We start from the raw sequence: 56,655 nt of genomic DNA, 5'->3' as shown, positions 1-56,655 counted from the left end.
TCGTCGTCGCTGTGCGCCGCCAGCCACTGCCGGAAGGAGACGGTGTCGAGCTCGCGGGCACGGGGGTGTGCCCACGGCTCCTCGGCGCCGATCTCGGCTGCGAGCTCGTCCAGGATCGCGACGAGCCGGTCCATCTCGGCGCGGGTGTGCTCGCTGACCGGGAAGGAGTCGCCGGAGTACGCGGTGCGGGTGCCGTCGGGTGCGATGTAGACCGAGTCGCCCTCGCGGTACCGGTCGAACGTCTTGAGCCCCAGCGTCTCCAGCGTGGCGTACAGCGCCGACTGGTCGGGGGAGACCCACTGGCCGCCGATTTCCAGCATCGCGCCGTCGACCGTGTCGGTCCAGGTCCGGCCGCCGACTCGATCGCGGGCCTCGAGCACCGCGACGGACAGCCCGGCCTTCTTCAGCTCGGTGGCGGCGGTCAGGCCGGACGGACCGGCCCCGACGACGACGACATCACGGGTGATTGCGGGCAAGGGAACTCCTTCATCGAAGGTGGGGTGGGTTCGATTCTGTTTCCCAGGGCACACTTTCGCGGGTGCCGATGCGTCGAATCTCGCATCGGCATCCGCGCCACTATGGCGCGCTGGGTTGGTTCTGGGTGATGCAGTGGATGCCGCCGCCGCGCGCGAAGATCGGGCGCGCGTCGACGCTGACCACCTGCCTGCCGGGGTACGCGTCGGCCAGGATGGCCGCGGCCTCGGTGTCGTTCTCGTCGCCGAAGGCACACGCGACGACCACGCCGTTGGCCACGTAGTGGTTGAGGTAGCTGAAGTCGACGAAACCCTCGGCGTCGGTGAGCGTGCGGGGCGCGGGCACCGGGACGATCTGCCAGGGCCTGCCCGCCGCGTCGGTGGTCCGGCCGAGCAGGTCGATGATCTCGCGGCTGACCGCGTGGTCGGGGTGCTCCGGTGCGCGCTGGTCGTGCACCAGCACGACGCCGGGCGCGGTGATGGCAGCGACGATGTCGACGTGCCCGCGGGTGCCGTAGCGCTCGTGGTCGCGGGTGAGCCCGCGCGGCAGCCAGATCACCGTGGTCGCGCCGATGGTGCGGGCGAGTTCCGCCTCCACCTCGGCCTTGGTCAGGCCGGGGTTGCGGCCGGGGTCCAGCTGCACGGTCTCGGTGACCAGCACCGTCCCCTCGCCGTCGACCTGGATGCCGCCGCCCTCGTTCACCAGCGGCGAGTCGATCAGCTCCACCTCTGCCCGATCCGCGACGAACGCGCCGATCTTCGAGTCCCGGTCCCAGCGGGCCCAGTCCTGACCGCCCCAGCCGTTGAAGACCCAGTCCACCCCGCCGACGCGGCCGTCGTCCGAGACGACGAAGGTCGGACCGATGTCGCGCATCCAGGCGTCGTTCAGCGGTGCCTCGGCGAGCTCGACGGCCCCGCTCAGGTACCGCTTGGCCGCGTCCACCTCGGCCGGGTCGACGACCACCGTGACCGGCTCGAACTCGGCGACCGCGTTCGCGACCGCGGCCCATGCCGACCTGGCCTCGTGGTGTTCCTCGGCGGTGTCGCCGAGCGAGTAACCCTCGCTCGGGTACGCCATCCAGGTGCGCTCGTGTCGGTCCCGCTCCGCGGGCATCCGCCAACCCATCACGACCTGCCCATGGGGTGCGCGGTCTCGACCGGCGCGGTGAGCCGGCCGTACGTGTCGGGACGCCGGGTGGCGAGGAACGGGAACAGGGTCAGCCAGTCCTGCCGCTGCGCGAGGTCGAGATCGGCCACCAGGACCGCGGACTCGTCCCTCGGGGCCTGCACCAGGATCCGTCCGTACGGGTCGGAGATGAACGAGGAGCCGTAGAAGGTGATCAGGCCCTCGTCGCCGTACCGATTGGGGGCCACCATGAACGTGCCGTTGGCGATGCCGTTGCCGACGATCACCTGCTGCCACAGCGGCTGGGTGTCGAAGTCGGGGTGATCCGGTTCGGAGCCGATGGCGGTGGGGTAGACGAGGATCTCCGCGCCGCCGAGCGAGTACATGCGGGCGACCTCGGGGAACCACTCGTCCCAGCAGGTCGGCATGCCGATGCGGGCGCCGTCGAGTCGGTCGGGGGCGTGCACGGCATACGCCTCGTCGGTGGCAGGGCCGCCACGGAAGTAGGTGTCCTCGTAATAGCCGGCAGTCACCGGGATGTGCAGCTTGCGGGTGCGGGCGACGAGTTCGCCGCTCGGCGCGACGAGGATCGCCGTGTTGAATCCCAGCCCGTCGGCGTAGTTGGTGCCGTTCTCCTCGCCGCGCCGCTCGTAGAGCGAGGCGTGCACCAGCACGCGGTGTTCGGCGGCGGCCTTGGCGGCGAAGGTGAAGGTCGGCCCGGTGAGCAGGTCCTCGGCGTGATCGCCCGGGCTGTCGCCGCCGGGAGTGAAGGCCGGATAGCGGCTCAGCGTCAGCTCGGGCAGGAACACCACCCGCGCGCCGTGGCGGGCGGCCTCGGCGATGCCGCCGCGCAGTTCGGCGCGCAGCGCGTCCTCGTCCTCGTTCCAGCGGTGCTGGACGAGGGCCACGCGCAAGGGCGGGCGGGAGGGCTCCTGCACGCGGGCGGGGGAGTTCGGGGGTGTGAGTGAAGTGATGGTCAACATCGGTGTCCTGGGGTGTGATCCGGGGATAAAACGAATGTGATTCGTTAAGTATGGTGATTTCCTGCCCCGTTGACAAGGGGGAGAGTGCGAACGGCCAGATCTGGCCGGAGGAGGAGGAGGACGGATGCCGCGCCCACCGCAGCGCCTGCTATCGGCGCAGATCATCGTCGATGCGGCGCTGAAAATGGTCGACACCGCAGGCGATTTCACGATGCCGGGGCTTGCCGAGCGCCTGAACGTACGGCCCTCGTCGCTGTACAACCACGTCTCGGGCCGCGCCGAGATCATCGAGTTGATGCGGGCAAGGGCGATGGCATCGATCCGCCTCGACGAGCACGACGCGGCCGCTGACCACTGGATCGACACCGTGGCGTCGCTGGCCCGGGAGTATCGGCTCAGCTACTCGAAGCACCCGCGGCTGATCCCACTGCTGACCGCACACACGGTGCAGACCGATGTCGCCTTCGAGATGTACAACGCGCTGGCGACGGCCTTCACCGCGGGCGGGTTCTCCCCGGCCGAGGTGCTGCACGCCATCACCGCCCTCGACAGTTTCGTGCTCGGTTCGGCGCTGGATCTTGCTGCACCCCAGGAAGTGTGGGCGAACACGCCGCGAGCGAACGAGCCGATGCGGGCCGCGCTGGCCGCGGCGGGTACCGCACCGAATCGTGCCGACGACGCCTTCGACTTCGGCCTGCGCGTGCTCATCGCCGGACTGCGAGCCGAGGCTTCGTCGGCGCGATGACGATGACCACCCGCGGGCCGGATCAGCTGACCTTCGCCGTCGCCGGGAGTTCGGCAGGAAGGTCGTCGGTGAAAGCGGGTGTGGAACGGGTCAGCGTCTCGCCCCGGAAGAACGCGGGATTGCGCGCGCGCATCACGAGCATCAGGATCGCTCCGAGCACCAGGAGCCCGAAGCCCAGGTAGAACACCAGTCCGATGCCGCCGATCGCCGTGCCGCTGCCGTTGTCCGGGTTCATGCTCTCCCCGACGGAGATCACGAACACGACCAGCAGCATGATGCCGCCGAGCAGCGGGAAGAGGAACTTGAAGGCGATATTGCGCGCGCTGCTGAACAGCTCGTGGCGGAAATACCAGACGCAGGCGAACGCGGTGATGCCGTAGTACCAGCAGATCATGATGCCGAGCGCCGCGATGGTGTCGAGCAGCGTGCGCTCGGAGAGGAACGTCGTGATCGTGTAGAACGCGGCGGTCACCGCGCCTGCCACGACCGCGGCGAACGAGGGCACCATGAAGCGGGGGTGGATCTCGGCGAGCTTCTTCGGGAAGGCGCCGTACGCGCCCATCGCGAGCATGGTGCGCGCCGCGGGCAGGAACGTGGTCTGCAGGCTGGCGGCCGACGAGGCCAGCACGGCGAGGAACAGCACAAGGCCGCCCCATGGTCCGAGCACCGACTCGCCGAGTGCGCCGAAGACGTTCTCCGCGTTGTCCGGGTTGCCGAGACCGACGCCGGTGTCGCCGACTCCCGCATACATCATCGACGCGACCGCCACGAGCAGGTAGGTCACCAGGACGGACAGCACGCACAGCAGGCCGGCGCGGCCAGGGGTCCGTTTTGGGTCCTTGCTCTCCTCGCCGAGGGTCAGGCAGGTGTCCCAGCCCCAGAAGGCGAAGATCGACCCGGTGAGGCCGACTGCGAACGCGGCGATGGTGACCCCGGTGAACGGGTTGAACCAGTCCAGGCTGAAGTTCAGGTGCGCGGGTGCGTCGCCTGCGGCGACGTGCCACAGGGCGACACCCGCGAACGCAAGCAGCACGGTCATCTGGAATCCGACCAGCACGAACTGGACGCGCTCGCTGGTCGTGATGCCGCGGCTCGACACCCAGGTGGCGATCGCCAGGAACACCAGCGTCGTCCCGACGTTCACGAACTTGTTGTCCGAGAGGTCGGCGATCTGCGGTGCGTCGAACAGTCGCGCGATGAACAGGTAGAAGAACTGCACCGCGATCGCGGCCAGGTTCGACAACACGATGATCGTCGCGATGACCATGCCCCAGCCGCACATCCAGCCGACGTAGGGGCCGAAGGCCTTCGTCGACCAGGTGAACGAGGCCCCGCAGTCCGGTGATTCGGAGTTCAGCTCTCGGTAGGCATAGGCGGTCAGGAACATCGGGATGAAGCCGGCGATGAAGATCGCGGGCATCTTCAGCCCCACCGCCGCGACGATCAGCCCGATGCTCGCCGTGAGCGTGTATCCGGGTGCCACCGAGGAGATCCCGAGGATCGCCCCAGAGAGCGTGCCGACCTTGTTGGACGCCAGTCCCTTGGCCACGAGGCCATCGGTCGGCGGCGCGGCCGTGTGTTGTCTATCCATGGTCCAGCTCCCTGGGTCAGTGTCCTTCGCCTTGTCGGGCGGGCACGGATGGGTCAGTCATCGAGATGGCGGTCCGAATTGGGGACGACCACCATGGGCACCGGGATCACGCGCAGCATCTTCGCTGCGGTCGACCCGAGGAAAAGTCGTTGGTGTTGAGCGAGTCGGCTGGACCCGACCAGGATGAGATCGCCCTCGTGCCAGTCGAGGGTGCTCACAGCGGATTCGACGGAGTCGCCGTCGGCCACGAGGGCCGTCGTGGCAACACCATGATCGAGCCGAGACCTGGCTTCCTCCACCATGTTCCTGGCATGGGTGAGCGCGCGCTCGCGGACCTCGCCCGGCTCGCCGCGCAGATCGTGATGCGGTTCGATCGACACCAGCGATACCAGACGCAGTGGGGTCTGCATGCGCCCGCAGCTGCGGACCGCGGTGCGCAGCAAGATATCTGCGCCCGCGCGTGTACCGACCGCGCAGGTCACCTCGCGCACACGTCGGGTGTGGTGGTAGCGGGTTCCGCGCGGTGCCAGGGCCACCGGCACGGGGGAGCTGTGCAGCAACTCGCTGGTCACCGTGCCGATGGCGTGCCTGCCGAGCAGGCCGTCGCGGGCAGCGCCGACCACGATGGCCTGCGCATGCAGCCGCGCCGCCTCGTCGAGCAGGCCCTGGGAGAAGGACTCGTGGAAGCTCAGATGAGCAGTCGCGCTCACGTCCTCGGGAACGGACCCGAGCGCGTCGGCCAACCATTGGTGGGCCTGCTCGACCAGCGCGTCGTCGTAGCCGGGATCGTCGGGCAGCCGGATCGGCAGCGTTCGGTCGGGGGGAATCACCATGCAGATGCTCAGGCTCGCATTCAGGCTGCGGGCGAGCCGAATCCCAAGCGCGAGACCATCATCCCCGCTCGGGGTGGCGATGTAGCCGACGACCAACTGCATGGTGATCCTCCGAGTTCTCTACAGCGTTGACGTGGTCAGGCGGGCAGCGCGATGTACTTGGTGCTGAGGTATTCGTCGATGCCCTCGGTGCCGCCCTCGCTGCCGAGGCCGGACTGCTTGACCCCGCCGAAGGGTGCCGCGGGGTCGGAGATCACGCCGCGGTTCACGCCGACCATCCCGGACTCGAGGGCAGCGGCCACGCGCATGGCCCGGTCGAGGTCGCGGGTGTAGAAGTAGGCGGCGAGCCCGTACTCGGTGTCGTTGGCGGCGGCGATGGCCTCGGCCTCGGTGTCGAAGCCGGTGATCGCGGCGACCGGCCCGAAGATCTCCTCGCGCACGATTCGTGCGCCTGCCGGGACCTCGTCGAGCACGGTCGGCTCGAAGAAGTACCCCGGACCGTCGACGACGTGCCCGCCGGTACGCACCCGGGCGCCCGCGTCCACCGCGTCGGCGACGAGCGCGGCAACGGCGCCGCGTTGCCTGTCGTTGATCAGCGGTCCGAGCTCGGTTCCGTCCTCGTAGCCGGGACCGACGCGGAGCGCCGCGATCCGCTCGGTGAGCTTGGCGGTGAACTCCTCGCGCACGGCGTTGTGCACGAGGATCCTGTTGGCGGCCGTGCAGGCCTCACCGCCGTTGCGCATCTTCGCCGCCATCGCACCGGTGACCGCGCCGTCGACGTCCGCGTCGTCGAACACGATGAACGGGGCGTTGCCGCCGAGCTCCATCGAGGTGCGCAGCACCTGCTGGGCGGACTGCTCGATGAGCAGCTTGCCGACGCGGGTGGACCCGGTGAAGGTCACCTTGCGCAGCCGCGGGTCGGCGAGCAGCGGCTCGGTGACGGAGGCCGCGTCCGAGGTGGGCAGCACCGAGAGCACCCCGGCCGGCAGCCCCGCCTCGGCGAGGATCTCGGCGAGCAGCAGCATGGTCAGCGGGGTGTCCTCGGCGGGCTTGACGATCATCGTGCACCCGGCGGCGAGGGCGGGACCGATCTTGCGGGTGCCCATGGCCAGCGGGAAGTTCCACGGCGTGATCGCCAGGCACGGCCCAACCGGCGCCTTGGTGACCAGGATCCGCCCGTTGCCCGACGGTGCCTCGGTGTAGCGGCCGCCGATCCGCACGGCCTCCTCGCTGAACCAGCGCAGGAACTCGGCGCCGTAGGCCACCTCCCCGCGGCTCTCGGCCAGGGTCTTGCCCATCTCGACGGTCATCAGCAGCGCCAGGTCCTCGGTTCGCTCGACGACCAGTTCCCACGCCCGCCGCAGGATTCGCGAGCGCTCCCGCGGCGCGGTCGCCGCCCACTCGTCCTGTACCCGGCAGGCGGCGTCGAGAGCCAGGAGGGCGTCCTTGCCGCGGGCGTCGGCGACCTCGGCCACCACCGCGCCGGTGGCGGGGTTCACGACGGAGAAGTGGCCGCCGTCAACGGGATCGGTGTCGGCGCCGTCGATCCAGAGGCGGGTGGGAACGGAGGCGAGGAGGCGGGCGATGCTGCTCATGGGCGGTCCTGTTTCGGCGAGGTGGGATGGGTCAGGCGGCAGCGGCGCGGATCGCCTGCTCGAGGACGGTGAGTGCGTCGTCGAGCAGGTCGTCGTCGATGACCAGGGGCGGCAGGAGGCGGATGACGTTGCCGTAGGTGCCGCAGGTCAGCACGATGACGCCCTGTTCGAGCGCCTTGGCGGCGATGGCCTTCGTCAGGTCGGCGTCGGGCTCGGTGGTGCCGGGGCGGACGAGTTCGATCGCGATCATGGCGCCACGGCCGCGGACCTCGCCGATGGCGGGGACCTGTGCGGCGAGGGCGCGCAGTCGGGTGGTGGCGGTGTCGCCGATGTGGCGGGCGCGGGCGGGCAGGTCGAGTTCGCGCATGGTCTCGATGGTGGCGAGGGCGGCGGCGCAGGCGATGGGGTTGCCGCCGTAGGTGCCGCCGAGTCCGCCGGGGTGCACGGCGTCGAGGAGTTCGGCGCGGCCGGTGATCGCCGAGAGGGGCAGGCCGCCCGCGATGCCCTTGGCCATGGTGATGATGTCGGGGACGATCTGCTCGTCGTCGCAGGCGAACCAGGAGCCGGTGCGGGCGAACCCGGTCTGGACCTCGTCGGCGATGAACACGACCCCCTTCTCGCGAGCCCATGCGGTGAGGGTGGGCAGGAATCCCGGTGCGGGGACGATGAATCCGCCCTCACCCTGGATGGGTTCGAGGATGATCGCGGCGACGCTGTCGGCGCCGATCTGCTTCTCGATCTGGGTGATGGCGCGGCGGGCGGCCTGCTCGCCGGTCAGCCCCTGCTCGTCGCGGAACGGGTACGACATCGGCATCCGGTAGACCTCGGGGGCGAACGGGCCGAAGTTCGTCTTGTACGGCATCGACTTCGCGGTCAGCGCCATCGTGAGATTGGTGCGGCCGTGGTAGGCGTGGTCGAACGCCACGACGGCCATCCGGCCGGTGGCCAGGCGGGCGACCTTGATCGCGTTCTCCACGGCCTCGGCGCCGGAGTTGAAGAGCACGGTGCGCTTCTCGTGGTCACCGGGGGTCAGGGCCGCCAGTTCCTCGGCAACCCGGATGTAGCTCTCGTAGGGGGTGACCATGAAGCAGGTGTGCGTGAAATGCGCGGCCTGCTCGGAAACCGCCTGGGCAACACGGGGATCGGAGGCGCCGATGCTGGTGACCGCGATGCCGGCGCCGAGGTCGATGAGGGAGTTGCCGTCCACGTCCACGATCACGCCGCCGTCCGCGTCTGCGGCGTAGACGGGCACGCTTGATCCGACTCCTGCCGCGACCGCGGCGCGCCTGCGGATGCCCAGCTCGGTCGACTTCGGGCCTGGCAGCTCGGTGACCAGCGCGCGCTTCTGGGGGAGACGGTAGGAAATGGTGCTCATGTCAGGGTCCTTCTTGGAGGTGGTTCGATGCGGGGGTGCGTCGGCCGCGGATCAGTCGTGCGAGCTCATGACGTGCTTGAGCCGCGTGTATTCCTCGACCCCGTAGGCCGAGAGGTCCTTGCCGTAGCCGGACTGCTTGAAGCCGCCGTGCGGCATCTCGGCCACCAGCGGGATGTGGCAGTTGACCCAGACGGCGCCCGCGTCGAGCGCGGCGGACACCCGCTGAACGGTGGCGTGATCGCGCGTCCAGACGCTGGCGGCGAGGCCGTAGTCGACGTCGTTGGCGAGGGTGACGGCCTCGTCCTCGTCGGAGAAGGACTGCACGGTGAGCACCGGGCCGAACGTCTCCTCCTGCACGATGGGGTCGTGCTGCTCGACCCCGGTGATGACGGTCGGGGCGAAGAAGTACCCGGTGTCGCCGACGCGGGTGCCGCCGGTACGGACCTTGGCCGACGGCGGCAGGGCGGCGATCTTCTCGGCGACGCGGGCGAAGTGCCCGGCGTTGTTGAGCGGCCCGTAGAACGCGTCCGGGTCGTCGGGCAGACCGGGCCGGATGGTCTCCGCCTTGCGGACGAGGGCGTCGACGAGGGCGTCGTGGATCGACTCGTGCACGAGCACCCTGGTCGCGGCGGTGCAGTCCTGCCCGCCGTTGAAGAACGCGGCCTCGGCGATCCCGGTCGCCGCCCGCTCGACGTCGACGTCGCCGAACACAACGGCAGGCGCCTTGCCGCCGAGCTCGAGGTGCGCCCGCTTGAGCTGCTTGGCCGCCGCGACCGCGACCGCGATCCCCGCCCGCACCGACCCGGTGATCGACACCAGGCCGAGGGTCGGGTGCTCGACCAGGCTCGCACCGGTCTGCGCATCGCCGAGGACCACGTTGAACACGCCGTCCGGCAGGATCCCCTTCGACAGCTTCGCCAGCACCAGGGTGCTCTCCGGGGTGGTGTCGCTCGGCTTGAGCACGATCGTGTTCCCGGCCGCCAACGCCGGACCGATCTTCCAGATCGCCATCATCAGCGGGTAGTTCCACGGCGTGACCTGACCGACCACGCCGATCGGCTCACGCCGTACGTACGAGGTGAATCCCTCCATGTACTCGCCTGCCGACTTGCCCTCGAGCATCCGGGCCGCGCCGGCGAAGAACCGCAGCTGGTCCGCCCCGGCCTTCACTTCCTCCGACGCGACGGCAGCCTTCGACTGGCCGGTGTTTCGGCACTGTGCCTCCACCAGTTCGTCGCTGTGCGCCTCGACGGCGTCGGCCAGCGCCAGCAGCGCCGCCTGCCGCTGCCCGGGCGTGGTCTTGCCCCACGTCAGGAACGCGCGCTGCGCCGCGGCGACCGCGGCGTCGACGTCCGCCGTGGTCGACACGGGGGCGCGCCCGGCGACCGTCTCGTCGACCGGGCTGATCAGGTCGATCACCTGGTCGGATGCGGACTGCGTGAATTCGCCGTCGATGTAGTTCTTCAGAAGTGCTGACGTCGGCACCGGGGGTCCTCTCGATCGGGGGCTTCCCCAATGTGCTCCCCCTCACATCTCGCGTCATCTGCCAAAATGGCGGGTGCCAGAGTCAATCGTTCGCCGGATCGGCGCATTGCCCGACGCGCGAACCAGAGCCGCCACAGTGCTGGAGTGTCAGATGAACCTTCCCGTCCGCTGGCTGTTGTCGCAGCCGGAGTTGGCACTCGAGCTCAGGGCTGGTGCTGCCGGACTCGGTCGAGAGATCACTTTTGTCTCGACCACCGAGCTGAGCGATCCATCGCAGTGGCTCACCGGCGGTGAGTTGATCCTGACCACCGGGATCGGGCTGCCAGAGGCCTCGGGTGATCGACGGCGTTACGTGCGAGAGCTCTCCGAAAGTGGTATTGCCGCACTGGGTTTCGGCACCGGTCTGTCGCACGCCGCGGTGCCGGAGGACTTGATCTCCGCGGCCGAGGAGTTCGCGCTCCCGTTGCTGGAGGTGCCGCTGCCGACCCCGTTCGCCGCCGTCGCCAAGAAGGTGATGGGCAGGCTCGCCGAGCAGGAGTACGAGGCCGTCCTGCGGGCGTCGCGGGCGCAGCCGCGGATGACCCGCGCCGCGATCCAGGGTGGGGCGGGCGCGACGATCCGCGAGCTGGCGGTGGCCTGCTCGGCGACCGTGCTGCTGCTCGACACCGGCGGGCGGGTGATCGAGGCCCACCCCGATGGCGTCGACCCGGCCGTGCTGACCGAGATCACGGGGTTGATCGCCGCCGGTTCCGGGTCCGCGGTGAGCAGCGCGGCGCTCGGCCGGGGTGGGGCCACCATCGCGGTGCAGACCATCGGCATCGGCGCGGTGGTCCACGGCCACCTGGCGGCCGTGAGCCCGACCGCCCTCAGTCACCTCGACCAGGTCCTGCTTGGTCATGCGAACTCGTTGCTGGCCTTGGATTTCGAGAAGCCACGCCGACTTCGGGCCGCGCAGAACCGGCTCAACAGCGAGGCGCTGGGCCTGCTGTTGTCCACGGAGCTGGACCTGGGCCCGGCGCGCGGCCAGGTCGGCCAGGCCGCCGACGACCGCGGGCTGCTGCGGGCGATGGTGGTCCTGTGTGAGACCGGGGACCTGGCGGAGCGGGTCGAGTCCGTCGTGGACGAGCGGTGTGGTGGCGCCGCCCGCCAGCTGTTCGCGCGCCGCGACGGTGCCCGGCTGACGGTGCTGCTGCGCGGCGGCGACGACATCGGTTTCGCGCTCAGGCTGTTCGAGGGGGTGCGTTCACCGGACCGCAAGGGGATGCGGGTCGGCCTCAGTGCCGCGCACCGGGTGGAGGAGCTGGCCGCGGCCGTCGAACAGGCCCGGCTGACCGCCTCGGCGGCCGAATTCGGCGGTCGCCCGATCGAATTCGCCACGCTCGCGGGCAGCGCGCTCCTGACCTTCCCGGATTCCCGCCGGGTGCTCGATGCCGTCGCGGACACGTTGCTCACGCCGCTGGCCGATCACGACGCTCGTCAGGGCACCGAGCTGCTCACCTCGCTGCGGGCGTACCTCGAGGCGAACGGGCACTGGGAATCGGCAGCGGCCACGCTTGGTGTGCACCGGCACACCCTGCGCAGCCGCATCGCACGGATCGAGACCATCCTCGGCTGCGACATGGACGTCGCCCGGGTGCGCGCCGAGTTGCTCCTCGCGATCATCTCCCGCGGGCGCTGACCGTCACCCCCGGACGGCCAGCGCGAGCTCGGCGTTGACGACGCAGCCCCTTGCCCCGTTCACGTGACCGCCGCGCCGCAGGTCGCCGACCAGGCTCACGAGGCGAGCGGAACCGGTCGGGTTGGCCGAGCGCCACCGATCGATCGCGTCCGTCGCCGACGCATCGGGGCCCGCGTCGCGCAGCACGATCGCGACCAGCGCGTGCCAGCGTTCGTAGAGGTCGTCCTCGATCGCGTCAGCCGCCATCGAGTCCCAATGGTCCGCGGATGCGTCGGCCGGAATCGCCTCGGCCAGCCAGTCGAGGCCGAAGGCCTGTCCGATCTCGCGGTACACCCGGCTGACGTAGGCGACCGGACGCCCGGACCGGTCCGTGGTCTCACCGAGCGCCGGTGCCTGGGACAGCTCGCGCAGCGACATGAGGCCCTCGTCGAGCCCGCCGCCCAGCGGCGGCAGGTCCGCGGCGAGCGCCGCCACCGTCGGGGTGAGTCGGGCGACCTCCGCTCGTGGATCGGCCGCCGGGTCGCGGTGCCGCAGCAGCCAGGACGTCGCCCGCTCGATGAGGTCCTGAACGCCGAACAGCAGCCCGAACCGCGCGTCCTGATCGATATCCGGCAGCGTCAGGATCCGGTGCCACAGGCGGTCGACGTCGAACGCCGCGCGCACCACCGAGTACGCGAGCACGATCTGCGGCGTGCTCGCGCCGAGCCGCTCCTCGAGCCGGTGGATGAATCCGGGACCGACCCGGTCGATGATCTCGTTGGCCAGGATCACCGCGACGATCTCGCGTGCCACCCGGTGCCTGCGCAGGCCCGCGCCGAGGCGGTCCCTGATCGGTCCGGGGAAGTAGTCGAGCAGCACGTCCGCGAACACCGGATCGTCGATCGAGGACGAGTCGAGGAGTTCGCTGCGGACCAGGTTCTTCGACATCGCCAGCAGCACCGCGATCTCCGGCCGCACCAGGCCGGTGCCCGCGCGCTGACGAGCGGCGAGCTCGGCGGCCGTCGGCAGCACCTCCATCGCCCGGTCCAGCGCGACCGACTGCTCGAGGTTCTCGATCAGGCGTTCGTGCTTGCTGAGCAGGAAGGAGGCGTTGGCCTCGGCGAGGCTGATGGCGAGCGACTGGCGGTCGCAGTCGGCGAGCACCGCCTCGGCGACGTCGTCCTCGAGCGCCGCGAGCACCGGATCGCGATCACCGGACGGCAGGTCGCCGGAGCGGACGGCGGCGTCGAGGGCGATCTTGAGGTTGACCTCCCGGTCGGAGGTGGCCACGCCCGCCGCGTTGTCGATGAAATCGGCGTTGACCTTGCCGCCCGCGAGCGCGAACTCCACGCGCGCACGCTGGGTCAGCCCGAGGTTGCCGCCCTCGCCGATCACGCGGCAGCGCAGCGTGGCCGCGTCCACCCGGACGGTGTCGTTCGCCGGATCGGCCGCGTCCGCGTTCGTGTCCGAGGATGCCTTCACGTAGGTGCCGATGCCGCCGTTCCACAGCAGGTCGACCTGGGCGCGCAGGATGGCCCTGATCACCTCGTGCGGCGGCAGCTCGGTCGCCTCGACGCCCAGCCTGCGGCGGGCCTGAGGGGACAGCGGCACCACCTTCGCGGTGCGCGGCCACACGCCCCCGCCCGGCGAGATGACGGTGCGGTCGTAGTCGTCCCAGCTGCTGTGCGGCAGCGCGGCGAGGCGTTCGCGTTCGCGGTACGACCGTTCCGGTTCCGGGTCGGGGTCGAGGAACACGTGGCGGTGGTCGAAGGCGGCGATCAATCGGAGCTGCCGGGACAGCAGCATCCCGTTGCCGAAGACGTCGCCCGACATGTCGCCGATGCCGACGACGGTGACGGGATCGGTGTCGACCGCCAGCCCGAGCTCTGCCAGGTGCCGGCGAACCGAGCCCCACGCTCCGCGCGCGGTGATGCCCATCCGCTTGTGGTCGTAGCCGCTCGACCCGCCGGAGGCGAACGCGTCGCCGAGCCAGAACCCGCGCTCGGTCGAGATGTCGTTGGCGAGGTCGGAGAACCGGGCGGTGCCCTTGTCCGCCGCCACCACCAGGTAGGGATCGGGGGTGTCGTGGACGACGGTGTCCGCGGGGTGCACGGTGCGGCCGTCGACGATGTTGTCGGTCACGTCGAGCAGCGCGCCGATGAAGTCGCGGTAGGCGCGCCGCACCTGTTCGGGGGTCGGGTCGGCGGCGCGGACGACGAAGGCGCCCTTGGCGCCCATGGGCACGATCAGCGAGTTCTTCACGGTCTGGGTCTTCATGAGGCCGAGCACCTCGGTGCGGAAGTCGTCGGGGCGGTCCGACCACCGCAGCCCGCCTCTGGAGATCGGGCCGCCGCGCAGGTGGCTGCCCTCGAGGCGTGGGCCGTGGACGAAGATCTCGCGAAACGGCGTCACCGCTGCCCGCACGGTCAGCAGGGAGGGATCGATCTTGAAGGCCGAGGGGCCGCCGCGCCGGGTCCCGTCCTGAAACCAGTTGGTCCGCAGGGTGGCGGTCACGAACGACCACAGGGCGCGCAGCAGGCGGTCCTCGCTGAGGGTCGAGGTCTCCGCGACGGAGCGGGTCAGCTCCGCGGTGGCCCGGTCCACGAGTACCTCCCGCGAGCCGACCGACGGATCGAGGCGGGCGTGGAAGAGAGCGACCAGGGCGCGGACGAACTCGGGCTGCGCGACGAGCAGATCGATGATCGTCGGTTCGGACAGCTCAAGACCGACCTGGCGCAGGTACCGGCTGGCTGCCCTGACCAGCACCGCATCGGTCCACGGCAGCTGCGCGGCTGCGACCAGTCGCAGGAAGCCGTCGACCTCGACCGTGCCGGTTGCGGTGGCGGTGAAGGCCAGCGACACCAGCTCCGCGGTGTCAGGAGTCCAAGGAAAATCGGTGGGGCAGAAGGTGAATCGGTGTTCGTCGGTGGCGGGGGACCGGTCGTTGTCGCGCACCAGTTCGTGGGCGGCGACACACAGGCCCATGTGAGCGAAGGTCTCCACCAGGTCGGCGAGCAGCGGGGCGCCGTCCGGCCAGGTCAGCGTGGCGATCAGCGCGCCGGAGCCGTCTCCGCCGGTGGGCGCGAAGCGCAGCGTGGCGGGTGGCGACGCCGGGTCGTCCGATCGGACGTCCGGGGCCTTCCGGCCGGTTACCGTCGCGACATTCCCCATCGATACTCCCTACTTCGTTGTAGATCGTGTGACGTGGACCAGTGTGTGGGAGGGAGACATGGGCCACATCCGCCAGAACGGCGTGCCGCCACCCGCCCGCCACGCCCTTTTGGAATCGCCCGGCCGACCGCACCGCCGGGCGCTCGAGGCCGCGGAGCCGACGGCTCCCGGGGGTCGGTGCACGTCAGACCGGGCGGCACAATGGTGTCGTGAGTGACGACAGCGTCGGCGACGCAGAGCCGGGCCCCACCGAGTGGGGCGAGCACCCCAACGGGGTGGGGCCATGGGACACCGAGCGGGACGGCCCGCTGCCGACCGATCCCCGCTACGACCCGGAGTTGCTCGCGCTCGGTGACCGCCGCAACGTGGTGGACGCGTACCGGTACTGGACCCGCGAGGCGATCGTCGCGGACATCGACAGCAGGCGGCATTCGTTCCACGTCGCGATCGAGAACTTCGGGCACGACTCGAACATCGGCACCGTGGTCCGCACCGCCAACGCCTTCGCCGCGGCCGCGGTACACATCGTCGGCAGGCGTCGCTGGAATCGCCGCGGGGCCATGGTGACGGACCGATATCAGCACATCGTCCACCACCCGGACGTGGAGACCCTGCTCGAATACGCGGCCCGCAGCGACCTGGCCGTTGTGGCCGTGGACAACACGCCTGGCTCGGTGCCGCTGGAGACGGCGAGCCTGCCGCGTGAGTGCATCCTCCTGTTCGGCCAGGAGGGCCCCGGCGTCACCGACCACGCGAAACGGTCGGCGGAGATGACCGTCTCGATCGCCCAGTTCGGATCGACCAGGAGCATCAACGCAGGGGTCGCCGCCGGCATCGCGATGCACGCGTGGATTCGCCAGCACGCCGACCTGGGGCGTGCCTGGTAGCGATTCGTCACATATGTAGGCAAGATCGTTTGTTATGCAGCATCAGTGGGCCGAGCGCGCCGACGCCGCCGAGGAAGCGATGGTCTCCCGGCACGTCCGCCGGTTGTGGGCCCTGCCCGGCACCGCCCTCGGCGTGGTGGCCTGGCCGCCGGTGCGTCGCGAACGGCTCTTCTTCAGCTGGCATTACTGGTGGCAGGCGCACCTGCTCGACTGCGTCGTGGATGCCGCGCTGCGGGATCCCACCCCCAAGCGCCGCCGTCGTATCACCAAAATTGCTCGGGCACATCGCGTCCGCAACATCGGGGGATGGACGAACAACTACTACGACGACATGGCCTGGCTCGGGATCGCCCTCGAGCGCGCGCAGCGACTGCACCACCTCGACTACAGGAACGCCATCCAGGACCTCGAATCCGAGCTCTTCGATGCGTGGGCCCCTGACCAGGGCGGCGGCATCCCGTGGTGCAAGAGGTCCAACTTCTACAACACCCCGGCGAACGGTCCAGCCGCGATCATGCTGGCCCGCACCGGGCGACTGTGGCGGGCGCAGGCCATCGCGGACTGGATGGACGAGAAACTCCGGGACCCGTTCACGGGCCTGATGTTCGACGGCATCCGGACCGACGGCCCGGACTCGGCAGGGGAACTCGACCGCGAGATCTACAGCTACTGCCAGGGCGTGGCGCTGGGGACCGAGACCGAGCTCGCGGTGCGGCTCGGGGCGCCCCGGCACCGGCACCGGGTGCACGCGCTGGTCGAGGCCATCGACAAGCGGCTCACCGAGGACGGCCTGATCGTCGGCGGCGGGGGAGGGGACGGCGGTCTGTTCAACGGGATCCTCGCGCGCTACCTGGCGCTGGTCGCCGCCGAGTTGCCGGGCGATCGCGCGGCGGACGTGCGGGCCCGCCGGACCGCGGCGCAGATCGTGCTGGACTCCGCGGAGGTCGCGTGGGAGAACCGCCTCCAGGTCGAGGGGCTGCCCCTGTTCGGACGGGACTGGACGGCGCCTGCTCACCTGCCAGGGCTCGGCGACGGGATCGCCACCTTCACCGGCGGCACCGTGCGGTCCTCCGACATCGCCGAGCGCGATTTCTCGGTGCAGCTCGGCGGCTGGATGCTGATGGAGGCCGCGTACGTGGCGTCGGGAGCGCTCTAGTCCTCGGCCTCAGCCCCCGGCCTCAGCCCCCGGCCTTGATCACGCTGGTGACGGCATCGATGAGCGCGAGGTGGGTGAACGCCTGCGGGAAGTTGCCCAGATGCCTGCCGCTGGAGGACTCGATCTCCTCGGCGTAGAGATGCAGGGGGCTGGCGAACGAGAGCAGCTTCTCGCACAGCATCCGCGCCCGGTCGACCTCGCCGATCAGGGCGAGGGCGGACACCAGCCAGAACGAGCAGATCGTGAACGTGCCCTCCACTCCCGAGAGGCCGTCGTCGGTCTCCTCAGTCCGGTAGCGCAGGACCAGCCCGTCGGCGGTCAGCTCGTCGGCGATCGCCAGCACCGTTGCACGGACCCGATCATCGTCCGGGGGAAGGAAACCCATGATCGGGATCAGCAGGGTGGCGGCGTCGAGCGCGGTGGTGTCGTAGTGCTGTACGAACACGCCCCGGTCGTCGACCCCGTTGGCGCAGACGTCGGCGTGGATCTCGTCGGCTGCCTGCCGCCACCTCTGCGCGAGCTCGGTCTGGCCGCGGTCCGCGGCCATGATCGCGCCTCGGTCGGCCGCAACCCAGCACATGACCTTCGAGGCCGTGAAGTGGCGGGGCTCGCCGCGCACCTCCCAGATCCCTCGATCCGGCTTGGGGTAGACGTCGATCGCGCCGTCGACCAGCTGGGTGACCAGGGCCCACGCGGGAGGGCCGAGCTGGCTGGCGTGCTTGACGTGGGTCGCGACCGACTCGATCAACATTCCCCACATGTCGTGCTGGCGCTGATTCCATGCGCCGTTGCCGACCCGGACCGGGCGGGCGCCGTCATAGCCGGCCAGATGGTCGAGGGTGCGTTCGGTCAGGTCTCGTTCGCCGTCGAGGCCGTACATGATCTGCAGCGGTCCGCTCGCCACCGCGTCGATCAGGAACGCGAAGTACTCGAAGGCCACCCAGTCGTAGCCGAGCTCGAACAGGGCACGGAGCATGAAGGCCGAGTCGCGCACCCAGGTGTACCGGTAGTCCCAGTTCCGTTCGCCACCAGGGGTTTCCGGAAGCGAGGTGGTCGCGGCGGCCATCAGCGCGCCCGACGGTGCGTAGGTCAGCCCCTTGAGGGTGAGGGCGCTGCGCTCGAGGTGCGGACGCCACCGGTGGTCGGGGAAGTTGCCCTTCCTGATCCAGTCGCGCCACATCCGGTCGGTGCCGTCGAGGAGCTCGGTGGCCTCGCCGACACTCGCGACTGAATGACCGTCCCAGCAGAGGGCGACGAAAGCGGTTTCCCCCGCGGACAATTCGGTCCTGGCTCCCGCCCTCGCAGCGCCGAAGGTGAGCCGGAGGTTGCTCGTCAGCGTCAGCGTGAGCTCCCCGGCGGAGCAGGTGGCGCTCTCGTAACCCTCGCCTGCGTACGCCCACGAGCCGGTCGACCTGCCGTACTCGAAGAGCGGCATGCAGTTGACGGTGATCTCGACGCTGCCCTCGATGCACGCGGCGGTGCGCACCAGCATGTCCTGCGCCACGTGGTCGGCGGGCGGCCGCCGGTACTCGTCCGACCGGGTGGTGCCGTTCCACGGGCCCATCACCAGCGCGTCCCGCACCACCAGGGTTCCCGTCGGCAGGCACCAGGTCGTCTCGAGGACCATCGATCCCGGTAGGTACCGGCGCTGCGAGGGCACCTGGGCGTGCGTGGGGCCGAGTTGGAAGGAGCCGGCCGACCGGTCCAGCAGTGCGCCGAACACGCTGGGCGAGTCGGGCCGGGGAATGCACATCCACTCCACCGATCCGTCCGGCGCGACCAGGGCCGACGTCTGGCAGTCGGACAGGAAGGCGTAATCGGCGATCGGGGGGAACTCGGACATGACCGCCGTCCTTCGTCTCGTGTCCTGTGGTGCACCCATGCCCTGTGAAGGTACGCCGGAGCTCGGCGAGCGTGCGTGATTTGTCTCTACCACCCCGCTGAGGGACGCCTCCAACGCGGAACTCGTCCGATGGGCCGTCGACGCCTTCAATGCCAAGACTCGGGTGGCGGGCATCGCGCGAAGTCGCTAAATAAAACGATAACCATTATCGTTAGTGGATGACCTCAGCCCCGACAAAGAAACTGCCCGTCACGGTCCTGTCCGGATTCCTCGGTGCGGGAAAGACCACCCTGCTCAACCACGTGCTCGCCAACCGCGACGGGCGCCGCGTCGCGGTGATCGTCAACGACATGAGCGAGGTCAACATCGATGCCGCCCTGGTCGCCGGCCAGGGGCACCTCGACCGGACCGAGGAGAGGCTGGTCGAGCTGACCAACGGCTGCATCTGCTGCACCCTGCGAGAGGACCTCATCGAGGCGGTCGGGGAACTGGCCAGGGACGGTCGGTTCGACCAGCTCATCATCGAATCGACCGGCATCTCCGAGCCGATGCCGGTCGCCGCGACCTTCGACTGGGAGTTCGAGGACGGGTTCAGCCTCGGCCAGATCGCGCAGCTCGACACGATGGTCACCGTCGTCGACGCCTCGACCTTCCTCGGTGAGCTCACCCGCGGTCAGCGCCTCGCCGACCGCGGCGAGGTCGCAGGGGACGGCGACGAGCGCACCATCTCGGACCTGCTCGTCGACCAGGTCGAGTTCGCCGACGTCCTGCTGCTCACCAAGACCGACCTCGTCAGCGAGAAGGGCGCCGGGACCGTGGAGGCCACGCTGCGCAGGCTGAACCCGTCCGCGCGACTGCTGCGCACGGTGGCGGGCGTCGTCGACCTCGACGAGGTCCTCGAGACCGGGCTCTACGACCCCGAGCTCGCCGCCCGGGCGCCCGGCTGGGAGGACGAGCTCGCCGGTGGGCACACGCCGGAGACCGAGGAATACGGCATCCGTAGCGTCACCTACCGGGCCGACCGGCCGTTCCACCCGGCACGACTCGAGGTCGCACTCGCCGAGCTGAAGGGGGTGCTGCGCAGCAAGGGGTTCTGCTGGATCGCCAGCAGACCCGAGGTCGCGGCGATCTGGTCGCAGGCGGGGCCGAACCTGACGATCGAGCCCGCGCAGCTGTGGTCGAGCACCGAGGTGCCGCGGGCGCAGGAGCTCGTGTTCATCGGTGTCCGCCTGGACGTGCACGCGCCGAAGCGGATCCTCGACGCCGCCCTGCTGACCGAGGACGAGGTGGCTGCCGGTGCGCGAGCGTGGGTCGGCTACCCGGATCCGTTGCCCGCCTGGGAACTCGGCGGTCACGAGCACTGAGTGGCTGCGCCGCAGCCACATTGCGGTCAGTGCACGCCTAGGGGAGGAGCATCGTCCGCTCGAAGGCGGCGCCGCCCTCGTCGTCGACGAAGACGAGCTTCACCGAGTCCGCGTGCGGATCGAAGGTCAGGAACGGCACGTGCGGGGTCCCGCTCTTCCACACGAACTGCCGGTCGGGAAGGAGCATCCATCCGGGGTTGGTGTTGCCGGACGTGCAGCAGATTTCCCACATCTGCCCGGCGAGCGACCCGTCGTCGGCGGGCAGCTCCATCTGGCCCGCGTAACACATGTGGATGTCGCCGGTGACCCACAGGACCTTGCGGATGTTCTTCTCGTTGATGAAGGCCTTCACCCGGTCGCGCTGGTCGCTGTACCCCTCCCAGCGGTCCTCCTTCGACGGGAGGTGGTTGACCCGTGCGAAGGGCACGGAGGTGACGACGCATTTGAAGTGGCAGGGCGACTGCTCGAGGCGCTGCAGGAGAAAGTCGAGTTGAGGCTGGCTCATCATGCGCTCGGCGGTCCGCTCCTGGCGGCAGTCCAGGATGATGAATTCGACAGTGTTTCCCCAACGGAACGTGCGCCACAGCGGCGTCTGCTCGGGGTCGTCGGCTTCGAGTGCCTGCACGCGGTAATAGGCGCGCTTGGCGTTGTCGATCTTCTGCCGCTCCGCGGGGTTGCTGGTCCAGGGAACAACCGTGCCGCTGTCGGTGACCTCGTGATCATCCCAGGTGGCGTAGATCCCCGCACGCGGGAAGAGGTCGCGATAGCCGCCGGCGTGATACGCCCCCCATCCGGCGAGGTAGCCCTCGTACGTGCCGCCGTTGGCGTACACCAGGTCCATGTAGCCCTGGTCGCCGAGCGTGATGAAGGCGTCGAAATCGCGTTCGGCGGCCTTGCTGAGCAGGGGCCAGTGGAAGGGGGTGAGGCTGAGCGGGTTCGCGTAGTCGGGTAGGAGGGTGCCCTGTCCGACGCAGGAGCTGACGCCGACCGTGACGGGCTCGAGGCTGCCTTCGGCGAGCGCGGTGCGTGCGCTTCCGATGAGTGAGCGAATGGTCGCAGTCTCGGCCTCCCCGTCGAAAAGGCCGTAGGAGTACCAGGTCCCGGCCTCCAGGTTGTCGACCTTGGTCTTCGAGAAGCCGTCCGCATCCGGGATCACGTCCGACTCGAACGCGACCTCGACCGTTTTCGGCGTCGCGCCCGCCCGCCAGACGACCAGGCGCTTGGGCGCCTTGTCGGCCATGTAGCACGCGACGACGAATGACGTCGATCGCATGTCCCCCGCGATCACGGTGCGCGGGAAGACCGTTGTCGATTCGGGTACGGTCTCGGGCTCCCAGCGCCGCACGGTGACGGGGGACGAGGAGAGGTGGGGCGATCCGCTCGTGCCGGCACCTTCTCCTCCGGCCGGTCCCTCGCCGGGCCTCGTGTCGAGTACGGAGGCATTGGCTTCGGCGCAGCCCGCGGCGAGTGCCGGGACGCCGATGGCGAGTGTCTTCAGGAACTTTCGGCGAGCAAGCTCCGGTGGGAAGACGGGGGCGGAGTCGTCATTCACGGGCCGAGCATCGAACGATTCCTTCGACAACGGGGAGTCCACCTTGAGCGTGAGAAAGGTACCGATTGGTCGGTGGAGAACCTATACGCATCCGGTCGCTGTCGCAGTGCAATGAGGTCTGAATGTCAGTCGACGGTGTAGTCCACGGGTGGCTTCGCCATCTCCTGCCGGTAGTGCCGGATGCCGAGCACGGTGCCGACGATCAGGCAAACCACCATCACCGCGAGCACCGCGGGCATCAGCCACGGCACGCGCTTGAGGAACTCGCCCGCGTAGAAGCCGATCAGCAGCAGCACCGGCGCCCACGCAAGCGCACCAAGGCTGCTGGCCACCGTGTACATGCGGTGGTTCATCCCGGCCGCGCCCGCGACCAGCGGGCACAGGGTGCGGACGAACGGGATCCAGCGGGCCACCAGCACCGACATGAAGCCGTGCCGGTCCAGCAGGACATTGACCTTGTGCAGGTTCTCGGCCGTCACGTAGCGGCCGCCGCGGCGAGCCACCAGATGGTGGCCGGTACGCATACCGATCCGGTAGCCGACCTGGTTGCCCGCGATGGCGGCGACGGCGGCACCGGCGGACAGCGCCCACACGTGGACGGAACCCGAGGAATGGCCGGCGAGCACGATGCCCGCCGTGATCAGCAGCGAGTCACCGGGCAGGAACAGCCCGATGATGACGGCGCACTCGAGGAAGACGAAGGCGAGGACTATCAGCCACACCACCGCCGGTCCGGCGGTTTCAAGTGGCGCAAAACTGCCGGCGGCGAGCGTCATCGGCTACGGCGTCGGGTCGTCTTGGGCCACGGGGACCTCCTGCGCTGTCACCACGGCCGGTTCCCGGCGCGAGGCCAGCACCTTCTTGGAAACCGCGACGATGCCCGGCAGGATCGAGATGAAGACGATGAGCAGGAAGATGGCCTCGACGTGGTCGCGGATGAAGGCCACATTGCCGAGGAAGTAGCCGAGGATGGTGACGCCACCGCCCCACAGGATGCCGCCGACGATGTCGTAGCCGAGGAAGGTGCGGTAGTTCATCTTCGAGACGCCCGCGATCACGGGGGTGAAGGTGCGCACGATCGGTACGAAACGGGCCAGGATGATCGTCTTCGGCCCGTGCTTCTCGAAGAAGGCGTGCGACTCGGTCACGTACTCCTTCTTGAAGAAGCGCGAGTCCTCCTTCTTGAACAGCGCGGGGCCGATCTTGCGACCGATCCAGTACGCGGTCTGGTCGCCGAGGATCGCGATCACCGGCACGGCGACCATCAACACCCAGATGTTGACCGGCGGGTTCGGCTGGGCGGCGAGCAGGCCACCGGTGAACAGCAGCGAATCACCAGGGAGGAGCGGGAACAGCAGGCCCGTCTCGATGAAGACGATGGCGAGGATCGCCGGCAGCACCAGGTTCTTGAGCCAGGACTCCGTCAGCAGATACATCGGGTCCATCCACTGGGGCATCAGGGCTAGGTTGGTCACGGACTCCGAGGCTGCCTGCACAATCACGCGGCCCAGAGTACCGGCGATCGGCGTGTGCCCGCCCGCCCGCGCCCCGCGGCCGGTCGGCGAACGTGGCGACGCACGCCGCCGTGGCGGTAATCGTGAGGTCGTCGGGGGACGGTGAGGGTCAGGAGTTGGAGGGGACCCCCGGCGGCGTTTGCAATACTGCATGTACCCCCGGCGCCCCTGACATCAAGGGACGCGCCCCCTCGACTCTTTATATGGAGGTCAGTTCCGTGCCGATCGCAACTCCCGAGGTCTACGCCGAGATGATCGGTCGGGCCAAGGAGCACTCCTTTGCCTTCCCCGCCATCAACTGCACCTCCTCCGAGACCATCAACGCCGCCATCAAGGGCTTCGCGGACGCAGGCAGTGACGGGATCATCCAGTTCTCGACCGGCGGCGCGGAGTTCGGTTCCGGCCTCGGCGTCAAGGACATGGTCACCGGTGCCGTCGCGCTCGCCGAGTTCGCGCACGTCATCGCCGCGAAGTACGACGTGACCATCGCGCTGCACACCGACCACTGCCCGAAGGACAAGCTGGACGGCTTCGTGCGGCCGCTGCTCGCGATCTCGCAGGAGCGCGTCAACGCCGGCCAGAACCCGCTGTTCCAGTCGCACATGTGGGACGGCTCGGCCATCCCGATCGACGAGAACCTGGAGATCGCCAAGGAGCTGCTCAAGCTCTCGGCGGCCGCGAAGATCATCCTCGAGGTGGAGATCGGCGTCGTCGGCGGCGAAGAGGACGGCGTCGAGGCCGAGATCAACGACAAGCTCTACACCTCCAGCGAGGACTTCGAGAAGACCGTCGACGCGCTCGGCGTCGGCGAGAACGGCAAGTACCTGCTGGCCGCCACCTTCGGCAACGTGCACGGCGTCTACAAGCCGGGCAACGTCAAGCTCAAGCCCGCCGTGCTCGAGGAGGGCCAGAAGGTCGCCGCCGCGAAGCTCGGCCTGGCCGCCGGCTCGCAGCCGTTCGACTTCGTCTTCCACGGCGGCTCGGGCTCGCTGAAGTCGGAGATCGAGGACTCGCTGAACTTCGGCGTCGTGAAGATGAACGTCGACACCGACACCCAGTACGCGTTCACCCGCCCGATCGCCGGACACCTCTTCTCCAACTACGACGGTGTCCTCAAGATCGACGGCGAGGTCGGCAACAAGAAGGTCTACGACCCGCGCAGCTACCTGAAGAAGGCCGAGGCAGGCATGGCCGCCCGCGTCATCGAGGCCTGCAACGACCTCAAGTCGGCCGGGCGCTCCGTCTCCGGCAGCTAGTTCGCTCGCACGAAAGTGCAGCTACCGGCGCGGCCTCTCGGCCGATGCCCCGGTAGCTGCACTTTCGTCGTTTCGGGCCGGGTCAGCAGACCTTCCATGCGTCGCCGTCGCGCTGCAGGTTGAACGAGCGCGCCGAGCTCTCGCTCGGGGCCGCGCCGGTGTGGACGGTGGCCTGCGCGATCGCGGTGTCGTCGGTGATGGAGACCGTGTCGATGCTCTCGACGACCGGGATCGACTGCTGGTCGACCGCCACCCGGTACACGTCGGCGAACTCGGCGTCGGGGATCTGTGCGTAGTAGGTCGCCAGATCGCCGCAGGAGATCGTCCGCAGGGTCGCGAGGTCACCGTCTTCGATGGCGTCGACGAAGGTGTTGATCGCGGTCTGGACCCGGTCCTTATCCGAGTCCCCGCTGACCTTCGAGGTGAGCAGGTAGGCCCCGCCCGCCGCGGCGGCCAGCACGACGCCGACCGTGACGACGATCGGCCACCGCTTCTTGCCGGTCGCTGCGGGTTCCTGGGCGGGGATCTTCGCGGGGGCCGCGACCGGAGGGGCAGGACGCGGGGCGGCGGCCGCGGGAGCGGCACCGGCGGGCGGCCGGACCGTCGGTGCAGGTCGGCCGGGACCGACCTTCGCTGGCGCGGCCTTGGGTCGCGAGACCTGGGTCGGGGGCACCACGGCAGCGGGCCGCGCGGGCGGCGGCGTGACCTTCGGGAGGGCGACGGTGGCATCGTCCGGGGCCGCGGGTGGCGGTGTGACCTTCGGGAGGGCGACCGTGGCGTCCTCGGGGGTCGCGGGGGCGTCGGCGGGCACTGCCGGGGCGCCTGCGGGCACGACCTTTCGCGGTGCTGCAGTCGGCGCCTGCGGCTTCCATGCCGCGCCGGACCTCTCCACCGGGATGGTGACCGCGGCGGGTTCGTCGTCCGTGTCCGTGTCCGTGTCCGTGTCCGTGTCCGTCGGCTCGGACTCGGCGGGTGCGTCGGCCGCCTCGGACACCGTCTCGGCGGCGGCCTCGGGTCCCGCCTGCGCGGATTCGGGCTGGGGCTCGGGCTCGGCGTCGGACTTGTCGTCGGGCGCGGGCTCGGCGTGGGACTCGGACTCCGACTTGGGCTCCGACTCGGGCTCCGACGCCGGCTCGGGCTCGGACTCGGTTTCGGGCTCCTGCTCGGCTTCGGTCACGCTCTCGACCGGCGCGGGGTCCTCGTCTTTCTCCGCCTGCTCCGCCGACTCGGATGCGTCCGTGTCCGGTGCGTCGACGGCGGGATCCGCGTCCGCCGCGGGCTCGTCCGCCTCGGCATCGGCATCGGCATCGGCAGCGACGTCGGGTTCGACGACGGAGGTCTCGGCCTCGCTGGTCTCCCGCACGTCGGCGTCCGCCGCTTCCGGCGTTGTCACCGAGGTGTTTCCGGTGTTCTCCGCATCCGCGCCGCTCGCTGCCCGGTCGCTGCCGGGTTCCGCGCTCTGGGCGGCAGAGTCCTTGGGTTCCGAGTTCTTGGGGTCCGACACGTCCGCCCTCTCGTTCGACAATCCTCTTCGTGACTGTGGGCAGCCTATCGAGCGACCGGTGGCCGGGGCACAATGGTCGGCATGACCTCTTTCGGTGACCTGCTCGGCCCCCAGCCCACCCTGCTGCCAGGAGACGACGACGCGGAGTCCGAACTCCTGAACAAGGCGGATCCCAAGCAGGTTGCGGCCGACCATCCGACGGCATCCATCGCGTGGGCCTACCTGGCCGAGGCCGCACTGGCCGACGATCAGACGATCACCGCCTACGCGTACGCGCGCACCGGCTACCACCGCGGGCTCGACCAGCTGCGACGCAACGGCTGGAAGGGCTTCGGTCCGGTGCCGTACAGCCACGAGCCGAACCGCGGGTTCCTGCGCTGCGTCGCGGTACTGGCCAAGGCTGCCGACGCGATCGGTGAATCCAACGAGCACGCCCGCTGCCTTGACCTGCTCGAGGACTGCGACCCCAGGGCCGCCGAAGCACTTGGCCTCGGCTAGCCCTCAGCTCTTCACCGCCGACCGGGGCCGCGCCCGATTGCGCGCCTCGGTCAAACGGCTGCGCGGATCGGCGTTTCCCGTCCTGCAGTGCGCGCTCGCCGCCGGACTCGCCTGGTGGATCGCCAATGACCTGATCCACCACCCGAATCCGTTCTTCGCGCCCATTGCGGCCGTCGTATCGCTCGGCCTGTCCCTCGGGGCTCGGCTGCGGCGGTCGGTGGAGCTGCTCGCCGGCGTCACCGTCGGCATCGGGATCGGCGACCTGTTGATCTCGCAGATCGGCACCGGCGCCTGGCAGATCGTGCTCGTGGTGTTGCTGGCCATGTCGACGGCGATCTTCCTCGACGGCGGGCCGATCATCTCCATGCAGGCCGGTACCTCCGCGGTGCTGGTCGCGACGCTCATCCCGCCCGAACGGGGCGGCGGGCCCGACCGGATGATCGACGCTCTCATCGGCGGGCTGGTCGGGATCCTCGTCGTCGCCTTCGTGCCGACCCACCCGGTGCTGCGGGCGCGGCAGAACGCCGCCGCGATCCTCGGCACCGCGGGGGAGGTGCTGCAGCTGGTGGCGGACGGGCTGGTCGAGAACGACCCGGAACCGATCGTCAAGGCGCTGCAGAAGGCCCGCGACACCCAGTCGTCGATCGACGGGCTCCGGTCCAACCTGATCGGTGGTCGGGAGATCAGCCGGGTGTCGCCGCTGTACTGGAACTCGCGCGAGCGCCTCGCTCGGCTGAGCGCCACCGCGGACCCGATCGACAACGCGATGCGCAACATCCGGGTGCTCGCGCGGCGATCGCTGACGCTGGTCCGCGACGACGAGATCCTCGATCCGCGGTTGGTGGACGAGGTGGAGAAGCTCGCGCAGGCGCTGGAGGTGCTGCGCCGGATGATGCTGGCCGATCCCGGCGAGAAGCCCGATCAGGCCGATGCGGCGCGGGTGCTGCGCTCGGTGGCGGCCGGGGCGAAGGCCGAGCTGGTGGAGAACGCGGGCGTGTCCGCGACCGTGGTGTTCGCGCAGATCCGCTCGCTCACCGTTGACCTACTGCAGGTCGCGGGTCTGAAGCGGATCTCGGCCATCGCGACCCTGCCCCCGACGGTCGAGCATCCCTACTATCCGCCGGAGCAGTAGCGGCGACGATGTAGCCACATATGCGAATGTATGCATATGATGGACGCGAACCGCACGAAGGGGAGCGTCATGGGAGTTGTGCACGGGCACAGCCACGGGGGTGAGCCGACAGCCGCGGGACCGTCGGTGGGCCGCATCCGCCGGATGGTCATCGCACTGGGGATCCTGCTCGCGTTCCTCGCGCTCGAGGTCGCGGTCGGCCTGACGATCAACTCGCTCGCCCTCCTCGCGGACGCCGGGCACATGCTCACCGACGTCGTCGGCATGTCGATGGGGCTGGTGGCCCTGCTGCTCGCCAGGCAGGGTTCCAAGGCCGCCGCACGCACCTTCGGCTGGCACCGCGCCGAGGTGCTCACCGCGATGGCCAACGCGGTGCTGCTGCTGGGTGTCGCGGTGTGGGTGATGTACGAGGCGATCGGACGGATCGGCGACGCCCCCGAGGTGCCCGGTCTGCCACTGATGCTGACGGCGGCCGCCGGGCTCGCGGCCAACATCGTGGTGATGCTGATGCTACGCGCGGACGCCAAGGGCTCCATCGCGGTCCGCGGCGCCTACCTCGAGGTGCTCGCGGACGCCGTCGGCAGTGTCGGCGTCCTCATCGCGGGCGCGGTGGTGCTGGTGTTCAACTGGCCGTATGCCGACATCGTGGTGGGCGTGCTGATCTCGCTGTGGGTGGTGCCCCGCGCGATCAAGCTCGCGGGCGCCGCGCTGCGCATCCTCACCCAGGCCTCGCCCGCGCACGTCGATGTCGACGCAGTCGAGGCAGATCTGCGCGCACTGCCGGGGGTTTCGGACGTGCACGACCTGCACGTGTGGACGCTGACCACCGGCATGGACGTCGCGACGGTGCATCTGACCACCGAGGCGGATTCGCGTCAGGTGCTCGGCGCGGCGAAGGTCGTGCTCGACGCGCACGGGCTCGGCCACGCGACCGTGCAGGTCGAGTCCGGCGCCGAGGGCAGTCACTGCCAGGAGAACATCACCTGGTGACGCCTGCTCAGCGGTAGCCGTCGGTGTTCGCGGGCAGCCCCGCGTCCTGCACCTCGACGAGGTAACGCCAGCAGTCCGGCCGCGAGCCGTCCACGTCGGTGAAGCCGTACCGCTGTGCCAGCTGCCCGCTCGAGACGACGGTCCCGCTGAACTGGATGACATCGGGATCGGCTGCCAGCGCGGCGACCGCCCGGCCGACGAAGGTCGGCGACTCGGAGATCGCGAAGTGCGGTTCCCGGTCGAGTGCGTCGCGCCAGTTGTCCTCGGTCACACCGAAGATCTCCAGCATCGTCTCCGAGCGAAGCCAGCCGGGGGTGACGGCGACCGCCGCGCCGCCCAGCGGGGCCAGTTCGTGGGCCTGCGCGGTGGTCATCCGCTGCACCGCGGCCTTGACCAGGTCGTAGTAGAAGCCCACCTGGTGCCGATAGGCGACGTTGTATTCCGCTGTACCGTCGGTCATCTCGACGACCAGGCCGCCTGGCCTGCGGATCAGCAGGGGCAGCGCGAAATGGCTGGTGATCGCGTGGGTGTCGATGCCCATCCGCAGCATGCGCAGTCCGCCGTCCAGGTCGTGCTCCCAGAGCCTGGTGCCGAACTGCGCGTACCTGTCCCCACCGAAGATGTCGTTGACCAGGATGTCGAGCCGACCGTGCTCGGTGTCGATGCGGGTGATCAGGGCGCGCACCTGGTCCGGTTCGAGGTGGTCGACCCGCAGGGCGACGCCGTCACCGCCTGCGGCCGCGATGAGATCGCCTGTCTCCTCGATGGTCTCGGGCCGACCGATCTCCGACCGGCCGGCGTCGCGGCTGCTGCGTCCGGTCGCGTAGACGGTCGCCCCGGCGCGGGCCAGCTCGACCGCGATGGCCCGGCCCGCGCCGCGGGTCGCACCCGCGACCAGCGCCACCTTTCCTGTCAGATCCGGCGCGCTCACCGGCTGCGCCTGGTGACGCCCGCGCCCGGCCGCCACAGGTCGACGTGCAGCTGGTCCTCCGAGACCGTCGTCAGGACCGCCTCCTCGACGCCGAGCTCGAAGATCTGCGCCTCGTCGCCGGGGTTCTCGTCGTAGCTCTCGAGGATGGCCTTCTTCTCGTCCCCGAACAGCTCGCGGGCCCGGCCCGAGATCTTCGCGTCGCCGCCCTCCATGGTGTGGTGGCCCGGATTGGTGTGCAGCGAGTAGCGCGGGTCGCGCCGCAGATCGCGCACCTTCATCGCGCCCGGCATCGACCCGAGGACCAGTAGTCCACGGAAGGTCTCCACTTCGGTGCCGCTGACCCGAGGGGAGCCGTCGGCCCGCAGCGTCGCGAGGACGTGATGCTTGTGCGCGCGGAGCCGCGCAGCGATCGATTCGGACAAGGCCGGTGCTTCGTCGGAGAACTGCTGCCAGGTTGTCATGCCGACCAGTGTGCGCCGGAATCACTGACATCTTCTGTCAGTGATTCCACATAGACTCCTCCGGTGCGTTCCAGTCGGTTGCTCGACCTCATGCTGCGGCTGCAGGGCGGCCCCGGTGCCACCGCCGAGCGGCTGGCCGAACAGCTCGAGGTGTCCGTGCGCACCGTGTACCGCGACGTCGCGGCGCTGCAGGCCGCGGGCGTCCCGCTGTGGACGGAGAGCGGGCCGGGTGGCGGCATCCGGCTCCTCGACGGCTGGCAGTCCAAGCTCAGCGGGATGACCGGCGTCGAGACCTCCGCGCTCATGCTGCTCGGCGTCCCCGGCCTGGCGGCGGACCTGGGCCTTGGGGAGCAGACGGCCGCCGCGGAGGCCAAACTCCTCGGTGCCATGCCGCTTCCGCTGCGTGCGGGGGCCGAGCTCTGGCGCAGGCGGTTGCATGTGGACGCCCCCGGCTGGTTCGGGCGGGCGGCGAACGCCCCACACCTGGCGACGGTGGCGCGGGCCGTGCTCGAGGGCAGGCGGCTGCGGATCGGCTATCGCAGGCGCGGCAGGGAGGCGACCCGCACCCTCGACCCCTTCGGGCTGGTGGCGAAGGCCGGGGTCTGGTATCTCGTCGCCGGGCATCGCGGTGCGACGCTCTCCTTCCTGGTCTCGCGGATCGAGGCCGCGGTGGTCCTCGACGAGGACGCCCGGCGGCCGGACGACTTCGACCTGGCGGCCTGGTGGGCGCGGTCGGCCGCCGAGTTCGACAGGTCGCTGCTGCGGTACCCGTGCCGGGTGCGGCTCGCGCCCGCGGCGTTGCGGTCGCTGCCCGCGGCGATCGGGCGGGAGGCCGCGCGGGTGACCCCCGGCCCTGCGGACGCGGAGGGCTGGGTCGAGGTGGCGCTGATGCTCGAGTCGGAAGAGGTTGCGGTGCATCAGTTGACGGCGCTCGGCGCAGGAGTGGAGGTGCTGGAGCCGGACTCGCTGCGCGCCGGCCTGCGCGAGATCGGCGCCGGGATGGCACGCCGGAACGGCTGATCGGTCAGAGCATTCGGCGGACCCGGTCGAGCGCACGGGCCCGGCGCACAGACACCCGCGTCCACAGCGCCTGTTGAATCGTCAGCGTCGCCCAGCCGGCCATCGCCATGCCGGACAGGTTCAGCAGCAGCTGCAGCGAACTGCCCCAGATCTCGTGGCTTGCCCCGAAAGCCAGGGCCAGACCCACATTTCCCGCCGCGGGCACCGTCGTCACGGAGATGAACACCCCGGCCAGCCCGGCCGACTTCGCCGAGGTCAGCGACAGCACCCCGGCCGCCGCCGCGATCACCGCCACGATGAACGACCACTTGTCCGGGCTGTAGATGAAAGCGGTGTCGGGCCGCGGACCGGTGACATCGTCGAGCGTCACCCAGCCCAGCCCCCTGCCGACCAGCGCGAGGATCGCCGTCACCGCAATCGCGACCACGAACCCGACGACGAGGGTGCGGACCGCGAGCGCGAGCAGCACCCACCTGCGCCGCACCAGCGCGACCCCGAGCGCGGCGATCGCCCCGAACTCCGGCCCCAGCACCATCGCCCCGATCACCAGGATCTGCGAGTCGGTGATGATCGCGATCGCCGCCAGCAGGGTGGCAAGGGACATGAAGCTCAGGTAGGTCCAGTTGAGCTCGGTCTCCTCGTAGGAGCGCTGTGCGACCTCGGCCCACACCACGGCGTCCGCGCTGCTGCCAGGGGTGCGCAGCTCGGCGTCGAATCCGCTGCGCGAGAGCCACGCGTTGACCGGTTCGATCTCGATGCTGCCGCGGTGGTGCAACCCGGTGGCCCGCAGGTCGTCTATGACCTCGTTGGCCGCCTCTCGGGCGATGTCGGCGTACACCACGTCGCCCTCCGGACGCAGCGAGGCGCCGCGCATCACCGCGAGGCCGCTGACGGCCGGTTCCTCGTCGAGGATCCGGAGGGCCTCGTCCGTCAGGTCGCTCGGCGCCAGGATCCGCAAATGGAGCATGCCGACAGTCTGCCGGTCGGCGGACGGAAGTCGCGGGAGGCCGCAGGCACGAAATTCGGTTTCCGGGGCGCGGGCCCGGTCGATAGCATGGCCTGCCATGGCTACCCCACATCCCCGCGTGTACTTCGGTGACCGGATCGTCGACGTCGCGGATGCGACGCTCGGCGTCGCCACCTCGTCCGTGCTGTACGGGCTGAGCGTGTACACGGTGTTCCCGGTGCAGGTCGACGGGACCCGGCGCAGCGCGTTCCGGCTGCGTGACCACTTCCAGCGCATGGTCGAGTCCTGCAAGATCATCGGGATGGATCGGTTCGCGGACGAGTGGGACTACGACCGATTCGTCTCGGTGGCAACCGAACTCGTCGCCGCGAACGCGCCGACCGAGGACGTGTTCGTCCGGGCCACCGTGCACGTCGACGAGTCGATCGCCGGCACAAGGGTGCGCGGCTGCCACACCACCGTCAGCATGTTCGTCTACGACGCGGTGCCGATCGTCCCGCAGGACGGCATGCGCCTGAAGACCAGCACCTGGCGCCGGATCCCGGACGACGCGATCCCGTCGCGCGCCAAGGTCAACGGGGCGTACGTGAACTCGGTGCTGGCCAAGCAGGACGCCATCGACGCCGGCTACGACGACGCGATCTTCCTCGACGGGAACGGCCACGTCTGCGAGCTCAGCGCCGCCAACATCTTCCTGGTGCGCGGCGGCACCCTGATCACGCCGGACGTGTCCTGCGACATCCTCGACGGCATCAACCGTCGCACGCTGCTCACCCTCGCCGCCGAGGACGGCATCCCCGTCGTCGAGCGAACCGTCGACCTCACCGAGCTGTACATCGCCGACGAGGTGTTCGTCACCGGCACCTCCGCGGGCGTCGCCCCGGTGACCGAGGTGGACGGCCGGGTGGTCGGCGACGGCATTCCCGGCCCGATCGGTCAGGCCCTGCGCAAGCGGCACGCGGCGGCGCTGCGCACCGACGAGCTGCACGGCTGGGTCACAGAGCTCTAGGCGCCCACGGCGCCCGTGAGTGCTCATGGCCCGCAGAGGGACCGGAAGTACTCACGGGCGGCGGAGCCGCTCACTTCTTGACGGCGGTCAGCAGCAGGTACTCCCACTCCATGGTGCCGTCGCCGCGGTCGTGCCGCCGGCCCAGTTCGGCCAGTTCGCGGTCGAGGGCTGCGACGCGCTCGGGGTCGTCGGCGATCGCCCGGTACACCGCGATCGTCGGGCCGTAGCAGGCCTTGAAGAAGTCGCGGAACTGCTCGGCGGTGTCGAAGCAGTCGACGGTCAGCCGCTCGCGGCGCGCCACGACCTCGGTGACGCGGTCGCCGAGGAGGGCGCGCACGTGCTCCTCGTTGCCCCACAGCGGCGGAGGCTGCGCGCCTGCGGGCGGCGGGGGAGCGTAGGGCTTCATCGTCGCGAACATCTGACCGATGAAACCCTCGGGCGTCCAGTTGATCAGGCCGAGAGTGCCGCCCGGTCGCAGGACGCGGACCAGTTCGTCCGCGCTCGCCTGGTGGTGGGGCGCGAACATCACGCCGACGCACGAGATCACGGCGTCGAACTCGTCGACCGCGTACGGCAGTGCCTCCGCATCGGCCTCGCGCCAGTCCAATGTCAGACCCAGCGACTCGGCCTCCCGACGTCCCGACTCGAGCAGCTCGGGGGTCAGATCCGAGGCGACGACGGCGGCGCCGAGGCGGGCGGCGGGGATCGAGGCGTTGCCGGAACCGGCCGCGACGTCGAGGACCCGGTCGCCGGCCTTGATGCCGCAGGCCTCGACCAGGCTCGGGCCGAGGGCCGCGATGACGTCGGCGGCGACCGACGGGTAGTCGCCCAGTGCCCACATGGCCCGGTGCTTGGCCTTGATGTCGGGTGCGGCGTTGGTGTGTGTGCTCATGGAAGTCCTCCTCGTGTGTGGTGGTGTTTCCAGCGTCGGTCCATCCGGGCGCGCGTTCCAGTCCCAGATCTGAACCACCACTGGTTCACGATCTGTACCGGCGTCGGTCCCGGCTGGGCCCGGGTCATCCCCGGGTATGACCCGGCCCCCGACGGATCTCGTCCGGCGAGTGGATGTCTCGCGGCGCGTGCCCTGATGGAGTGGAGGCATGCGTGAACAGGTGTTGTATTCGGTGCTCGTCGGGCTGGCCGTTGCCGCGGTGCTGGCGCTGCCGCTGACGGTCTGGCAGTACCGCAAGTACGGCCGGGTGTCGACGGCGCGATCGATGGTGGTGGTCGCGGCCCTGATCTACACCGCGGCGGTCGTCGCCTTCACCATGTTCCCGCTGCCGTCGCTGACCCCGCGGTGGTGCGAGCTGTATGCGGTCACCGAGCCGGTGCTGCGCCCGTTCGCCTTCGTCTCCGACATCAGCCGCGACACCGCCGGGATGAGCGCGGTCGGGGTCCTGACGAGTTCCGCGGTCATGCAGGTGGTGCTCAATGTGGCGCTGTTCGTGCCGTTCGGGGTGTTCGGGCTGGTGCTGTTCGAGTGCTCCCGCGCCGCGACGATCGCCGCCGCCGTCGCCGTCTCGGGGCTGATCGAGCTGACCCAGTTCACCGCGGTGTGGGGCGTGTTCCCCTGCGCGTACCGGGTGGCGGACGTGAACGACGTGCTGCTCAACACGGCGGGCGCGGTGGTCGGGGTGGTGCTGGTCGGGCTCGCCCCGCAGCTCGTGCCGAGCCGTCGCCTGCTGGCGGCGGGCCGGCCGTTGCCGCGCCCGGTCACGGCCTGGCGCCGCTGGGTCGGCATGGCCGTCGACGTGACCGCGTTCGTGGGTGTCTTCGTCACGGCGGCCGTGGTGGTCCAGCTGGGCATGGAGGTCGTTGGTGTCGCGGTCGACGCGGATACCGCCAGGGCGGTGGCGGCGCTGTCGGCGATCGCGGCGGTCGTCGGGCCCGGCCTGATCGGGTCCGGTGCCTCGCTGGGGCAGCGGGTGGTGTGGTTGCGGCCGCAGTGGCCGACCGGGCCGACGGCCGGGGCCAGGACCGCGCGGGCGCTGAGCGTCGCCGGGGTTGGCGCGGTGCTGGTGTTCGTGGCGACGCCTGCGGCGATGCTGTGGCTGGTGGTCGCGGCGGCATCGGTTCCGCTCACCAGGGGCAACCGCGGGCTGTCCGGCGTGCTCAGTGGTGCCGACATGGTCGACGCCCGGGTGCGGCCGGAGCCGGCGGAGCCTGCAGATGTCCGGGTTCCCGTCGACGCCGGCCGCGGCTAGCCCTTCCCACGATCGCTGTTCACGATCTGTACTGGCGTCCGAGCCTGGCCAGGCGTGTACTGGTCAGGGGGCAACCGAGGAGGGAAGCCGTGTCGGCATACGGCCAGTTCTGCCCGGTGGCGAAGGCCATGGAGCTGCTCGACGAGCGATGGACCATGCTCGTGGTGCGCGAGCTGCTGTCCGGCAGCACCCACTTCAACGACCTGCGGCGGGGCAACCCCAAGATGTCGCCCGCGCTGCTGTCCAAGCGGCTGCGGACCCTCGAGCGGGCCGGGGTGGTCCGCCGGACCGTCGAGGACGGCAGGAGCAGCTACACCCTCACTCCCTGCGGCGAGGAGCTCGGCGGCGTGGTCGAGGCGCTCGGGGCGTGGGGCGTGCGCTGGATCGGCGAGCTCGGCGAGGAAGACCTGGATCCGCACCTGCTGATGTGGGACATGCGACGGACGGTGCCGATCGACCGGTGGCCGCGCGGTCGCACCGTGGTGGCCTTCGAGTTCGACGACGTCGCCGCCCGCGCCGGGCGGTGGTGGCTCTGCGTGACGGGCGACGAGGCCGACGTCTGCGACTACGATCCGGGCTTCGAGGTGACCGCCACCGTCGCGACCGGCCTGCGCACCCTCATCGAGGTCTGGCGCGGGGACCGGTCCTGGTCGCAGGCGCTGACGTCGGGGCTGGTCACCATCTCCGGACCGAGCCCCGCGGCGAGGGAGGTGCCCGCGTGGCTGGGGCAGATGAACCTGGCCGCGACCGTCAGGCCGGGGTGACGCGCGCGTCGTCTCGCCAGCGAAGTCCTCGACGGGATCGTCGCAGTCGAGGAACGGTCCATCGAATCGGATGTCCAGACTTGTGCGGTCCAGACCGATGCCTATCGCGGATCGTGGTGGCGGCAGCGGCCCGGAAAGACGCGAGCGAGGCTGCGCTCGAGAACCGCGTGGCCCGGCGCGGATTCACCACTGAGCAGGTGGGCCGTTGCCAAGCCCTGGACCGTTGCGAGAAGTTCGAACGCCGCCAGGTGCTCGTCGGTGTCCGCGTCCACCTCACCGCACGCCTTCCCGTTCGCGATGACCCGCGCGAGCCGGTTCCGCAGGTCGTGTGATGTCGACGCCGCGACCTCACGCAGCGCGGTGCTCCGGATCGCCCGGGCGAGGAACTCGGTGCGGATCTCGCATTCGGTTCGGCGCGCCTCGTCGAGTGGTAGCAGTTCGCCGAGGCCTGCGATCACCATCTGGCGGATTGAGTGCCCGTGCCTCTCGCCGTGGTCGACGATCTCGACGATCCGCCGATCGAGTCGCCCTAGGCACTCCGCGTAGGCGGCGCCGATCAGCAGGTCCTTGGTCGCGAAGTAATGCTGGATCAGCCCGACCGAGAAGCCGGCTTGCGCCGCGACCTTTGCGACGGTCGCAGCGTCGAGCCCATCGTCTCCCGCCACCCGCAGCACGGCGTCGGCGATCTGGGCTCGTCTCTGGTCGTGGTCGGCTGTCCTCACCATGCCATAACCATATAGCAGTATGGTATTGATAACCGTATGGGAATACGGTCAGTATGGTCGGCCTTCGCAGCTGCAGTCATCCTCGCCTGCCTGCCGAGTCCTGCCGCCGCATCGACCCAACTGGACACCTACGCCCGCGCCGACGGGTTCGTCCAAGACCAGATGCAGCGGTTGGGCGTTCCCGGCGTCGCCTACGCGATCCTCGACGGGGGCACGGTCGTCCACCAGGTCGGGCTCGGCGTCGACGGAAACGGAGCACCCGTCACCGCCGACACTCCGTTCCTGTGGGGTTCGGTGGCCAAACCGGTCGCCGCGGCGGTCACCGTCGAACTGGCACGGCAGGGCGTCCTGCGGCTCGACGACCCTGTGCGCGCTTACCTGCCCGGGTTCGAGCTGGCGGACCACGCCGCCGCTGCCCGGATCACCATCCGCGACCTGCTCCAGCACACGAGCGGCCTGCCGTTCGGCGCATCAATGCTCGACAGCGCCGACCCCGGACGGCGGCCGGCGGACGTCCTCCCGGCGCTCGCATCCGTCGCGCCGAAGTCGCCGCCGGGGACGGCGCACCTCTACAGCAGCCTCAACTATCTCGTGCTCGCCGCGGCTATCGAGGCCGCGACCGGACACTCTTACCCGGAGGTCCTCACCGCGACGGTCGGTCGCCCACTGCACATGGAGGGGATGGTCACCACCGCCGCTCAGGCGGCGAACGTGCCCCGCGGGCACCGGTACCTCGCGGGCCGCCCGATTGGCATGGACACCGGATACGACCCGGCGGGTGTCGCGTACGGATATCTCGGCGGCTCGCTGACCGATTTGACCAGTTTCGCCGCAGCCCAGTTGCACCCCGCGGACCCCGCGACCATTGGTGAGTTGCATGCGCCGGGAACGCAGATCAAACCCGGCAGGCATTACGGATTGGGTTGGCGGATCAGCGATCTCCCCGACCAGCCGAGGTCCGTGTGGCACTCCGGCACTGTGCCCGGCTATTTCTCCACGGTGATCCTGCTCCCCGATTCCGACCGCGCCGTGGTCATGCTCCAGAACGTCTCAGGGTTCTTTCATGCGCCGGCGCTGCTCGCCACCGCCCAGGGCGTCGCGGATCTGCTCTCGAACGAGCAGCCCGTGTCCGTCGCCGTGAACCTTACGTACCGGCTGGCGGGTGGCGCACTCGCGGCTCTCGCGCTGACCCTCGCCGCGATCCTCGCGACGGCCCTGGTCCGGTACCGTTCGCCGTCCCGCGCGTCCGTACGTCGCCGCCGTCTCGGTGCCGTCGCCTGGGTTGCCGCCGCCGCCACCCTCATCGCGGCCGCCCTATGGGGCACCCAGGTGGCGTTCGACGCGCCGCCACGCTATCTGTGGTTGTGGGCGCCCGATCTCGCCATCCTTTCGTGGACGACCGCGGGGCTGGCCGCGGCGATCGCCGGTCTGCGGGTCCGCCGCGCAATGGGGCACGGACCGGACATCGCACCAGCGGGATGACGTGATCGGCCGACACCACTCCGGGTCCGGGCCGAAGGGTCCGCCCATCGCTCCCGAACGACCGCGATGAGGTGCAGACCATCTTGCTTTTGCGGACCGTCAGGCCGGGGTGACGCGCGCGTAGGCCCGAGTGTCCAACCAGATTGCCGACTGTCCAATCCACTGGACACTTCGCCCGCGGGCGTGCCATGCTGCGGCGGTGCAAGATCATCATTCGTTCCGGGTAGGCGTCTCCGCCGAGGCCGTCCGGCTCGCTCGGGAGCGGGCGGAGATCGCCGATGCGTCGTACCGGAACGTGATCGCCGAGGCGATCGCGGTCATGCGTGCCGAAGGGTTGAGTGACCGCAGGATCGCGGCCGAACTGGACGTCAGCAAATCGTCGATCCGGGCGATGGCGATCGGTCCGGACGTCGACGACGAGTCCGCGGCCGGTCAGATCGAGGCACTCAGGTTCGGGGTGTGGGTCGATGTCGCGGGCATGTCCGGGCAGCACTTCATCATCGAGGACGACCAGCTCGTGAGCCATGAACGGATGGCCCTGCACGGCATCGACGCCGAACTCCTCCGCTCCGCCGATCCCGCAGACACCGCCGCCAGGGAGTACCTGCACGTGACAACCGGCCAGCGGATCCTCGTGTACTCGCAGGAACGGTGGAAGGGCAGGCCCGACGAGGCGGCCGAGGAAGGGTGGGACAAGCGAGGCCGCTACCGCATCGAACGCTGCCCCGGGCTGGAGGAGGGGCGATGCGCGGACAGCCACACGCCGCTGCTGCTCGGTGAGATCGGGCTGAGGGAAGGCGATGACCTCTTCGGAAACGGCTGGCCCGGTCGACGCCCGACCGCGCATCAGGTGTGGAAGCTGCTCACCGCGGCCATCGAGGAGACCTTCGAGATCTTCGATCCCTCCTACCCGGAACTCGAGCGGCGGCGGCGTCCGGGCACCACGCCGCGTTACCAGGCGAGGCCGGGAAACGGTGTGTCCGTGACCGATTCCCATCGAAGCTGATCGGCTCGAAATCAACCGCCCAACCGAAGCGGTCCATGTGAGAAAGGGAGCCAGGAAGTGGCAACACAGGAAGAACTCGTTGCGGGAATCGCCGAGATCGTCGAGGAGGTCACCGGAATCGAACCATCCGAGGTGACGATCGAGAAGTCCTTCGTCGACGACCTCGACATCGACTCGCTCTCCATGGTGGAGATCGCGGTCCAGACCGAGGACAAGTACGGCGTGAAGATCCCCGACGAGGATCTCGCCGGTCTCCGGACAGTCGGCGACGCGGTGGACTACATCCAGAAGTTGGCGGCCCAGGATTCGGAAGCCGCAGAAGCGATCCGGGCGAAGATCGAAGCCGAGAACCCCTGACCCGCGGTCAGGGAAGGATCTGCCCCGGATACCGGGGCGGATCCTTCCCACCGGTGGGCGATCAGATCTCGGCCCGGCGTTCCGCGGCCGTCGGCCACGGGTTCACCCCGTGGTTCAGCCACTCGGCTGTACCACGCCAGAACCCGTCCCGGTGCCGGTCGTGGAAGAGCCCGAAGTGCCCGATCGCGTTGTGCCCGAGGCTCTCCGGCCGCAGCTCCACCCTGGCCCGATCGCTGCCCCGGTAGTACCGGAGGGCTCGCTCGAGGGCGGCGGGGGTGCCGAACTCGTCGTCCGTGGTGGCCACCGCCAGGATCGGCGCCCGCACGGCGGCGAACCGGCGTCGCACCTCGGCTCGCTCGCCGCGCGGATAGCTGGACTCCATCGCGGCCCGACGGAAGGCCCACTCGCGGGCCACGCCCGCGGGCAGGTCCTCGAGCCAGCCGAGCCGGCGACCGGGGAAGTATCCGTACGCGGCGGTGAGTGCAGGCATCGCCAGGTGCCACTTCGCGAGCAGGCCAATCCGGCTCCGTCGCGCGTAGTCGCGCCAGTACGCGTACTGCGCGCCGACGGTGAGCATCCGGTCCACGTGCACCGCGCCCGCCGCGAACCCGGGCAGGAACCCGCCGATGCTGTGCCCGACCACGGCCAGCGGACGGTTCGGCTCCTGCGCCCGCGCGAAGGCCACCGCCGCGTCGAAGTCCTGCTCGCCCCACGCCCGCCATGGAATAGCGGCGCCGCGCAGCGTGCCGGGCGGCCGGGACTCGCCGATGCCGCGATAGTCGTAGGTGAGCACCGGCGAGCCGAGTTCGGCCAGGTACCGCGCGTACCGGTGGTAGTAGCGGGCCAGCACCCCGGTGGCGCAGTTGACGATCACCATCGGCGCGTCCGTACCCGCGATCGCGGGGTCGAACATGTGCCCGCCCAGCACGACGCCGTCCCGGCACCCGAAGGTGACGGGACGGGTCGTGACCTCGGTGGATGTCACGGCAGACGTTCGATGACCGTCGCGTTCGCCATGCCGCCAGCCTCGCACATGGTCTGCAGGCCGTAGCGGGCGCCGCCCTGCTCCATCGCTCCGACCAGGGTGGTGAGCAGGCGCGCACCGCTCGCGCCCAGCGGGTGACCGAGGGCGAGCGCGCCCCCGTGCACGTTCACCTTGTCGAGGTCGGCGCCGGTCTCTCGCGCCCAGGCCAGCACCACCGAGGCGAAAGCCTCGTTCACCTCGAACAGGTCGATGTCCGCCAGAGTCAGCCCGGCCCGCCGCAGCACCTTCTCGGTGGCCGGGATGATCGCGGTGAGCATGTACAGCGGATCGTCGCCCGCGACCGCGAAGCTGTGCAGCCGCGCCAGTGGGGTGAGCCCGAGGCGGGCCGCGGTCTCGCTGGTGGTGATGAGCACCGCGGCGCTGCCGTCGCTGAGGGGGCTGGAGTTGCCCGCCGTGATCCCCCAGTCGATCTGCGGAAACCGCTGCGCCGCGGCCTCGCTGGTGAAGGCTGGGCGAAGGGTTGCCATCGACTCGAGCGTGCCGCCGGGCCGGATGGCCTCGTCGGTGGCGAGCTCGGGCAGCGCGGCGAGTTCCTTGGCGAACGCGCCGCCGACGGTGGCGCGGTTTGCCTTGGCGTGGCTGCGCAGCGCGAATTCGTCCATCTCGGACCGGGTGATGCCCCACCGTGCGGCGATCAACTCGGCGCTGATGCCCTGGGGCACAAGCCCGTCCGGGTAGCGCTCGGTGAACCGGATTCCGCGCCGATCGACACCCGAGCCGATGTTCGACCCCATGGGGGCGCGGCTCATCGACTCCACGCCGCAGGCGATCACCACGTCGTAGGCGCCGGAGATGACGCCCTGCGCGGCGAAGTGGACGGCCTGCTGGCTGCTGCCGCACTGCCGGTCGATCGTGGTGCCCGGCACCGATTCGGGGAAACCCGCGGCCAGCAGCGCGGTGCGGGTGATGTTGGCGGCCTGCTGGTCCACCTGGGTGACGCAGCCGCCGATCACGTCGTCGACGAGCGCCGGGTCGATGCCGGTGCGGTCGACGAGCGCGGTCAGGCTGTGCGCGAGCAGGTCAACCGGGTGGATCCTGTGCAGCGCGCCGCCCGGCTTGCCCTTGCCGATCGGGGTGCGGACGGCGGCCGCGATCACGGCGTCTCTCATGACTGCTCCTTCGTGGTGGTGCCGCCGAGGATTCGGCGGAGCTGGCGTGCCTGTCCGGCGAGTTCACCTGTCGCGGTGTGAAGTTCGGCCTCGTCGACGCACAGATCGTCGGTCGCCCACACGGTGCGGTGCCGCAGCCGATACCAGCGCGAGGCCGGTGCGGCGGGTGGGAAGTGGGCGCTGAACTCGATGGTGGGGATCGGTACGGGTGCGGTGCGGGTGGCGTACAGGCCCGGCGGCAGGGCGTCGAGCAACACAGCCGCGAGCTCCTGCGGGGCGAAGTCGATGTCGGCGGTCAGGCGGATCCAGACGTCGAACTCCGGCGTCTCGCCGCCGGCGAACGGCCGGGCCGAGTTGATCGGCCGGATGTCGAGGTACTGCGAGAACGGTACGAAGTCGACCGGGATCTCCAGCGGAGGAAGCGATTCCGGGTCCACCTCGGACACGGCGGCGGGTCCGGGTGGCCAGCGCAGGGTGGTGTCGGGGGTACGGGCCAGCCGGACGACCGCGGTCGCGGCCTCGCCGAGGCGCGTCCGGACGCCTGCCGAGCGGCCGCCCCGCAGCACCTCCGCGTCCACGGTGAACGGGCCGGCGGGGACCGGGGCGTACAGGTGGGCGGTGACCGCGATCGGGGTGGCGTCGAGGGCGCCTGCGGCACCGCGCAGGAGCGCGGCGACGACCAGGCCGCCGTGGATGCCGCCGAAACCCCGCCACGAGTCGTCGAAGATCGTCGGGAACGCGGTGTTCGTGGTGGTGGTCATCGCAATGCCTCTGCGGTTTCGGTTGTCGGGTGGACGGGGGAATCGGTGGAAGGTGCCTGCGCGGTGATGCCGAGCGCGGCGCCGGCAGCGAGCACCGAGACCGCCGCGACGGACCACCAGGAGTGCGTGAAAGCCGTTTTGGCGGAATCGAATCCGATGGGTGTGCCCAGGATGGCGACGAGGGCGCTGATACCGACGACCGCGCCGATCTGCCGGTGCATGGTGACCACGGCGCTGCCGGTGGCCGCGCGGTCCTGCGGCAGGCCTGCGGTGGCGGTGGCCAGCACGGTCGGCAGCGCGAGGCCGACCCCGACGCCCGCGATCAGCCAGCCGGGCAGGATCTGCGTCGCGTAGGCCGGATCGGGTCCGACGGAGGCCGCGACGAGCACCGCGCCGCCGCCCCACAGCAGGCAGCCGAGGGCGGCGATCCGGCCCGCGTCGATCCGGGAGGAGAGCCGCTGCGCGACGATCGCGAACACCGGCACCATCAGCGGGCCCGGTGCGATCGCCATGCCGGTGCGCAGCGCCGAGTAGTCCCAGACCGTCTGCATCCAGAGGATGGTCGCCAGCAGCGCGGCGGCGAACCCGGCGTTGAAGAGCAGCATCGCGGCGTTGGACCACGCGAAGCTGCGCACCCGGAGCATGGCGGGGTCGAGGATCGGGGCGCCGCCGCGACCGTTGCGGATCCAGAACGCGGCCCCCGAGACCAGCGCGACGGCGAGCGCGCCCAGTACGCCCGCGCTCGACCAGCCCCAGTCGGGCCCCTCGACCAGAGCGAGGGCGAGTGCCCCGACCGCCGCGGTGAGCAGGGCGGCGGCGAGGACGTCGGGATGGTCGGCGTCGCGGTCGCGGGACTCGGGGATCGAGCGGGCCGCCAGCACCAGGAACGCGATCCCGATCGGCACGTTGATCAGGAAAACCCAGCGCCAGGACGCGGCGACCAGGATGCCGCCGATCACGGGACCCGCCGCGGCGGCGACGGCGCCCGCAGCGGCCCAGATGCGCACCGATGCGGAGCGTCGCTCGGCGGGCAGGACGGTGAGGATCAGGGCGAGGCTTGCCGGGGTGAGCAGCGCGGCACCGATGGCCTGCGCGGCGCGGAAACCGATGAGGGACCACAGGTTCGGGGCCAGCGCGCAGGCCGCGCTCGCCGCGACGAACAGCCCGAGCCCGAGCAGGAAGCCGCGTCGTCGGCCCACCTTGTCCGCCCAGCGTCCCAGCGGGATCAGCAGCGCGGCGTAGAGGATCGCGTAGCCGTTGAGGATCCAGCTCAGGTCGGCAAGCGAGTGGCCGCGGAGCGGAGCTTGCGGAGCGACCGTGTTCGAGAAGTCGGCGCCGATCTCGTCGAACGCCACGTTGACGACGAACAGGTCGAGGCCGGCCAGGAAGCTGGCGCCGCAGAGGGCGAGGAGGACCGGGCCGGGGCGGACCGGTCGCGATAGCTGACTATGGAGTTCCATAGTCAGCACGCTACGAGCTGACTATGGATTACACAAGCCAGGGGTACGATGACGTCATGGGAGCGATTCATCTGGAGGGCGTACTGGCCGACCGGGACGCCTGGCAGGCAACGCGCTGCTCGATCGGCAAGGCGATGGAGGTCATCGGCACCCGGTCGGCGATGCTCATCATGCGAGAGGCCTACTACGGCACAACGCGATTTGACGACTTCGCGGCCCGCGTCGGGATCACAGAGGCGGTCGCGTCGGCGCGGCTGCGCGAGCTCGCCGATGCCGGGCTGCTCGAGCGCAGCCCCTACCGCGAGCCAGGGCAGCGCACCAGGCACGAGTATCTGCTCACCGAGATGGGGCGCGATCTGCTGCCGGCGGTGCTGGCACTGATGCAGTGGGGCGACAAATACCTGCAGGACGGCAAGGGTGCGCCCCTTGATCTGGTCGAGAACGACACCGGCGAGCCGGTGCGGGTGGAGGTGCGCGGCGAGTCGGGGCGCGCGATGCCGCTCGAGGGGCTGCGGATCCGCCCTGGGGAGCAGTACCGCGCTAGGCGGCTACGCCGCCCGTGAGTGCCCGACGAGTCCCTGCACTCACCAAGCGCGCACGGGCGGCGGAGCCGCCTACAGCCAGAAGCGCATCAGGTAGTTGCCGTACTGCGCCCAGACCTCCGGCACCCCGGACAGGCCGAACAGCCAGTAGATGGCGTCGAAGAACACCCGGTTGACCGACGGCACGAACAGGAACGCCACCAGGAACAGGATGCCGAGGCCCTTGTACTGGTCGAGGGCGCGACGGGTCTGCGGGGACAGCGAGGGCTCCAGCGCCCCGTACCCGTCCAGCCCCGGCACCGGGAGCAGGTTCAGCACCGTCGCCATCACCTGCAGGAACGCCAGGAAGCTCAGGCCGTACCAGAAGACCTTGTGGTCGCCGCCGAGGCCGAACAGCCGGATGACCACCAGGAGCAGCACCGCCGCGGCCGCGTTGACCGCCGGACCGGCCAGCGAGATCTGCCGCTGCACCCGGGCCGGCAGACCCGCGGTGCGCAGATAGACGGCGCCGCCGGGCAGCCCGATGCCGCCGAGCGCGATGAACAGCACCGGCAGCCCGATCGAGAGCAGCGGGTGGCTGTACTTGAGCGGGTTCAGCGTGAGGTACCCGCGGGCCTCCACCTCGTCGTCCCCGTGCCGCCACGCGGTGTAGGCGTGGCCGAACTCGTGCAGGCACACCGTCACCACCCAACCCGCGATGACCAGCAGGAAGACGCCGAAGTGCGCGAGCGTGGAGTTCGGGGCGGCATTCCAGGAGAGCGCGCCGCCGAGCACGGCCAGCGCGAGCACGCCGTAGAAGACCGGGCTCGGGCGTATCGCGACCCTCCGAGTGGGGGCGCCGGGAAAGGTCATGCGCTCAGTATCACCCGTGCCCGCGTCCGCGTCGCGGTCGGCGAGGTGTGGCCGGATTCCTTCCGCTCGCGGCCCCCGAGCGGAAAGATGGCGGGTACGAGCGTCAACCAATGCCCAATTGGGGGTGTGATGTCGGGACGAGGAACGGGGCACCAGCCGCACCTCGTCGCCCTGCTGCTCGCGGCGGGCGTGCTGCTGGCGGCGACGGGCTGTTCGTACGGTTCCCCCGACGGGTCGCCGACGGCGACCCCGACGTTCGGCCCACCGCTGCCGGGCGGCGCGCAGGTCCTCGAACCGGTCGGCGGGGCGCCCTCGAGCGAGCCGGCGCCGACGAGTTGCGACGCGACCGCCAGCCTGCGGCCCGGTCCGCCCACGACGCCGGGGTCGATGCCGCCCGGCGGCCCGCTTGCCCGCATCGCCGAACGCGGCAGGCTGATCGTCGCGACCGACCAGTCCACGAACCTGTTCAGCTTCCGCGATCCAGATTCGGGGCAGATCGCCGGATTTGATGTCGACGTCGCGAAGGAGATCGCCCGCGACCTCTTCGGCGACCCGTCGAAGGTCGAGTTCCAGATCAGGGACACCGTCGATCGCGAGCCCGCGCTCAGGGCCGGCTCGGTGGACCTGATCGTCAACGCCATGACGATCACCTGTGACCGGGCGGAGCGGATCGCCTTCTCGACCGTCTACCTTCAGGCCGCGCAACGGATCCTGGTGACCGAGGGGTCGGGAATCGGCGGCGTCGCGGACCTCGCGGGCAAGCGGGTGTGCACCGTGCCGAACACCACCTCGCTGGCCAACCTGCAGCGGCTCCAGCCGGCCGCCACCGTCCTCGCCACCGAAACCTGGGCGGATTGCCTTGTCGCACTGCAGCAACGACAGGTCGACGCGGCCACCACCGACGACGCGCTGCTGGCCGGTCTCGCGGAACAGGACCCGTACCTCGAGATCGTCGGGGGCAGCTTGGAACCGGAGCCGTACGGCATCGGGATCAACAGCGCGGACCAGGAACTGGTTCGTTTCGTCAACGGGACGCTCGATCGGATGCGCTCGGACGGGACCTGGGCGAGGCTGTACGACCGCTGGCTGTCGGTGTTGGGGCCTGCGCCCACGCCACCCGAGCCCCGGTACCGCGACTAGCGTCAGCGCACGAGCAACCAGTCCTGCGGGTGCCGATAGAAGCTGCACCGCTTCAGCGAGCGCGGGGTGGTGACGCCGTCGCGGGTGACGACGGCGGCCGTCGACCCCGTCTGCACGGCGCGCGCGCCGGTCCACCTCGGGCCGAGGAATCCCCAGCCGCGGCCGACGGTGGCGCGGACGCCAGGGGCCTCCAGGGTCGGCGCGACCCGCACCGACCGGACCGTCCCGGAGAACAACCGCGTCGAGTCCGCGTAGGTCTCGCCGACGAGCTCGCCGCCCTCGGGACCGGTGATGGTGGCGAGTCCGACCAGCGCGGTGCCCGAGTCGTCCCGGACCAGCGGCAGCGGAGCGGCCCGCCCCAGCACGGCCAGATCGGCGGCGGGGGAGCCGGTCGGGAGCCGGTACAGCCGGGTGGCGGCGGTTCGCGTCGCCGTGACGTAGGCCAGCTCGACGGACAGGCGCTCGCTCCGCATCAGTCGGGTCAGTGCCGCGGCCAGGGCGGCGTCCTCGCCGACGACGATCAGTCGGGGCGCGGACGTGGACCGTTCGCCCAGCTCGTCGAGCCGGGGGAGCAGCTCGTCGAAGTCCGGCTTGGCGGGGACGGCGGGTGCGGTGACCGTGGCGAGCTCCGCCAGCCGGGGTGGGACGGGCGCGTCACCGCAGGCGAGCACGAGACAGGTCAAGGTTCTGCTCCCGGTTCGGGTCGGGCGGTCGACCGTAGGTCACATTCGTACAACCAGACGATACGAAGGTGACATTCGGTCGACCAAACCGGGCACGCGGACATAACGAGTACCTCACTACTCGTGCCATCGGCGCGCCGCGGCAATAGCGTCGAGGTCAGACGACCAACCGACCGGAGATCCCCATGCAGATCACGATGCCGACGACCCGAGACCATCCCGACACCCTTGCCCGGACCATCCGGTTCTGCAGGTCAGGACTCGTCGCGGCGGCAGCCGAGATGCACGGCGAGGGCGATGCGGTACGAGCCGCTGACCTCGAGGCGGCCAGGCGTCTGCTCGACCTCGGGATCGGGCAGATGTGCACCCCGTCCGGACTGAACTCCAGGCGCTTCCAGGTACAGCCGCGCGGGATGCGGATCGGCAGGGCCAGGACCGACCGGCTCGTCGCGCGGGCCGACACCCTGCGGTTCATGGTGGACCTCCCCTCGGGCTCAGGCCCGGAATCGTGGGACGAGACGCTCACGGTGACCTGGTTCAACATGTCCACCCTCGAGGGCGGAACGCACCCGCTCGACAACTTCACTGCCGAGAACTCACCGGAACCGGCAAGCCGTTCGGCGCTGGTGCGGACCGGGGTCGGGGTGATCGTCGCCGCGATCGACGGCTCGGATGACGACGGCGGTCCTTCGCATCGGCCCGGGTTCGTTCTCATTGCGGAGTAACGGCACTCTCATCGCTGAGTAACGGCATTTCAGCGCCAGAGCTTAGAATCCGGCCATGGTCTTCGCGTGGCCCACGGTGAATCGGGACGACGAGCTCCGCACCGTGGTGTCCACGTTGCGCAATCGGCGGGGTCCGTGGGGTGCCGTGCTCACCGGCGAGGCCGGGGTCGGCAAGACCACACTGGCCAGGGCGGCCGTCGGAGCCTTCGCCGGTGAACGCCGTTGGGCCGCGGGCACGGAATCGGCACGCGCCGTGCCGCTCGGCGCATTCGCCCACCTCGTCGGCGTGTCGAGCCCGATGGACGCGGCCTCGGTGCTGCGCGCGGCCAGGGAGCATCTCGTCGCCGACGGCGCCGACATCGTGATCGGCGTCGACGACGCGCACCTGCTCGATCGGCTCTCTGCGACATTCGTGCACCAGCTCGCCGTCAACCGGATCGCGCCGCTCGTGGTCACCGTCCGGACCGGGGAACCGGTGCCGGACGCGATCACAGCCCTGTGGAAGGACAACCTGCTCACCCGGGTGGAGTTGCCCCCGTTCACGCGGGCGGAGGCGGTCTCGCTGGTCGAATCGGTGCTCGGAGGGCCGGTCGAGGAGTCGAGCGCCAATCGGATCTTCGTGATGTCGGAGGGCAATCCGCTGTTCCTGCGGCACGTCGTGGAGGGCGCGCTGGAGGCGGCACGCTGCGTGAGGTCGCCGGGGTCTGGCAGCTCCGCGGCGAGACCGTGATCAGCCCGCACCTGAGCACGCTGATCGAGTCGCGGATCGATCACCTGGACCCCGAGCTGCGGCACGTGCTGGAACTGCTGGCGTTTCAGGAGCCGCTCTCGCTCGAGGTGCTCTCGAAGCTCAGCGCCCCCGAGACGGTCGAGGCGGCGGAGAACGAGGGCCTGGTCCGGGTGCGCCGTCGCGACGACTCCGGGCTGACGGTGAAGTTGGCGCACCCGCTGTACGGCGAGGTGGTGCGCGCGGGCACCGGCATCCTCGCCGCGCGGCGGCTGCGCGGCGAGATGGCGCGTCAGATCGCGGACCATCCGCCCGCCCACGTGAGCGATCGGATCCGGTTGGCCGCCCTCGCGCTCGACAGCGACTCGCCCCCGGAGGCCGAGCTGCTGATCTCCGCGGCCAGGGATGCGCTCACCCTCGGCGAACTGGTCCTCGGGGAGCGGCTCGCACGCGGGGCGATGGCGATGGGCGCCGGGTTCGCGGCGGCCCTTCCGCTCGCCCACTCGCTGGCCTGGCAGGGGCGCGGCACGGAGGCCGAGGCCGTGCTCGGCCCGATCGACACCACCTCCCTCGGCGAGTTCGACCTGCTGCTGTGGTGCCTGCCCCGGTCGGCGAACCTGTTCTGGATGCTCGGCAGGCCCGACGAGGCCGCCTCGGTGATGGCCACGGTGCGCGCCAGGCTCTCCAATCCGGCGGCGGTGAACCTGCTGGACGCGCTGGAAGCGATGTTCGCCGTGTACGCCGCGCAACCCGCGGCGGCGACGGCGAGCATCTACGAGGTGATCGATTCGCCCGTCGCGCTGCCGCTCGCGAAGGCATGGGCGGGTGCGAGCGGGGCCCTGGCCACCGCGTATCTGGGCCGGTTCGACGAGGTCCCGTCGTTCGCCGAGCGCGGGTTGGCGGCGGCTGCGGAGTCCGAGACCGGGTTGCTGCGCTTCACCATCGGGCTCGGCCAGGTGTACACGCAGACGATGTCGGGTGAGCTCGACGCGGCGGAGGAGCTCGCGCGACACTACGTCGACTTCGCCGAGATGCAACAGCCGGGCCGCTCGCTCGGTGGCGTGCTGCTGGGCCGGGTGCTGTTCGTGAAGGGCGCGCTGGCCGCCGCGGAGACCGAATTCCGCCAGGCGGCAGCGGTTCTCGAGGGAACCGGCTATTCGTGGGCCTTCCTGTCCGCGGCGTTCCTGTGTCAGTCCCTCGCCGCGCTCGGCCGGGCAGGGGAGGCCCGCGAGGAGTTGGTGCGCGCCGAGCGGCTGTTCGGCGCGAACACCGAGGTCTTCCGTTCGGACCTGGAGGTGACCAGGGCGTGGGTCGCGGCCAGCGAGTCCGACACCAGGCAGGCGATCGCCCATGCCAGGGCCGCCGCTGCCGCGGCGGCCGGGTCGGAACTGCTCGCGCAGGAGGGCCTGTGCCTGTACCTGGCCACCAGGTTCGGGGACGCGACCACCGCGCCGCGCCTGGCGGAGATCGCGGACCGGGTCCCCAGCCCCCTGCTCAAGGCCGCCGCCGCCCACGCGAGGGCGCTGGCGGACGGCGACGGGGAGGCGCTGGACACCATCGCCGGGAAGGTGGAGGAGGCGGGCGCCCTGCTCGCGGCGGCGGACGCAGCGGCGCAGGCGGCGGCGGCGCACGCGAGCGCAGGGAACCGCCGCGCCGAACTCGCCTCGACGGCCAATGCCAAGCGGATCGCGGACCTGTGCGGGGCCACCACGCCCGCACTCGCCGTGGTCGCGAAGCCGCTGCCGCTGACCGAGCGGGAACGGGAGGTCGCCTCGATGGTGGCGCTCGGCCTGTCCAACAAGGAGATCGCGGATCGCCTCGTGGTCTCCGTCCGCACGGTCGAGGGGCACATCTACCGTTCCTGCATCAAGCTGAACGTCGCGGACCGGGCCGCGCTGGCGGACGCGGTTCGGGTGGGAAGCAGGTAGCCGACTACGCGCGCCGTAATCGGACGTAGGCGACACAATGGAAGGGACAACAACCGCCCCTTCCGATGAACGGAGCCGTAATGCGGCGAACCAAGCGCAGACGGCTCGATCCTGCGCGACTCGACGGTGCCGCCTTCGCGCCGCCCGGTCCCCGACAGTCCGTCGCGCAACAGGCCCGGTTCGAGACCGTCCCCTTCCACACCACGGAGGAGGAGCCCCGCGAGCTCAACCTCAAGCACCTGCTGCCGGGGTCGACCACCCCAGGGGAAGGTCCGGTGCTGTTGATCGGCGGCACCAGCGTCCGCGCCGACATCTTCTCGCCGCCGACGGAGGACACGCTGCCGGAGTTCCTCGCCCGCGCCGGCTACGACGTGTGGATCCTCAACTGGCGGGCCAGCATCGACTTCGCCCCCAGCGAGTACCACCTCGACGACGCTGCCGTGTACGACCACCCCGCCGCCGTGCGGACGGTGCTCGAACGGACCGGCGCGGAGACCCTCAAAGCGGTGGTGCACTGCCAGGGCTCGACCAGCTTCATGATGTCCATCGTCTCCGGCCTGCTGCCGGAAGTGACGACGGTGGTGAGCAATTCGGTGGCACTGCACCCGCAGCTGACCTCCCTGTCGTTCCTGAAGCTGCCCCTCGCCGTCGCCACCTTCGGCAAGGTGATGCCCTACTTCAATCCGCAGTGGGGGCTGCACGCGCCGGGGTTCTGGCCCAAGGTGTTCGACTGGGCGGTACGGGCGACGCATCACGAATGCAACAACGCGGTGTGCAAGCACAGCAGCTTCACCTACGGCAGCAGCTTCCCGACGCTGTGGTCGCACGAGAACCTGGACGAGGCGACCCACGAGTGGATCAAGGGTGAGTTCGGCTTCGTCCCTGTCACCTTCTTCGCGCAGATGGCCGAATGCGCCGCCGCAGGCCACCTGGTGACGATGGGCAACTACCCGGATGTGCTGCCGAGCGATCTGTTCGCGCAGGCGCCGCAGACCGATGCCCGGTTCGCCTTCATGACCGGCGACCAGAACAACACCTTCCTGCCCTCGGGGATGGCGAAGACCTTCGACTACTTCGAGCGGATCGCGCCGGGGCGCCACGTGTTCCAGCAGATGCACGGGTACGGGCATCTCGACGTGTTCCTCGGCAGGCACGCCGCGCGGGACGTCTTTCCCTTCATCCTCGACGAACTGAACAGGGGCTGACGATGCCGCGTTCGCTGCTGTGGAGCCACCTGCTGCTGTTGCTCTGCGCCTCGCTGCTCATGGGTGCCGGACTGACCGCCGCACTCTCCGACGAGGCCACCGGTCCGCGGCCGCTGCCCGACGGATGGTTCCTCGCGCTCTCGCTGATCGCGTTGCTGACCGGGCTGCTGATGATGGGCACCGAATGGCTCAGCGGTCTCGGCTGGCCGCCGCGGGTCGCAGTGGTCGCCGGGCTGGCCGCGACGGCCATCGCCTACAAGACCGACTCGCTCAGCTCCGTCGCGGTGGTCCTGTGGTTCGTCCAGTGGGCCGCGGTGGCGTACTGGTTCTACCGGCTCGCCTTCGACGCCAGGGCGGACCGGTGAGCGGGCCGTCCGGTCGGCCCGTCGCCGGGATCCGCTTCGGCGAGACCATGACCGGGCAGCTCACGCCCGGCGAGACCGACCCGAGGTCGGGGTATCGCAACCCGGGCGCGTTCGGTGCGGTGGTGCGCGGGACGATCCACATCGAGGACCTCGGCGCGTTCCTGGACGACCCGCGCCACGAGGCGAGGCTGTCCGGCGAGGTCGACATCCCGTCGCTCGGTGGCCGATTCGAGTCCGACTCGGGGCGCTTCGGCCTGTTCACTCCCACGGAGCAGGCCCGGATGACCCACATGGTCTACGAACTCGGTGTGGACATCGACGGGGTCAGGCACTGGTTCCGAGGCCACAAGGAGATTCGGGTCGCGGGTCCGTGGCGGCTGTGGCCCGCCACCACCACCCTGCTGGTGACCCTGCACGAGGGGGATCGAGAGGGTCCGGTGGTGGCGGCGGGGATGCTGCGGCTGCGCCTGACGGCCTTCACGGCGCTGCTCGGCTCGCTCACCGTGACCGGTGGCGTGTCGATGTGGCGCCGGTGGGCGGCCGCGGGACGGTTCTCCGCGTTCTTCGCAGGCGGACTGATCTCCACCTATCTGCTGCGGCGGCGGGCATGACCGGGCCGTATCGGATGGCCGCCGGGCGGCTGACGATCAGTCCGCAGCGTAAGGTCGGCTGGTTCGAGGCCCGGCAACTCGTTGCCCTCGGTGCGCGCGCCGTCGCCGCATCGGTGATCGGCTCGATGAGTGGGCGCCGCGAGATCATGGCCGCGCTCGAGGCCGAACCGGCATTCTGCGCGGATTGTTCCGGCGCGGAAGAGATCTGGCTGGATTATCTGGCGGACACCGGCGACGGCTGGGATGCCACCGCCTCCGTCATGTGGCTGCTCGGCCGGGACGGACTGGTCGTCGCCGAACCGGGCGCGCAAGTGCCGCAGCGGGTGCCCGATGACTGCCGGACCGAGGGGCTGCCGCCCCCTGGCCCCGGCCAGACCGTGCTGCCCGCCGGCGAGGTGCTGTTGCTGGGCGGCGACCAGGTGTACCCGGCGGGGTCGAGTCAGCAGTACCAGCACCGGCTGGTCGATCCGATGCGCAGCGCCCGGATCGCACAGCCGAGGGGGCGCAGGCTCTTCGCCATTCCGGGAAACCACGACTGGTACGACGGCCTCACCGCGTTCATCCGCCAGTTCTGTCAATCACCCGACGGCAGAACCTGGTTCGGGGCCTGGGAGGCACAGCAGCGGCGCAGTTACTACGCGCTGCGGCTGCCGCACCGGTGGTGGGTCTGGGGCGTGGACACCGCGCTGGAGGACGACCTGGACCCGCCGCAGTACGACTACTTCCGGGCCCGCGCGCAGCAGCTGGAGCCGGGGGACCGGGTGATCCTCTGCGTGCCGAACCCGACGTGGATAGACGACGCCGCGGCCGGAACACCCGGCGGCCGAGTGGATTCCGCGACCGCCACGAAGCTCGACATCATCATGGACCTGGCCCGCAGGCCCGATCGCGACATCGAGGTGCCGCTGGTGCTCAGCGGCGACCACCATCACTACGTGCGCCACCACGGCACCGTGGGGGAGCAGGAGCGCCACTACATCGTGTGCGGCGGGGGTGGTGCATTCGCCCAGGGCACGATCGGCACGCCGGTGGACGTGTCGATGTCGGACGGACCCTCCTACGTCGGCTCCGCCCGACGGCAGGCGGCCTTCCCGACGGAGCGGCAGTCCGTCCGGCTGCGGCGCGGGGTGCTGGGCTTCGCGGCCTCGAACGTCTTCACCACCGCCGTGCTCACCGTGCTGTCCGGGTTCGCCGCGATGCTGCTGGGGGCAGGCGGCGGCAACGAGGGGATCCTCGGCGGTGTGCTCGGGACCCTGCAGGGGTTCGGACCGGCGGCGGTGTGCCTCGCCATCGTCGCGGCGCTGTCCGTGTTCGGGGTCAGCGGGTGCGCGCCCGGGATGCGTCCCGCCGCCGCGGGGGTCGTCGGCGGGGCGCACGCGCTGCTCCTGCTGACGGGTGGATTCCTGCTCGTGCGGTGGGTGCTGAGGGCAGGCCTCGCCTGGTGGCTCAGCGTCCCGATCTCGTTGGGCGCGCTCTACCTGTACTGCGGCACGCTTTTCGGTCTGTACCTGTTCCTGAGCCACAAGTTGCTGGGAATGCACAACCTGGAGGTCTATTCGGCGCAGGGCATCGAGGGCTACAAGTCCTTCCTCCGGATGCACATCTCCGCGCAGGGGCTGCGTGTCTATCCGGTCGGCCTGCACGCACAGTCGACCGGGTGGGTGGCGGCGCCTGGTGTGGAGTCCCGAGATGACCCGGCGCCGCGACGCCGGTTCCGCCGGACCCGGTCGGTGAGCCTGGACCTGCCGGAGGGGTGTCAGCGGGTCATCGACCCCGTCGAACCGCTGCGCCCGCACCTGATCGAGGGGCCGTTCCTGATACCCAACGGCGCCGCGCCCGGCGGCTCGCCGTGATGTACGACGTGGTGATCGTTGGCAGCGGGTTCGGCGGCGCGGTCGCGGCCTGCCGGCTCGCGGCGGCCGGGCGCAGCGTGCTGGTGCTCGAACGGGGCAGGCGATGGGAACCGGAGGACTATCCGCGCAGACCCGGCGACGCGTGGCTGTTCGATCCCCGTGCCCCACACCGGCGCAACGGGTGGCTGGAGCTGCGGTTCCTGGATCAGATGCTCGTCGCGCAGGGCGCGGGGGTCGGCGGGGGATCGCTGATCTACGCGAACGTGTGCATCGATGCCCGGCCGGAGGCGTTCGACTCCGGCTGGCCGTCCGCGATCACGGCGCAGGAGATGGCGCCGTACTACCGGGCCGTCTCCGACATGCTGACCCCGATGGAGATCCCCGCGGGCCAGCACACCGCCCGGCTCGAACTGATGCGGCGGGCCGCGGACGCCATCGGGGAGGGCGAGCGCTTCCAGAAGGTGCCCCTGGCGATCCGATTCGACCCGCAGTTCACGCCCGCCCCCGCGGAGACACCCGAGTACGAGAGGTCGGTGGTGGCGCGCAACGCCCATGGCCGCGAGCAGGGCACCTGCGTGCACTGCGGCAGCTGCGACGTCGGGTGTCCAACGAGGGCGAAGAACACCCTCGACCTGAACTACCTCGCGGCTGCGGAGAACTCCGGTGCCGTCATCGCGCCGCTGTCCCTTGCGCGGTATCTCTCGCGGGCGGACGGGGGCTGGCGCGTGCATTTCGATCATCTGGAGGGCGGGCGCCGCAGGCCCGACTCGGTGACGGCACGCCGGGTGATCCTCGCCGCCGGGTCACTCGGCTCCACGGAACTGCTCCTGCGCTCGCGCGACGAGCACCGGACGCTGCCGGACCTGCCGCGCGCCCTCGGCCGCGGTTGGAGCTCGAACGGGGACTTCCTCACCCCCTCCGGGTACCGCCGCACATCGATAGCGCCGACATCCGGTCCGACGATCACCTCGGCCATCGACTTCCTCGACGGTGCGCGCGGTGGGCGGTACTTCGTGGAGGACGGCGGGATCCCGAACCTGTTGCGGAACTGTTTCGAGCAGCGGCTGCGCGACGGTGTCGGTTCACCGTTGCGCCGCCGCATGTGGCTGCGCCTGTCGCGGGCCGGCGCCTTCGACTCGGTGATGCCGTGGTTCGGTCAGTCGGTCGACGCGGCGGACGGCTCCTTCTACCTCGGTCGCGGCCGGGTCCGGCCGTGGCGCCGGGTGGTGAAGCTGGACTGGAATCCGCACCGGTCCGAGACGGCGATCGGGGCGATGGCCGAGATGCACGGGCTGCTGACCGAGGCGACCGGGGGCAAGCCCAACCCGTTGCTCACCTGGAAGCGGTTTCGCGCCCTGGTGACGCCGCACCCGCTCGGCGGGTGCAACATGGCGGCCTCGCCCGCGGCCGGGGTCGTCGATCACGCGTGCCGGGTGTTCGGGCAGGACGGGCTCTACGTCATGGACGGCGCGGTGATACCGAGGGCGATCGGGCGGAACCCGTCGAAGACCATCGCCGCCGTCGCCGAACGCGCCGTCGCCCTGCTGCTCGCCGAGGACTGAACGCAGTGCGAACAGGCGGGTAGTGGACTACTGGTGCCGATGTCGGTGCGCGGTGTCACGATGGAGTCAGCACGAACGATAGACATGTGGGACGGATGAACCGAGGTGATTCCGATGACATGCATGACCGTCAGGGTCGTCAACACGACCAACGAGGAACTGCTGCTCGACGGCGGGCCACCGAGCCCTGTGCAGCCGCCGCCTCCGCAGCGGATCGGTCCGCACACGACCGACGAGTTCCGGACGGACACGGACCTGTGTTATCTGCTCGGCGGTGATCCGGATCGGGCGATCTTCATGCAGCTCAACGGCGCCGTCTGGGCGCCGCCCACCTCCTCGATCCGGGCCGCGGCCGGCCCTTCGGTGCTCGAGGTCCAGGTCAACCCCGCACCGTGGGTGCACGTGCACGTCGCCTGACCGGCCGCGCCGCC

52 protein-coding genes (1 of these 52 only partly in view) are annotated in these 56,655 nt (G+C 70.3%); 27 read left to right on the top strand and 25 right to left on the bottom strand.

Features of this window, described 5'->3' with window-relative positions; genetic code table 11:
- The 3 genes from RM1_RS15520 to RM1_RS15510 form a co-directional block, all read right to left on the bottom strand.
- Positions 1-476, bottom strand: partial view of a flavin monoamine oxidase family protein gene (locus RM1_RS15520; RefSeq protein ID WP_072752548.1) — the beginning only. Its footprint begins 895 nt before the window's first position; 476 of the gene's 1,371 nt are visible here — the first part of the coding sequence; its start codon is at positions 474-476; its stop codon lies off the left edge, out of view.
- A gap of 100 nt (positions 477-576) precedes the next feature.
- Complete coding sequence (locus RM1_RS15515) at positions 577-1,599, bottom strand: agmatine deiminase family protein (protein WP_072752547.1); 1,023 nt, start codon at positions 1,597-1,599, stop codon at positions 577-579.
- Positions 1,599-2,582 carry a nitrilase-related carbon-nitrogen hydrolase gene (locus RM1_RS15510; protein ID WP_072752546.1) on the bottom strand — a complete coding sequence of 328 codons (984 nt, stop codon included), beginning with the start codon at positions 2,580-2,582 and terminating at the stop codon, positions 1,599-1,601. The genes RM1_RS15515 and RM1_RS15510 overlap by 1 nt, the downstream gene beginning before the upstream one ends.
- 124 nt (positions 2,583-2,706) lie before the next feature.
- Between RM1_RS15510 and RM1_RS15505 the strand changes: the two genes are divergently transcribed.
- On the top strand, positions 2,707-3,327 hold the full coding sequence (locus RM1_RS15505; RefSeq protein WP_072752545.1) for a TetR/AcrR family transcriptional regulator C-terminal domain-containing protein: 621 nt from the start codon (positions 2,707-2,709) through the stop codon (positions 3,325-3,327).
- A gap of 22 nt (positions 3,328-3,349) precedes the next feature.
- Here the strand turns inward: RM1_RS15505 and RM1_RS15500 are convergent, their stop codons facing one another.
- Genes RM1_RS15500 through RM1_RS15480 form a run of 5 tightly spaced genes read right to left on the bottom strand, consistent with a single transcriptional unit; the run spans position 3,350 to position 10,206 of the window.
- Entirely contained in the window at positions 3,350-4,918 is a 1,569-nt protein-coding gene (locus RM1_RS15500; RefSeq protein ID WP_072752544.1) for an APC family permease, read from the bottom strand.
- A gap of 53 nt (positions 4,919-4,971) precedes the next feature.
- A complete protein-coding gene (locus tag RM1_RS15495; protein WP_072752543.1) occupies positions 4,972-5,853 on the bottom strand; it encodes a universal stress protein in 882 nt (293 codons plus the stop codon).
- A 35-nt stretch (positions 5,854-5,888) separates the two neighbouring features.
- Positions 5,889-7,346 (bottom strand): NAD-dependent succinate-semialdehyde dehydrogenase, encoded by a 1,458-nt coding sequence (locus RM1_RS15490; protein WP_072752542.1) that lies wholly within the window; start codon positions 7,344-7,346, stop codon positions 5,889-5,891.
- A gap of 31 nt (positions 7,347-7,377) precedes the next feature.
- Entirely contained in the window at positions 7,378-8,721 is a 1,344-nt protein-coding gene (gene gabT / locus RM1_RS15485; protein WP_072752541.1) for a 4-aminobutyrate--2-oxoglutarate transaminase, read from the bottom strand.
- Between the two features lie 51 nt (positions 8,722-8,772).
- The gene (locus tag RM1_RS15480; protein ID WP_072752539.1) at positions 8,773-10,206 is read right to left on the bottom strand and encodes an aminobutyraldehyde dehydrogenase; all 1,434 of its coding nucleotides are present in this window, start codon (positions 10,204-10,206) and stop codon (positions 8,773-8,775) included.
- A gap of 151 nt (positions 10,207-10,357) precedes the next feature.
- Here RM1_RS15480 and RM1_RS15475 point away from each other — a divergent pair, with 151 nt between their 5' ends.
- Positions 10,358-11,884: a PucR family transcriptional regulator gene (locus tag RM1_RS15475; protein ID WP_072752631.1), complete on the top strand. Its 1,527-nt coding sequence runs from the start codon at positions 10,358-10,360 to the stop codon at positions 11,882-11,884.
- 3 nt (positions 11,885-11,887) lie between these two features.
- Here RM1_RS15475 and RM1_RS15470 read toward each other — a convergent pair whose 3' ends face one another.
- A complete protein-coding gene (locus tag RM1_RS15470; protein WP_072752537.1) occupies positions 11,888-15,034 on the bottom strand; it encodes an NAD-glutamate dehydrogenase domain-containing protein in 3,147 nt (1,048 codons plus the stop codon).
- Between the two features lie 209 nt (positions 15,035-15,243).
- On the opposite strand from RM1_RS15470, the gene RM1_RS15465 reads away from it, so the two are divergent.
- On the top strand, positions 15,244-15,921 hold the full coding sequence (locus tag RM1_RS15465; RefSeq protein ID WP_072752535.1) for a TrmH family RNA methyltransferase: 678 nt from the start codon (positions 15,244-15,246) through the stop codon (positions 15,919-15,921).
- Positions 15,922-15,955: 34 nt separating this feature from the next.
- Positions 15,956-17,077, top strand: a complete 1,122-nt coding sequence (locus RM1_RS15460; RefSeq protein WP_072752533.1) for a glycoside hydrolase family 76 protein — start codon at positions 15,956-15,958, stop codon at positions 17,075-17,077.
- Positions 17,078-17,099: 22 nt separating this feature from the next.
- On the opposite strand, the gene RM1_RS15455 is transcribed toward RM1_RS15460, so the two are convergent.
- Positions 17,100-18,959, bottom strand: coding sequence for a glycoside hydrolase family 15 protein (locus tag RM1_RS15455; RefSeq protein WP_083576744.1), 1,860 nt, complete (start codon positions 18,957-18,959; stop codon positions 17,100-17,102).
- A 179-nt stretch (positions 18,960-19,138) separates the two neighbouring features.
- Between RM1_RS15455 and RM1_RS15450 the strand changes: the two genes are divergently transcribed.
- The gene (locus RM1_RS15450; RefSeq protein ID WP_072752529.1) at positions 19,139-20,284 is read left to right on the top strand and encodes a GTP-binding protein; all 1,146 of its coding nucleotides are present in this window, start codon (positions 19,139-19,141) and stop codon (positions 20,282-20,284) included.
- A gap of 37 nt (positions 20,285-20,321) precedes the next feature.
- Here the strand turns inward: RM1_RS15450 and RM1_RS15445 are convergent, their stop codons facing one another.
- The 3 genes from RM1_RS15445 to RM1_RS15435 all read right to left on the bottom strand — a co-directional run bounded on the left by RM1_RS15445 (position 20,322) and on the right by RM1_RS15435 (position 23,293).
- Positions 20,322-21,836, bottom strand: a complete 1,515-nt coding sequence (locus RM1_RS15445) for an alkaline phosphatase D family protein (protein WP_072752527.1) — start codon at positions 21,834-21,836, stop codon at positions 20,322-20,324.
- Positions 21,837-21,961: 125 nt separating this feature from the next.
- Positions 21,962-22,612, bottom strand: a complete 651-nt coding sequence (locus tag RM1_RS15440) for a DedA family protein (protein WP_072752525.1) — start codon at positions 22,610-22,612, stop codon at positions 21,962-21,964.
- A 3-nt stretch (positions 22,613-22,615) separates the two neighbouring features.
- Positions 22,616-23,293 carry a DedA family protein gene (locus RM1_RS15435; protein ID WP_072752629.1) on the bottom strand — a complete coding sequence of 226 codons (678 nt, stop codon included), beginning with the start codon at positions 23,291-23,293 and terminating at the stop codon, positions 22,616-22,618.
- A gap of 275 nt (positions 23,294-23,568) precedes the next feature.
- On the opposite strand from RM1_RS15435, the gene fbaA reads away from it, so the two are divergent.
- Complete coding sequence (gene fbaA / locus RM1_RS15430) at positions 23,569-24,606, top strand: class II fructose-bisphosphate aldolase (protein WP_072752627.1); 1,038 nt, start codon at positions 23,569-23,571, stop codon at positions 24,604-24,606.
- Positions 24,607-24,688: 82 nt separating this feature from the next.
- On the opposite strand, the gene RM1_RS15425 is transcribed toward fbaA, so the two are convergent.
- A complete protein-coding gene (locus RM1_RS15425; RefSeq protein ID WP_072752523.1) occupies positions 24,689-26,110 on the bottom strand; it encodes an Rv0361 family membrane protein in 1,422 nt (473 codons plus the stop codon).
- A gap of 81 nt (positions 26,111-26,191) precedes the next feature.
- On the opposite strand from RM1_RS15425, the gene RM1_RS15420 reads away from it, so the two are divergent.
- The 3 genes from RM1_RS15420 to RM1_RS15410 all read left to right on the top strand — a co-directional run bounded on the left by RM1_RS15420 (position 26,192) and on the right by RM1_RS15410 (position 28,730).
- Entirely contained in the window at positions 26,192-26,608 is a 417-nt protein-coding gene (locus tag RM1_RS15420; protein WP_027502544.1) for a DUF3151 domain-containing protein, read from the top strand.
- A 37-nt stretch (positions 26,609-26,645) separates the two neighbouring features.
- Complete coding sequence (locus RM1_RS15415; RefSeq protein ID WP_245816373.1) at positions 26,646-27,740, top strand: FUSC family protein; 1,095 nt, start codon at positions 26,646-26,648, stop codon at positions 27,738-27,740.
- Between the two features lie 69 nt (positions 27,741-27,809).
- Positions 27,810-28,730, top strand: a complete 921-nt coding sequence (locus RM1_RS15410; protein ID WP_072752625.1) for a cation diffusion facilitator family transporter — start codon at positions 27,810-27,812, stop codon at positions 28,728-28,730.
- 7 nt (positions 28,731-28,737) lie between these two features.
- Here the strand turns inward: RM1_RS15410 and RM1_RS15405 are convergent, their stop codons facing one another.
- Entirely contained in the window at positions 28,738-29,661 is a 924-nt protein-coding gene (locus RM1_RS15405) for an SDR family oxidoreductase (protein ID WP_072752623.1), read from the bottom strand.
- Positions 29,658-30,122, bottom strand: a complete 465-nt coding sequence (locus RM1_RS15400; protein ID WP_072752519.1) for a pyridoxamine 5'-phosphate oxidase family protein — start codon at positions 30,120-30,122, stop codon at positions 29,658-29,660. The genes RM1_RS15405 and RM1_RS15400 overlap by 4 nt, the downstream gene beginning before the upstream one ends.
- Before the next feature lie 63 nt (positions 30,123-30,185).
- On the opposite strand from RM1_RS15400, the gene RM1_RS15395 reads away from it, so the two are divergent.
- Entirely contained in the window at positions 30,186-31,142 is a 957-nt protein-coding gene (locus RM1_RS15395) for a helix-turn-helix transcriptional regulator (protein ID WP_072752517.1), read from the top strand.
- A gap of 4 nt (positions 31,143-31,146) precedes the next feature.
- On the opposite strand, the gene RM1_RS15390 is transcribed toward RM1_RS15395, so the two are convergent.
- Positions 31,147-32,109 (bottom strand): DUF389 domain-containing protein, encoded by a 963-nt coding sequence (locus RM1_RS15390; RefSeq protein WP_072752515.1) that lies wholly within the window; start codon positions 32,107-32,109, stop codon positions 31,147-31,149.
- A 97-nt stretch (positions 32,110-32,206) separates the two neighbouring features.
- On the opposite strand from RM1_RS15390, the gene RM1_RS15385 reads away from it, so the two are divergent.
- Positions 32,207-33,118 (top strand): aminotransferase class IV, encoded by a 912-nt coding sequence (locus tag RM1_RS15385; RefSeq protein ID WP_072752513.1) that lies wholly within the window; start codon positions 32,207-32,209, stop codon positions 33,116-33,118.
- 70 nt (positions 33,119-33,188) lie between these two features.
- On the opposite strand, the gene RM1_RS15380 is transcribed toward RM1_RS15385, so the two are convergent.
- Positions 33,189-34,010, bottom strand: a complete 822-nt coding sequence (locus RM1_RS15380) for a class I SAM-dependent methyltransferase (RefSeq protein ID WP_072752511.1) — start codon at positions 34,008-34,010, stop codon at positions 33,189-33,191.
- A gap of 208 nt (positions 34,011-34,218) precedes the next feature.
- Here RM1_RS15380 and RM1_RS15375 point away from each other — a divergent pair, with 208 nt between their 5' ends.
- Positions 34,219-35,322: a VanZ family protein gene (locus tag RM1_RS15375; RefSeq protein ID WP_072752509.1), complete on the top strand. Its 1,104-nt coding sequence runs from the start codon at positions 34,219-34,221 to the stop codon at positions 35,320-35,322.
- An 89-nt stretch (positions 35,323-35,411) separates the two neighbouring features.
- A complete protein-coding gene (locus RM1_RS15370) occupies positions 35,412-36,086 on the top strand; it encodes a winged helix-turn-helix transcriptional regulator (RefSeq protein WP_072752507.1) in 675 nt (224 codons plus the stop codon).
- Between the two features lie 101 nt (positions 36,087-36,187).
- On the opposite strand, the gene RM1_RS15365 is transcribed toward RM1_RS15370, so the two are convergent.
- Complete coding sequence (locus RM1_RS15365; protein ID WP_072752505.1) at positions 36,188-36,811, bottom strand: TetR/AcrR family transcriptional regulator; 624 nt, start codon at positions 36,809-36,811, stop codon at positions 36,188-36,190.
- Between the two features lie 36 nt (positions 36,812-36,847).
- Between RM1_RS15365 and RM1_RS15360 the strand changes: the two genes are divergently transcribed.
- The 3 genes from RM1_RS15360 to acpM all read left to right on the top strand — a co-directional run bounded on the left by RM1_RS15360 (position 36,848) and on the right by acpM (position 39,656).
- Complete coding sequence (locus tag RM1_RS15360; protein WP_083576743.1) at positions 36,848-38,293, top strand: serine hydrolase domain-containing protein; 1,446 nt, start codon at positions 36,848-36,850, stop codon at positions 38,291-38,293.
- A gap of 199 nt (positions 38,294-38,492) precedes the next feature.
- Positions 38,493-39,299, top strand: a complete 807-nt coding sequence (locus RM1_RS15355) for a helix-turn-helix domain-containing protein (RefSeq protein ID WP_072752503.1) — start codon at positions 38,493-38,495, stop codon at positions 39,297-39,299.
- Positions 39,300-39,356: 57 nt separating this feature from the next.
- On the top strand, positions 39,357-39,656 hold the full coding sequence (gene acpM / locus RM1_RS15350) for a meromycolate extension acyl carrier protein AcpM (RefSeq protein WP_072752501.1): 300 nt from the start codon (positions 39,357-39,359) through the stop codon (positions 39,654-39,656).
- A gap of 61 nt (positions 39,657-39,717) precedes the next feature.
- Here acpM and RM1_RS15345 read toward each other — a convergent pair whose 3' ends face one another.
- From RM1_RS15345 to RM1_RS15330, 4 genes are read right to left on the bottom strand one after another with little or no spacing between them, the layout of a single operon-like run.
- Entirely contained in the window at positions 39,718-40,641 is a 924-nt protein-coding gene (locus RM1_RS15345) for an alpha/beta hydrolase family protein (RefSeq protein WP_072752499.1), read from the bottom strand.
- On the bottom strand, positions 40,638-41,810 hold the full coding sequence (locus RM1_RS15340; protein ID WP_072752497.1) for a thiolase family protein: 1,173 nt from the start codon (positions 41,808-41,810) through the stop codon (positions 40,638-40,640). The genes RM1_RS15345 and RM1_RS15340 overlap by 4 nt, the downstream gene beginning before the upstream one ends.
- The gene (locus RM1_RS15335; RefSeq protein WP_072752495.1) at positions 41,807-42,571 is read right to left on the bottom strand and encodes a thioesterase family protein; all 765 of its coding nucleotides are present in this window, start codon (positions 42,569-42,571) and stop codon (positions 41,807-41,809) included. Before RM1_RS15335 ends, RM1_RS15340 begins: the two co-directional genes overlap by 4 nt.
- Positions 42,568-44,031 carry an MFS transporter gene (locus RM1_RS15330; protein WP_072752493.1) on the bottom strand — a complete coding sequence of 488 codons (1,464 nt, stop codon included), beginning with the start codon at positions 44,029-44,031 and terminating at the stop codon, positions 42,568-42,570. Before RM1_RS15330 ends, RM1_RS15335 begins: the two co-directional genes overlap by 4 nt.
- A 56-nt stretch (positions 44,032-44,087) precedes the next feature.
- On the opposite strand from RM1_RS15330, the gene RM1_RS15325 reads away from it, so the two are divergent.
- Positions 44,088-44,594: a winged helix-turn-helix transcriptional regulator gene (locus RM1_RS15325; RefSeq protein WP_072752491.1), complete on the top strand. Its 507-nt coding sequence runs from the start codon at positions 44,088-44,090 to the stop codon at positions 44,592-44,594.
- Between the two features lie 51 nt (positions 44,595-44,645).
- Here the strand turns inward: RM1_RS15325 and RM1_RS15320 are convergent, their stop codons facing one another.
- Positions 44,646-45,425, bottom strand: coding sequence for a site-2 protease family protein (locus RM1_RS15320; protein ID WP_072752490.1), 780 nt, complete (start codon positions 45,423-45,425; stop codon positions 44,646-44,648).
- Positions 45,426-45,554: 129 nt separating this feature from the next.
- On the opposite strand from RM1_RS15320, the gene RM1_RS15315 reads away from it, so the two are divergent.
- The gene (locus tag RM1_RS15315; RefSeq protein ID WP_072752488.1) at positions 45,555-46,565 is read left to right on the top strand and encodes a glutamate ABC transporter substrate-binding protein; all 1,011 of its coding nucleotides are present in this window, start codon (positions 45,555-45,557) and stop codon (positions 46,563-46,565) included.
- 2 nt (positions 46,566-46,567) lie between these two features.
- Here RM1_RS15315 and RM1_RS15310 read toward each other — a convergent pair whose 3' ends face one another.
- Positions 46,568-47,248, bottom strand: coding sequence for a hypothetical protein (locus RM1_RS15310; protein ID WP_245816367.1), 681 nt, complete (start codon positions 47,246-47,248; stop codon positions 46,568-46,570).
- 185 nt (positions 47,249-47,433) lie between these two features.
- Between RM1_RS15310 and RM1_RS15305 the strand changes: the two genes are divergently transcribed.
- The 9 genes from RM1_RS15305 (at position 47,434) to RM1_RS15270 (ending at position 56,641) form a co-directional block, all read left to right on the top strand.
- On the top strand, positions 47,434-47,973 hold the full coding sequence (locus RM1_RS15305; RefSeq protein ID WP_072752484.1) for a hypothetical protein: 540 nt from the start codon (positions 47,434-47,436) through the stop codon (positions 47,971-47,973).
- A 55-nt stretch (positions 47,974-48,028) separates the two neighbouring features.
- Complete coding sequence (locus tag RM1_RS25925; RefSeq protein ID WP_083576742.1) at positions 48,029-48,703, top strand: ATP-binding protein; 675 nt, start codon at positions 48,029-48,031, stop codon at positions 48,701-48,703.
- Complete coding sequence (locus RM1_RS15300; protein WP_083576741.1) at positions 48,700-50,628, top strand: LuxR C-terminal-related transcriptional regulator; 1,929 nt, start codon at positions 48,700-48,702, stop codon at positions 50,626-50,628. The genes RM1_RS25925 and RM1_RS15300 overlap by 4 nt, the downstream gene beginning before the upstream one ends.
- An 80-nt stretch (positions 50,629-50,708) precedes the next feature.
- Positions 50,709-51,833 carry an alpha/beta hydrolase family protein gene (locus RM1_RS15295; protein ID WP_072752482.1) on the top strand — a complete coding sequence of 375 codons (1,125 nt, stop codon included), beginning with the start codon at positions 50,709-50,711 and terminating at the stop codon, positions 51,831-51,833.
- Between the two features lie 2 nt (positions 51,834-51,835).
- The gene (locus RM1_RS15290; RefSeq protein WP_072752480.1) at positions 51,836-52,198 is read left to right on the top strand and encodes a hypothetical protein; all 363 of its coding nucleotides are present in this window, start codon (positions 51,836-51,838) and stop codon (positions 52,196-52,198) included.
- Positions 52,195-52,809, top strand: coding sequence for a hypothetical protein (locus RM1_RS15285; RefSeq protein WP_072752479.1), 615 nt, complete (start codon positions 52,195-52,197; stop codon positions 52,807-52,809). The genes RM1_RS15290 and RM1_RS15285 overlap by 4 nt, the downstream gene beginning before the upstream one ends.
- On the top strand, positions 52,806-54,662 hold the full coding sequence (locus RM1_RS15280; protein WP_072752477.1) for a metallophosphoesterase family protein: 1,857 nt from the start codon (positions 52,806-52,808) through the stop codon (positions 54,660-54,662). Before RM1_RS15285 ends, RM1_RS15280 begins: the two co-directional genes overlap by 4 nt.
- Positions 54,662-56,224: a GMC oxidoreductase gene (locus RM1_RS15275; protein WP_072752475.1), complete on the top strand. Its 1,563-nt coding sequence runs from the start codon at positions 54,662-54,664 to the stop codon at positions 56,222-56,224. Before RM1_RS15280 ends, RM1_RS15275 begins: the two co-directional genes overlap by 1 nt.
- A 123-nt stretch (positions 56,225-56,347) precedes the next feature.
- Positions 56,348-56,641, top strand: a complete 294-nt coding sequence (locus RM1_RS15270; RefSeq protein ID WP_072752473.1) for a hypothetical protein — start codon at positions 56,348-56,350, stop codon at positions 56,639-56,641.
- The last annotated feature ends 14 nt before the right edge of the window (positions 56,642-56,655 follow it).

This window comes from Rhodococcus maanshanensis NBRC 100610 (genome assembly GCF_001894865.1).
GTDB classification, from domain to species: Bacteria; Actinomycetota; Actinomycetes; order Mycobacteriales; family Mycobacteriaceae; genus Rhodococcus_G; species Rhodococcus_G maanshanensis.
Note: the sequence above shows the minus strand (reverse complement) of the source record. Positions and strands in the feature narration are given on the sequence as shown.

Bases quoted from the DNA above. Each gene is read 5' to 3' on its own strand.
- RM1_RS15515 (WP_072752547.1), bottom strand. From the start codon at position 1,599: ATGGGTTGGCGGATGCCCGCGGAGCGGGACCGACACGAGCGCACCTGG.
- RM1_RS15510 (WP_072752546.1), bottom strand. From the start codon at position 2,582: ATGTTGACCATCACTTCACTCACACCCCCGAACTCCCCCGCCCGCGTG.
- RM1_RS15505 (WP_072752545.1), top strand. From the start codon at position 2,707: ATGCCGCGCCCACCGCAGCGCCTGCTATCGGCGCAGATCATCGTCGAT.
- RM1_RS15500 (WP_072752544.1), bottom strand. From the start codon at position 4,918: ATGGATAGACAACACACGGCCGCGCCGCCGACCGATGGCCTCGTGGCC.
- RM1_RS15495 (WP_072752543.1), bottom strand. From the start codon at position 5,853: ATGCAGTTGGTCGTCGGCTACATCGCCACCCCGAGCGGGGATGATGGT.
- RM1_RS15490 (WP_072752542.1), bottom strand. From the start codon at position 7,346: ATGAGCAGCATCGCCCGCCTCCTCGCCTCCGTTCCCACCCGCCTCTGG.
- gabT (WP_072752541.1), bottom strand. From the start codon at position 8,721: ATGAGCACCATTTCCTACCGTCTCCCCCAGAAGCGCGCGCTGGTCACC.
- RM1_RS15475 (WP_072752631.1), top strand. From the start codon at position 10,358: ATGAACCTTCCCGTCCGCTGGCTGTTGTCGCAGCCGGAGTTGGCACTC.
- RM1_RS15470 (WP_072752537.1), bottom strand. From the start codon at position 15,034: ATGGGGAATGTCGCGACGGTAACCGGCCGGAAGGCCCCGGACGTCCGA.
- RM1_RS15460 (WP_072752533.1), top strand. From the start codon at position 15,956: ATGCAGCATCAGTGGGCCGAGCGCGCCGACGCCGCCGAGGAAGCGATG.
- RM1_RS15455 (WP_083576744.1), bottom strand. From the start codon at position 18,959: ATGGGTGCACCACAGGACACGAGACGAAGGACGGCGGTCATGTCCGAG.
- RM1_RS15450 (WP_072752529.1), top strand. From the start codon at position 19,139: ATGACCTCAGCCCCGACAAAGAAACTGCCCGTCACGGTCCTGTCCGGA.
- RM1_RS15440 (WP_072752525.1), bottom strand. From the start codon at position 22,612: ATGACGCTCGCCGCCGGCAGTTTTGCGCCACTTGAAACCGCCGGACCG.
- RM1_RS15435 (WP_072752629.1), bottom strand. From the start codon at position 23,293: ATGCCCCAGTGGATGGACCCGATGTATCTGCTGACGGAGTCCTGGCTC.
- RM1_RS15420 (WP_027502544.1), top strand. From the start codon at position 26,192: ATGACCTCTTTCGGTGACCTGCTCGGCCCCCAGCCCACCCTGCTGCCA.
- RM1_RS15410 (WP_072752625.1), top strand. From the start codon at position 27,810: ATGGGAGTTGTGCACGGGCACAGCCACGGGGGTGAGCCGACAGCCGCG.
- RM1_RS15400 (WP_072752519.1), bottom strand. From the start codon at position 30,122: ATGACAACCTGGCAGCAGTTCTCCGACGAAGCACCGGCCTTGTCCGAA.
- RM1_RS15390 (WP_072752515.1), bottom strand. From the start codon at position 32,109: ATGCTCCATTTGCGGATCCTGGCGCCGAGCGACCTGACGGACGAGGCC.
- RM1_RS15385 (WP_072752513.1), top strand. From the start codon at position 32,207: ATGGCTACCCCACATCCCCGCGTGTACTTCGGTGACCGGATCGTCGAC.
- RM1_RS15380 (WP_072752511.1), bottom strand. From the start codon at position 34,010: ATGAGCACACACACCAACGCCGCACCCGACATCAAGGCCAAGCACCGG.
- RM1_RS15375 (WP_072752509.1), top strand. From the start codon at position 34,219: ATGCGTGAACAGGTGTTGTATTCGGTGCTCGTCGGGCTGGCCGTTGCC.
- RM1_RS15365 (WP_072752505.1), bottom strand. From the start codon at position 36,811: ATGGTGAGGACAGCCGACCACGACCAGAGACGAGCCCAGATCGCCGAC.
- RM1_RS15360 (WP_083576743.1), top strand. From the start codon at position 36,848: ATGGGAATACGGTCAGTATGGTCGGCCTTCGCAGCTGCAGTCATCCTC.
- RM1_RS15340 (WP_072752497.1), bottom strand. From the start codon at position 41,810: ATGAGAGACGCCGTGATCGCGGCCGCCGTCCGCACCCCGATCGGCAAG.
- RM1_RS15335 (WP_072752495.1), bottom strand. From the start codon at position 42,571: ATGACCACCACCACGAACACCGCGTTCCCGACGATCTTCGACGACTCG.
- RM1_RS15330 (WP_072752493.1), bottom strand. From the start codon at position 44,031: ATGGAACTCCATAGTCAGCTATCGCGACCGGTCCGCCCCGGCCCGGTC.
- RM1_RS15325 (WP_072752491.1), top strand. From the start codon at position 44,088: ATGGGAGCGATTCATCTGGAGGGCGTACTGGCCGACCGGGACGCCTGG.
- RM1_RS15320 (WP_072752490.1), bottom strand. From the start codon at position 45,425: ATGACCTTTCCCGGCGCCCCCACTCGGAGGGTCGCGATACGCCCGAGC.
- RM1_RS15315 (WP_072752488.1), top strand. From the start codon at position 45,555: ATGTCGGGACGAGGAACGGGGCACCAGCCGCACCTCGTCGCCCTGCTG.
- RM1_RS15305 (WP_072752484.1), top strand. From the start codon at position 47,434: ATGCAGATCACGATGCCGACGACCCGAGACCATCCCGACACCCTTGCC.
- RM1_RS25925 (WP_083576742.1), top strand. From the start codon at position 48,029: ATGGTCTTCGCGTGGCCCACGGTGAATCGGGACGACGAGCTCCGCACC.
- RM1_RS15295 (WP_072752482.1), top strand. From the start codon at position 50,709: ATGCGGCGAACCAAGCGCAGACGGCTCGATCCTGCGCGACTCGACGGT.
- RM1_RS15290 (WP_072752480.1), top strand. From the start codon at position 51,836: ATGCCGCGTTCGCTGCTGTGGAGCCACCTGCTGCTGTTGCTCTGCGCC.
- RM1_RS15280 (WP_072752477.1), top strand. From the start codon at position 52,806: ATGACCGGGCCGTATCGGATGGCCGCCGGGCGGCTGACGATCAGTCCG.
- RM1_RS15275 (WP_072752475.1), top strand. From the start codon at position 54,662: ATGTACGACGTGGTGATCGTTGGCAGCGGGTTCGGCGGCGCGGTCGCG.
- RM1_RS15270 (WP_072752473.1), top strand. From the start codon at position 56,348: ATGACCGTCAGGGTCGTCAACACGACCAACGAGGAACTGCTGCTCGAC.